This window comes from Candidatus Macondimonas diazotrophica (assembly GCF_004684205.1).
Lineage (GTDB): Bacteria > Pseudomonadota > Gammaproteobacteria > UBA5335 > UBA5335 > Macondimonas > Macondimonas diazotrophica.
In genome coordinates, this window is record NZ_SRIO01000012.1 from 1 (window position 1) to 57,671 (window position 57,671).

Sequence of the window (57,671 nt, forward strand, 5' to 3'; positions counted from 1 at the left end):
GAGCTCGCGAAGTTGCGCGTCGCTGGCCGGTCCCGGCGCGCGGGTGAGCGGGCAGCTCGCGGTCTGGGTCTTGGGGAAGGCGATGACGTCGCGGATGCTCTTGGCTCCGGCCATGAGCATGACGAGGCGGTCGAGGCCAAAGGCCAGCCCGCCGTGCGGCGGACAGCCGTACTTGAGCGCGTCGAGCAGAAAGCCGAATTTTTCCTCGGCTTCCTCGCGCCCGATGCCGAGCAGGTCGAACACGGCCTGCTGCATGTCCTGGCGATGGATGCGCACCGAGCCGCCGCCGAGTTCGGTGCCGTTGAGCACCATGTCGTAGGCGCGCGAGACCGCCCGGCCGGGGTCGGCCGTGAGCGCCGCGGCGTCATCCACCCGCGGCGCGGTGAAGGGATGGTGCAGGGCCACGAAGCGTTTGGCCTCCGCGTCCCATTCGAACATGGGGAAATCCACCACCCACAGGGGCCGCCAGCCTTCGGCGACCAAGCCAAGATCCTGCCCCAGCCGCAAACGCAGCGCGCCCAGGGCTTCGCTGACGATGGGCGCCTTGTCGGCGCCGAAGAACACCAGATCCCCGTCCTGGGCGCCGCAGCGATCGAGCACGGCGGTGATCGCCGCCTCGGGCAGGAACTTCACGATCGGCGACTGCAGGCCGGCAAGACCGGCAGCGCGCTCGTTGACCTTGATGTAAGCCAGGCCCTTGGCGCCGTATCGGCCGACCAGTTCGGTGTAGCCGTCGATATCCTTGCGCGACAGCCGCCCGCCGCCCGGCACACGCAGCGCCGCCACACGCCCGTCCGGATCGCTGGCCGGCCCGGCGAACACCTTGAAATCCACCTCGGCCAAGAGGTCGGCCACTTCGGTCAGCTCGAGCGCAATGCGCAGATCCGGCTTGTCCGAGCCGTAGCGGGCCATGGCCTCGGCGTGGGTCATGCGCGGGAAGGGATCGGGCAGCGCGACGTCCAGCACCTCGGCGAACAGCTCGCGGATCATGCCTTCCATGAGCGCCATGATGCCTTCCTCGTCCAGGAAGGAGGTCTCGATGTCGACCTGGGTGAACTCGGGCTGGCGGTCGGCGCGCAGATCCTCGTCGCGGAAGCAGCGCACGATCTGGTAGTAGCGATCGATGCCGCCCATCATCAGCAACTGCTTGAAGAGCTGCGGCGACTGCGGCAGCGCAAAGAACTGACCCGGATGGGTACGGCTGGGCACCAGGTAATCGCGCGCACCTTCCGGCGTGGCGCGGGTCAACATGGGTGTTTCCACGTCCATGAAACCGTTGCGATCCAGGTGGTTGCGCAAAAAGCTGGTGACTCGCGCGCGCAGCTTGAGATGCTCCAGCATGGCGGGGCGGCGCAGGTCGATGTAGCGATAACGCAGGCGCACGTCCTCGCCGACCTCGTCCTCGTCGAGCTGGAACGGCGGAGTCTGGGCGGTATTGAGGACGTCCAGCGACGCCGCCACTACCTCGACGGCGCCCGTCGGCAGACGCGGGTTTTCGGTGCCAGCCGGCCGGCGCCGTACCCGGCCGCGAATGCGCAGCACGTATTCACTGCGCACCGCTTCGGCGGCCGCAAACACCTCGGCATCGTCCGGATGGCAGACGATCTGGGCCAGGCCTTCCCGATCGCGCAAGTCGATGAAGATCACCCCGCCATGATCGCGCCGCCGGTGCACCCAGCCGGCCAGTTCCACGTCCTGGTCGATGAGATCGGCGTTCAGGGTTCCACAGTAATGACTACGCATGTCGACTATCCAAGCGGCAAGGCGGCAAAAGCCGGATCGGAAAAAGCGGCGCGGGCGAATCCAGATCCGGATCCGCGCGCACCGGCGGGTGGGGGCATGTTAGGCAAGCAGCCGGAACCCGGCAAGGGCTGTTTCAGTCGCTTGAGGCACTCGTGGTGCTGCTCGAGGTGCTGCTTCCGCTGTCGCTGGAGGATGAAGCGGATCCTGAGGCGGAAGCCGCATTGGCGGAACTCGATGACTCGGCGACGTTGCGCTTGTTGCCGCTCTTGAAGTCGGTTTCGTACCAGCCGCCGCCCTTGAGTCGGAATCCGGCCGCGGACACCAGCCGATTCAGCGCCGGCTTGCCGCAGGCGGGGCAGTCCTTGAGTGGGTCTTCGCTGATCTTCTGCAGGCTTTCCAGGCGATGTCCGCACGCCTGGCACTGGTATTCATAGATGGGCATGGCATCCTCACACTGTCATGGATTCGCGGGAACGGACATGCCGGAGCTGGCCGGGCCAGCCCCGACGGCGTCTCAGCCGGATCACCGGCCGGGACGCACACAGCATGGGGACGCCACGGGCCATTTCAAGGCGCGCCGACGAAACGCGCCATTATATCGCCCTCAGTGCGCGCTGGAGCGAAAGACCAGATGATCGGCCTCGCGGTCGACCGCGATGGTGTCCTCGGGTGCGAACCGCCCTTGCAGCAGATCGCGAGCCAGCGCATTTTCCAGGTGCTGCTGCAACGCCCGCTTGAGCGGCCGGGCGCCGTAGACGGGGTCATAACCCACCTCGCCCAGCCAATCGAGCGCGGCATCGGTCAGCACCAGACCGATCTCGCGCGCGGCCAGACGCTGCCGCAGGATCTCGACCTGCAGATCGACGATGCGCCGGATGTGCTCGCGGCCGAGCGGGTGGAACACCACCACCTCGTCGATGCGGTTCAGGAACTCGGGCCGGAAGTGCTGCCCCACGACCTCCATCACCGCGGCTTTCATGCGCGCATAGTTTTCCTCGCCGGCCATCTCCTGAATCATCTGGGAACCCAGATTCGAGGTCATCACGATCACGGTGTTGCGGAAGTCCACCGTGCGACCCTGCCCGTCGGTGAGCCGCCCGTCGTCGAGCACCTGCAGCAGCACGTTGAACACGTCGGGATGGGCTTTTTCGACCTCATCGAGCAGGATCACGGAATACGGCTTGCGGCGCACCGCCTCGGTGAGATAGCCGCCTTCCTCGTAGCCCACATAGCCCGGAGGCGCGCCGATCAGCCGCGCCACCGAATGCTTTTCCATGAACTCGGACATGTCGATGCGCACCATCGCATCGGCCGAATCGAACAGGAACTGCGCCAGCGACTTGGTCAGCTCGGTCTTGCCCACGCCGGTGGGCCCCAGAAACAGGAAGCTGCCGTTGGGCCGGTTGGGGTCGGCGAGTCCGGCCCGTGCGCGGCGGATGGCGTCGGAGACCGAGCGCACCGCCTCGTCCTGGCCGATCACGCGCTGGTGCAAGGCCTCTTCCATGCGCAGCAGCTTCTCGCGCTCGCCTTCGAGCATCTTGGACACCGGAATCCCGGTCCATTTGGAAACGACTTCGGCAATCTCCTCGTCGGTGACCTTGTTGCGCAACAGGGTCATCTCCTGCTGCTCGGCCTGACCGGCTTCGCCGAGCTGCTTTTCGAGCTCGGGAATACGCCCGTACTGGAGTTCGGACATGCGGTTGAGATCCCCGGCCCGGCGCGCCGTTTCCAGCTCGATGCGGGCCCGGTCGAGTTCCTCCTTCACGTGCTGGCTACCCTGCAAGGTCGCCTTCTCCGCCTTCCAGACCTCCTCGAGGTCCGCGTACTCGCGCTCCAGCCGCTCGATCTGCTCCTGCAGATCGGCCAGGCGCTTGCGCGAGGCCTCGTCGGATTCCTTCTTGAGCGCCTCGCGCTCGATCTTGAGCTGGATCAGCCGGCGCTCCAGCCGGTCCATTTCCTCGGGCTTGGAATCGATTTCCATGCGGATGCGGCTGGCGGCCTCGTCGATGAGGTCGATGGCCTTGTCGGGCAGCTGCCGGTCGGTAATGTAGCGGTGCGACAGGGTCGCCGCCGCGACGATGGCCGGGTCGGTGATTTCCACACCGTGATGGACTTCGTACTTTTCCTTCAGGCCGCGCAGGATGGCGATGGTGTCCGCCACGCTCGGCTGATCGACCAGCACTTTCTGGAAGCGCCGCTCGAGCGCCGCGTCCTTTTCGATGTACTGGCGGTACTCATCGAGCGTGGTCGCGCCGATGCAGTGCAGCTCGCCGCGCGCCAGCGCGGGTTTGAGCATGTTGCCCGCGTCCATCGCGCCCTCGGCCTTGCCGGCGCCGACGATGGTGTGGATTTCATCGATAAAGAGAATGATGCGCCCTTCCTGCTTGCCCAGCTCGTTGAGCACGGCTTTCAGGCGTTCCTCGAACTCGCCGCGGTACTTGGCGCCGGCGATCAGCGCCGCCATGTCCAGGGCCAGCAGACGCTTGTCTTTGAGCCCCTCGGGCACCTCGCCGTTGACGATGCGCTGGGCGAGGCCCTCGACGATGGCGGTCTTGCCCACGCCGGGCTCGCCGATCAGCACCGGGTTGTTCTTCGTGCGGCGCGAGAGGACCTGAATGGTGCGGCGGATTTCGTCGTCCCGGCCGATCACCGGATCGAGCTTGCCCTGTTCAGCGCGCTCGGTGAGATCGATGGTGTATTTGTCCAGCGCCTGACGCGCTTCCTCGGCATTGGGATCGCTCACGCTCTCGCCACCGCGCACCTGGGCGATGGCCTGTTCGAGGGTCGTCTTCGAGGCGCCATGGCGCTGCAACAAGTCCTTGGCCGGGCCTTTGTCCTCGAGCACGGCGAGCAGATACAGATCGCTGCTGATGTACTGGTCCTTGCGCTGCTGGGCGAGCTTGTCCGCCAGGTTGAGTTGGCGGCCCAGATCGTTGGAAACATGCACCTCGCCAGCCGAAGCGCCTTGCACCCGGGGCAGCTGTTCCAGCGCCTGGCCGAGCTCTGCCCGCAGCGCGTTCACATTCACTCCGGCGGCCGACAGCAGCGGCCGCACGCTGCCGCCCTGCTGGTCGAGCAGCGCCAGAAGCAGATGAACCGGTTCGATATAGTTGTGATCGCGCCCGACCGCGAGCGACTGGGCATCGGCCAGCGCCATCTGAAACTTGTTGGTCAGTTTGTCCATTCGCATATGGCAATTCCCCGTAAATTCGATTGGGCGGTACCGCCCTCATTCTGCCAACGGAGATGGGGACCGTGATGACCGATATCAAGCCCGTCCCACAGCGCAGCGGCCCCGCAGACGCACGGCGCGATCCGTGAGCGGGATGACCGGTTCAGTCGGGCGGGTGGTGCGAGCAACCCATAGGCTCGCAGATCCTCATCGCCCTCCAGCGCCAGGACGTCGCGACGCGGATCGGGTGAGATGCGCGGGTGCAGGCGGTAGCGCGAATGCTCATGGCAGATGTCGAAGGCAGCCATCCCGGGCGCCACGAAATTCACCCGATAATTCTCCAGCCGCTTGACCTCTGACCCGAAACCCTTGCCATCGGCCACGATGAAGCCCAGATCGCGGATCTGCGGGATGTCGATGCGCGGATCGTAAACCTCGTTGACGATGCCGAAGCCGGTGGTAAACCAGAGTCGCGACGGGCCAGGGAACAGCCGACCGCGTCCTTGGCGCTGCTGGTCCAGGTTGGCGCGATACCGGACCGCCCAGGGGCATCGGCGGTATGCGGCTCGCTCCATGGCGGTTCGGACGTTGGCATATCTGACCTCATTCACACCCATCGACGCCGCGCCGAGACACGCATCAGGTGCTTTCGGTCGGATGCCGATCATAGAACGCCCGAATCGGCCCGGCATAGCGTTGCAGGAGCACCTTGCGGCGAATCTTGAGCGTCGGCGTCATCAGCCCGTTCTCCAGCGTCCATGGCTCGCGCAGGGCATGGACGCGGCGAATCCGGGCGTATTTCGGAAATGCGCTCAATTGGGCGTTGAGATGCTTGAGCAAGACCCGCTGCAACCGGGGATGAGCCAGGCTCGCCGGATTTGCCGCATCCAGATCATGCGATTTGGCAAACTGGGTCCACGGGCCGTGCGCCACCACCACCAACGCAGCCAGAAAGGGCTCGCCCTCACCCACGACCATGCATTGTTCGACCCAGGGATCCATCCGGATTGCCATTTCCAGGTCTTCGGGCGAGACCTTCTCGCCATTGGACATCACGATGATCTCGTTGAGCCGTCCGGTGATACAGATCCGGCCCGCCGCATCGAAGCCGCCCCGATCGTTGGTGTGCAGCCAGCCATCGGGATCGATGGCCGCTGCGGTGGCACTGGGATTCTGCCAATAGCCTTTCATCACATTGGGACCGCGGACCAGCAGTTCGTCCTGCGCGCCGAAGCGCACCTCGACGCCGGGCAGGGGTGGACCGACGCTCGCCGGCTCGTTGTCGTCCAGCGCGTTCACGCTGACCACCGGGCTCGCCTCCGTGAGGCCGTACCCTTGCAGCACCGGCAGCCCGAGCCCGATGAAGGTGCGCGCAATGGCCGGCGGCAATGCGGCGCCGCCACTGACCGCCACGCGCAGACGCCCGCCCAGCCGCGCATGCAACCGGCTGGCAACGCGGCGCGACAACACGGGCCAAAGCACCGCGCTGGCCGGACGAGATCGCTTGTGCTGGCGATAGCGATCGTATTGCCAACCGGTTCGGACCGCCAGCGAAAAAATCCGCCGGGCCAGCCAGCCGCTGCGCTGCAATTCCCGTTGCAGTCGGGCATGGAGGGTTTCGAAAACGCGCGGCACCGCGATCAGCGCGGTAGGCCGGATCGTCTGCAGGTCTTCGGCCAGCTGCAGAACGCCCCGGGCATGCGCTACGGTGGCGCCGGCCATCATCGGCAGGTAATAGCCGGCCGTGCGCTCGAACAGGTGCGCCAGCGGCAGAAACGACAAAAACACATCGTCCGGATAGGCCTGCACCCGCTGCAGCGCCGCATGGGCGACCGACAGGATATTGCGGTGGCTCAACAGGACCCCCTTGGGCCGGCCGGTGGTCCCGGAGGTATAGACCAGCGTCGCCAGATCATCGGGCGCAGCGGCCGATGTGCGCAGCTCATGGTGGCCGGGCGGCAACCACCGGTCGGCTGCCACCAGAAGCGGATCGCTTCCCGCGTCCAGCGGCCCCAGGACGACCACCCGTTCCAGCGTGGCCACCGCCGCTACTGCCGACGCCAGCGACTGCCACCGCGCCAGGGTATCGATCACCAGCAACCGCGCACCGGAATTCGCGAGCAAAAACGCGACGTTCTCGGGGCGATCATCGACGTAGAGCGGGACATCCACCAGTCCGAGCCCGAGCGCGGCCTGATCCACGCACACCCAGTCGGGCCCATTGGGCAATGCAATGGCAATGCGCTCACCGGGCAGCAGACCTTCCGCCACCAGCGCCGACTGCCACTGCCCGACCCTGCCGGCCATCTCGGCCCAGCGGTATTCGCGCCACTCGCCCTGGGCAGCATCGAAGGCACGATAGGCGATGGCCTCGGGCATGCGCCGGACGCGCTCCCGGAACAGCGCATCAAGCGTTCCGGCCACATTCGGACCGATGACATCGGCTCGACCGTCCGCCGGCGCGGGAGACATTGATGGGTCGGCTGCTGACCCGGGGTCGTGGTCGTTCACAAAGCGTCCTCCCTGCATGAAATGCGGCGTATCGATGAAACCCATCGGTCCGGGCCGCGACGATGCATCGTGCTGACCCGTTCGCCCAGCGTCATCCTAGTCTGGCCGAGGTTACGGCGACCCATTCGGGAACCCACCGGATGGCGCGCCGCGCCGGAGGCGCCGCATACCCGCGAGAATGAGCTTGCGTGCCTCTTCAAGTACCAGCACGCTCGAAGCGATGCTCAGCGCGCGCAGCCAGTCATCCGGCGCCAGATCGACCGTATCGAAGATGTCCTGTGCCGGACCCCAGTGCACCGCCACGATCTGCAGCCCGATGACGCCCGCCAGCGCCAACCACAACCGGCCGTTGGCAACGAACTGGCGATTGAACGCACTGCGGTGTTCGGCACGGGCGTTGAAGACATTGAAGAACTGGAACAGGACGAAGGTGGTGAACGCCAGGGTCACCGCATAGTCGCGCCCGACTTGGGCGAGGCCCCAAGCGTAGGCGCCCAGCGTTCCGGCTGCCATCGTCACGCCATAGAGCATGATCCGCCACAACCGCTGCCCGGTCAGTATGGCTGCACCGGCGGGGCGCGGGCGATCCTGCATGATGCCCGGCCGCGCCGGCTCCACACCCAGGGTCATCGCAGGCGGGCCGTCCATGATCAGGTTGACCCAGAGAATCTGGATGGCCGTAAACGGCGTGGCGAAGCCCAGGAACGGCGCACCCAGCACGGTGAGAATGGCGCCGATGTTGGTGGAAAGCTGGAAACGGACGAATTTGACGATGTTCTCGTAGATGGTGCGCCCCTCCTCCACGGCGCGCACGATGGACGCGAAGTTGTCATCGGTCAGCACCAGAGTCGCCGCTTCCTGGGTCACCTCAGTCCCGGTGATGCCCATGGCCACTCCGATATCCGCTGCCTTCAGGGCCGGTGCGTCGTTGACGCCATCACCGGTCATTGCCACGACGTGCCCGTGCGCCTTGAGCGCCTCGACGATGCGCAACTTGTGCTTGGGTGCGACCCGCGCAAACACGGCACTTTTTTCCACCAGATCCGTGATCTGTTCGGAACTCAAGCCGTCCAGCTCCCGCCCTTCGTGGGCCTCGCCGGAAAGCCCCAGTTCCTGGGCAATCGCCGCCGCCGTCACGCGGTGATCGCCGGTGATCATCTTCACCTCGATGCCCGCGGCCTGGCAGGTGGCGATGGCCGCCTGCGCTTCCGGGCGCGGGGGGTCGATGATGCCGACCAGTCCATGCAGATTCAGCGCCTGGGCCCACGGCATCAGATCGCCGGATGGATCAAACGTGTTTGCAGGAATACGGCGGCTGGCGAGGGCGAGGACACGCATGGCTGCCGAGGCCAGCGCATCGTTTTCCTGCTCGAACGCCGCGCGGGCCGCAGCGTCCAGCGGCGCCTCGCCTTGCTCGGTGACATACCGGTCCGCACGGGCGAACAGCACGTCCGGCGCGCCCTTGACGCACATCCGTACCGTCTCGCCCTCATCGTGGAAGGTCGCCATGAACTTGTGCGTCGAGTCGAACGGAATCTCGGCGATCCGCGGCAGCCGCAGCGCGACCTCCGAATCGAGTCCCGCCTTGGCCGCAAGAGTCAGCAGAGCGCCTTCGGTGGGATCGCCGATCAACGCCCCGTCGCGCACACTGGCATCCACGCATAACAGGGCCGGCAACAGAATCGGACCCAGATCGGTTCCGGCCTCGATTTCGCCCACCGCCTCGTACCCGTCACCCGTCACCGCATGACGCCGGCCCCGGCAATAGAGCACCCGTGCACTCATCTGATTGAGCGTGAGTGTTCCGGTCTTGTCCGAGCAGATCACGGTCGTGCAGCCCAGCGTTTCCACGGCAGACAGCTTCTTGGCAATGGCATGGCGTTTGGCCATGCGGTGCATGCCGAGTGCCAGCGTCACCGTCACCACCGCGGGCAATCCCTCGGGAATCGCCGCCACGGCGAGCGAGATGGCGGTCATGGCGGTCTGGCCCAGATCGTCTCCGCGCATCAGCCCGAACACGAACATCAACCCCACCACGATCCCGGCAATCGTGGCCAGTCGCTTGCCCAGCGTATCGAGCTGTTGTTGCAAAGGCGTCGGCGTCTCGACGGTCCGCGCCAGCATGCCGGCGAGCTGCCCCATCTCCGTGGCCATGCCGGTAGCCGTGACCACGGCCTCCAGGCGGCCGCGTGTCACCACCGTGTTCATGAACAGCATGCTGCGGCGTTCGGCCAGCGCCGAGGGCTCCGTCACCGGCTCGACCTGTTTGGAAACAGGCTGGGATTCACCGGTCAGCGCGGCCTCAGCCACTTCGGCGCCATGAGCCAACAGCACCCGGGCATCGGCGGGGATGCGGTCGCCGGCATCCAGCAGAAGGATGTCCCCCGGTACGAGCGTGTCGGCGTCGACCACCCTGACCTCGCCCCCGCGCCGCACCTGGGCGCTCGGTGCAAGCATGTTCTTCAGCGCCCCCAGCGCTGCCTCGGCACGATATTCCTGAAAGAAGCCGAGCGTCGCATTGAGCAGCACGACCACACCGACCACGATCGCATCCTTGAGATCCCCGATGGCACCGGCCAGCACGGCCGCGCCAAGCAGGATCAGCACCAGGATGCTCTTGAACTGGTCGAGAAACTTCAGCCACAGGGGACGCGGCGGCGTTTCAGCCAGGCGATTGTCGCCATAGCGCTCGCGGCGCTGCAGCACTTCCGAATCCGACAGCCCGTCATCGCATGCCACGTCGAAATCCCGCAGCACCTCCTCGGCATTCAACGCGTGCCAGGGTCGTTCCGCGAGTCGATCATCCTGCATGCTTCACTCCAAAGACGTGTTATCCCCCGCTCTCCGGCGCCTTCGGCTACCGGCGGGGCGGGCTTCCCGGCGATCCCTTGCCTATCGACAAGCGCATCCCGTCGTTGTTCACCCACCGTCGTCCGCTCCCCATCGGAGCGACCGCGAACGGGCCGCCGGTTGTATTCCGACACGGGAGAAAATGAGGATCGTGCCACGCCCGGCGCCGAGACGATCACCGCGGCAGTCAACTCCCGGGTTCCGGGCGCAGGACAGCGATATCGCTCACGGACGGAATCATGGCGCAATTGGGATCATCATGCGCCGCCACATGGGCCGCGATCGCCTCGGCGATCGCACCCAGCGCTGTCGTGGATCGTCGCGAATCAAACCCGATGGCCGCGTCGATTTCCAGACCGGCGAGCAGCCGGTGATCAAGATCCGCGCCCGGATGGATCGCCAGGATCAGCGATCGCCGGGCGCGCCGGATCATCGCTGAATCGCGTCGCTTCACTGCCCGCATCGTCGATCAGCGGATCAGGCTGGCAGGCGGCGGCCAGCCGCGCGGCATCGACGATCGTGATGGTCTGCCCGGCGACCTCGATGCCGGCCTTCTCCAAGCTCGCGAGCGCGCGCGAAAACGATTCGCGGGTGATGCCGAGTTCCGAAGCGATGAGATTTTTTTCATACGGCAGAACAGCCTGCGCCGGCGTACCCTGGCGCTTGGATAGGGTCAGCAGGTAGCAGCCCACCCGTTGCACCGACGACCTGAGCTTCAGATTCTTCACCTGCCGCACCATGCGCCGGAATTGCCGCGCCAGCGCGTCGATCATCTCATGGGCCAGCAGGGGTTCCTGCAGCAGGGTCTCGCGGAACAGTGCCGCCGGAATCAGCAGAAAGCGCGAAGGCTCCGGCACGCGCGCCTGCATCAGATAGGGCGCCGCAGTGACCACCGCAGCCGGAATGATCAGATCCGGTGCGCGCACCACTTCCACCAGCACCTCACGGCCTCGAATCGAACGGCCGAATAGCTGGACTGAACCGGACATCACCACGATCTGGAAGTTGGGCAATTCGCCCTGTTCGAACAGCACCGTTCCGGCCGCCACGCGGTGCTGAATCGCGCTGGCCAGCAGCCGCTCGCGGCTGGCCTCCGGCAACTGACGCAGCAGCGGCAGCGCCTGCGCTTCAACCTCTTCCGTCACGATCCCCTCCTTCACCCAAAGGGTTGCCCTGGGCGATTTACGCCATCGGCATGCTGAATTTTCCTTGGGTCATTCTGGCACGCGACAAATATTACGTGTGACTAATGTCACATCGATATTTGACATGAATCAATGCGAACGGCTGTGCCCCCTGTCACCTTAACGCCAATCGTGAATCACGCCTCAGTCGGTCGAACCATCCAGAAGTCAAGGAAACCCGACGATGAACACTCAGGCCCATCCCCAATCGACTCGCATCCTGAGCGCGAGCACGCTGGCGTTTACCGTCTGCTTTGCCGTATGGACCATCTTCTCCATCATTGGAATCGGCATTCGCGAACAGCTCGGCTTGAGCGAGACTCAATTCGGCCTGCTGATCGGCATGCCAATTCTGACCGGCTCGCTCAGTCGTGTGGCGCTGGGGGTCTGGAGCGACCGCTACGGCGGCCGGCTGGTTTTCACCCTGACGATGCTCGCCGCTGCCGTGGCCACACTGCTGCTGTCACAGGCCGAAACCTACCCGCAGATCCTGTTGGCGGGATTGGGTGTCGGGATTGCCGGCGGCTCCTTCGCGGTTGGCGTTGCCTATGTCTCTCGCTGGTATCCACCGCAAAAACAGGGCACGGCGCTCGGCATTTTCGGCATGGGCAACATCGGCGCCGCTGTCACCAAGCTGGTCGCCCCCTTCGTGCTGGTTGCCTTTGGATGGCAAAGCGTCGCGCAGATCTGGGCAGCGGCGCTGGCGATCACCGCCGTGCTGTTCTGGATAACAACCCAGGATGATCCGGTGCTGGTCGAACGTCGTCGAACCGGGGTCAAGCCCAAAAGCGTCTGGCTCGAACTGGAGCCGCTGAAGAACGTGCAGGTCTGGCGCTTCTCGCTCTACTACTTCTTTGTCTTCGGGGCCTTCGTCGCCCTGGCGCTCTGGCTGCCGCGCTATCTGACGCAGGTGTACCAGCTCGACATCAAGACGGCCGGGCTGATCGCGGCCCTGTTCTCGATCCCGGCCAGCTTCTTCCGCGCCTACGGCGGCCATCTGTCCGATGTCTATGGTGCGCGGCGGGTACTGTACTGGACCTTCCTCGTCTCCGTCGCTGCGACCTTCTTGCTCGCCTATCCGCCGACGGATTACCGGGTGCATGGCGCGCAAGAGACGTTCGCGTTCCATCTGGAAATGAGCCTGCCCAGTTTCGTCGTCATCATCTTTGTTCTTGGCTTTTTCATGGCGCTGGGCAAGGCAGCGGTCTACAAGCACATCCCGGTCTACTACCCGGATCATGTGGGCGCGGTAGGCGGTCTGGTCGGCATGATCGGCGGTTTGGGCGGCTTCGTTCTGCCGATCCTGTTCGGCGTCCTCCTCGACCTCACCGGACTGTGGACGAGCTGCTTCATGGCGCTGTTTGTCCTGGTGGGGACCGCGTTGGTGTGGATGCATCTGGCGATCCTGCGCATGGAGCGCGAGGCGGCGGCTCCCGTGCTCCGAAAGCTGCCGGAACTGCCCGAGATGGAAGAGATTCACGGCGCCAAACAGGTTGGCGTTCTGGGCTCTCATCGGGTACTGGCCCACTGGCGGCCGGAAGACCATGCCTTCTGGGTCCAGGAAGGAAAACGTATTGCCCACCGCAACCTCTGGCTGTCGATTCCCTGTCTGCTGCTCTCCTTCGCGGTCTGGATGGTCTGGTCGGTCGTGGTTGCCAAGCTGCCGGTCATCGGCTTTCGCTACAGCACCAACGAGCTGTTCTGGCTCGCCGCGCTGCCGGGGCTGTCGGGCGCGACGCTGCGCATCTTCTACTCCTTCATGGTGCCGATCTTCGGCGGGCGGCTATGGACGACGCTGACCACCTGGTCGCTGATGATCCCGGCCGTGGGCATCGGCTTTGCCGTGCAGAATCCCGAGACGCCCTACTGGGTCTTCCTGCTGCTGGCCCTGCTGTGCGGTTTTGGCGGCGGCAACTTCGCCTCCTCGATGTCGAACATCTCGTTCTTCTTCCCGCGGGCGGAGAAGGGCAATGCGCTGGCGCTCAACGCCGGGCTCGGCAACCTGGGCGTCAGCGTGGTGCAGTTCCTGGTGCCACTGGTGATCACCGCCGGTGTGTTCGGCGCGCTGGGGGGTGAGTCGCAGGTCGCGATCCAGGGTGACGAGACGACAAGCCTGTGGCTGCAGAACGCCGGCTTCATCTGGGTGCCCTTCATCGCCGTTGCCGCCACCGCGGCCTGGCTCGGCATGAACGACATCGCCTCGGCCAAGGCATCGTTCTCCGAGCAGTCGGTGATCTTCCAGCGCCTGCACAACTGGCTGATGTGCTGGCTCTATACGGGGACTTTCGGCTCCTTCATCGGCTACTCCGCGGCCTTCCCGCTGCTCACCAAAACCCAGTTTCCCGAGGTCAACGCCCTGCAGCTGGCCTTCCTCGGTCCGCTGGTCGGCGCCTTGTCGCGGTCACTGACCGGCTGGGTGGCGGACAAGTACGGCGGCGGTCGGGTGACGTTCTGGGTATTCGTGGCCATGATGGCCGGCGTGGGCGGCGTGCTTTACGGACTGAACATGCAGAGCTTCCCGGTGTTCTTCACCAGCTTCCTTGCACTGTTCTGCGCCACCGGGATCGGCAACGCCTCCACGTTTCAGATGATTCCGGCAATCATGACCAAGGAGATGCAGCGGCTGATGCCGGACGCCGACGCCAAGACCCGTCAGCGACAGGTCGAGAAGGAGGCTGCGGCCATCACCGGCTTCACCTCGGCGATCGCGGCCTTCGGCGCCTTCTTCATCCCCAAGAGCTATGGCACCTCGATCGCCCTGACCGGCAGCGCGCAGGCCGCGCTGTGGGCCTTCCTCATCTTCTATATCAGCTGCCTTGTCCTTACCTGGGGGGTCTACACCCGCAAGGGCGGTCTGCTGCATGACCTCGAACGCCAGCGGCGCGCCATACCGGCTCAACCGGCCGCGGCCAAGTAACCGGGAGCCACCACCATGTCGCACTTTCTCGATCGGCTCACTTTCTTTCGCAGAACCGTCGGTGATTTTTCCGCGGGCCACGGCATCGTGACCGAGGAGGATCGCAGCTGGGAGGAGGGCTACCGCAAGCGCTGGCAGCACGACAAGATCGTGCGCTCCACCCATGGTGTGAACTGCACCGGCTCCTGCTCGTGGAAGATCTACGTCAAGGGGGGCATCGTCACCTGGGAAACGCAGCAGACCGACTATCCGCGCACCCGCAAGGGGCTGCCCAACCACGAGCCGCGTGGCTGCCCGCGCGGCGCCAGCTACAGCTGGTATCTCTACTCCGGCGCGCGAGTGAAGTATCCGCTGATCCGTGGCCGGCTGCTGCGCGCATGGCGCACCGCGCGGGCGACGCTGCCGCCGGTCGCGGCCTGGGCCGCCATCGTCGAGGACCCCGAGCAGCGGCGCGCCTATACGTCGATCCGCGGCCATGGCGGCTTCGTGCGCGCCGGCTGGGACGAGATCACCGAAATCATCGGTGCCGCCAACGCCTACACCGTCAAGCGCTGGGGCCCCGACCGGGTATTCGGCTTCTCGCCGATTCCGGCCATGTCGATGATTTCCTATGCCGCCGGAGCGCGCTACCTGCAGCTGCTGGGCGGCGGCTGCGGCTCATTCTATGACTGGTATTGCGACCTGCCACCGGCTTCGCCGCAGACCTGGGGCGAGCAGACTGATGTTGCCGAGAGCGCGGACTGGTACAACTCCGGCTTCCTGATGCTGTGGGGCTCGAATGTACCCCAGACCCGCACCCCTGATGCCCACTTCTACACCGAGGCGCGCTACCGGGGCGCCAAGAGTGTGGTCATCTGCCCGGACTACTCCGAGGCATCGAAATTCGCTGACCTGTGGGTTGCCGTGAAGCAGGGTACCGATGCGGCGCTGGCGATGGCCTTCGGCCATGTGATCCTGAAAGAGTTTCATGTCGACCGGCAGGTGCCCTACTTCCGCGACTATGTGCGTCGGTATTCCGACCTGCCGCTGCTGGTGCGGCTGGCGCCGCAGGAGGGGAGCCATGTCGCCGATCGCCTGCTGCGCGCCTCCGATTTCGACAATGCGCTGGGCCAGCGCAACAACCCTGAATGGAAGACGGTGGCGCTGGATGAGTCGAGCGGCGAGGTGGTGGTACCGAACGGCTCGATCGGCTTTCGCTGGGGCCCGGACGGGCGCGACGACGCCGGCAAGTGGAACCTCGAAGAAAAAGACGCCAACGGCCGCGACACCACGCTGCGCCTCGGCCTCAAGGGGGTGCACGACACGGTAGTGGGGGTGCGCTTCCCCTACTTTGCCAACGCGGCCAGCAATGGCTTCGCCGCAACCGACCACCCCGACGTGCTGGTGCGCAACATACCGGTCAAGCGGCTGAAGCTGAAAGAGGGCGAGGTGCTGGTCGCTTCGGTCTATGACCTGTTTCTGGCCAACTACGGCGTCGATCAGGGCTTTGGCGGCGAGCACATGCCGCGCGATTTCGACGACCCCGAACCCTACTCGCCGGCCTGGGCCGAGCAGATCACCAGTGTGCCGCGCGAGCAGATTCTGGCCGTGGCACGCGGCTTTGCCGACAACGCCGAGAAGACCAATGGCCGGTCGATGGTCATCATCGGCGCGGCGATGAACCACTGGTACCACATGGACATGAACTACCGTGGCGTCATCAACATGCTGGTGATGTGCGGCTGCGTGGGCCAGTCCGGCGGTGGCTGGAGCCACTACGTCGGCCAGGAGAAACTGCGCCCGCAGTCCGGCTGGGCGCCGATCGCCTTCGCCCTCGACTGGATTCGCCCACCGCGCCAGCAGAACTCGACCTCGTTCTTCTACGCCCACACCGACCAGTGGCGCTACGAAACCGTCAGTGCCGCCGAGATCCTGTCACCGACGGCGCCGACGGGACCTTGGGATGCATCGCTGATCGATTTCAACGCCCGCGCCGAACGGATGGGCTGGCTGCCCTCGACCCCGGCGCTCAAGACCAATCCGCTGGCGGTGGCGCGGGCGGCCGCAGCAGCCGGGGTCGACCCGGTGGCCTACACCGTCGGCGAACTGAAGTCGCGCCGGCTCGAGCTCTCCTGCATGGACCCGGATGATCCGGCCAACTGGCCGCGCAACCTGTTCATCTGGCGCTCCAATCTGCTCGGCTCCTCCGGCAAGGGGCATGAGTACTTCCTCAAGCACCTGCTGGGCGCCCCCCACGGCGTACAGGGCAAGGATCTGGGGCAGGAAGGGCGCCAGAAGCCGCGCGAGGTCGCCTGGCACGACGAGGCCCCCGAGGGCAAGCTCGATCTGCTGGTGACGCTCGATTTTCGCATGTCGACCACCGCGGTCTACTCCGACATCGTGCTGCCGACCGCGACCTGGTATGAGAAGAACGACCTCAACACCTCCGACATGCACCCCTTCATCCATCCGCTCGGCGCGGCAGTGGACCCGGCCTGGGAGAGCAAGTCGGACTGGGAGATCTTCAAGGCCATCGCCAAGGCTTTCTCGGCCGTCGCGCCCGAGGTGCTGGGGGTCGAGAAGGATGTGGTGCTGAGCCCGATCCAGCACGACAGTGCCGGCGAGCTGGCCCAGGCGCTCGACGTGAAGGACTGGTATCTGGGCGAGTGCGAGCCGATTCCCGGCAAGACCATGCCGCAGATCAGCGTGGTCGAGCGCGACTACCCGAACCTCTACCGGCGCTTCACTGCCCTCGGGCCGCTGCTCGACCGGGCCGGGAATGCCGGCAAGGGCCTCTCCTGGGACACCAGCGAGGACATCGATCGACTTCGGCAAATCAACGGCGCGGTGCAAGAGGCAGGGGCGACCCAAGGTCTGGCCCGGCTCGAGCGCGACATCGATGTCTGCGAGGCGATTCTGGCGCTGGCACCCGAAACCAACGGCACCGTCGCGGTGAAGGCGTGGGAGGCGCTGGAGCAGAAGACCGGCCGTCCACACATCCATCTGGCGCTGCCGAAGGAGGACGAGAAGATCCGCTTTCGCGACCTGCTGGCCCAGCCGCGCAAGATCATCTCCTCGCCGATCTGGTCCGGCCTCGAGAGCGAGAAGGTCTGCTACAACGCCGGCTACACCAACATCCACGAGCTGATCCCGTTCCGCACCCTCAGCGGCCGGCAGCAGCTCTATCAGGACCATCTGTGGATGCGCGCCTTCGGCGAGGCGCTGTGTCTCTACAAGCCGCCACTCGACCTGAAGACCACCTGGGTGAAGGGTCTCAAGCCCAACGGCGAGGCCGAGATCGTGCTCAACTTCATCACCCCGCACCAAAAGTGGGGCATCCATTCCACCTATTCCGACAACCTGTTGATGCTGACCCTGAACCGCGGGGGACCGGTGGTGTGGCTTTCGGAAACCGACGCGCATAAGGCCGGCATCCGCGACAACGACTGGGTCGAGGCCTTCAACGCCAACGGCGCCCTCACCGCCCGTGCGGTGGTGTCGCAGCGCATCCGCGAGGGGACGCTGTTCATGTACCACGCGCAGGAGAAGATCGTGAACACCCCCGGCTCGGAGATCACCGGCCAGCGTGGCGGCATCCACAACTCCTGCACCCGCGCCGTACTCAAACCGACGCACATGATTGGCGGCTACGCCCAGCAGGCCTACGGCTTCAACTACTACGGCACGGTCGGTTCCAACCGGGATGAGTTTGTCGTGATCCGCAAGATGGCGAAGGTCGACTGGCTCGAAGCGCCGCTCGACACCCGGAACCCCTGAGGAGGTTGCACGATGAAAATCCGCGCACAGATCGGCATGGTGCTCAACCTCGACAAATGCATCGGCTGTCACACCTGTTCGGTCACCTGCAAGAACGTCTGGACCAGCCGCGAAGGGGTCGAGTACGCCTGGTTCAACAACGTCGAATCCAAGCCGGGCATCGGCTACCCCCGCGACTGGGAGAACCAGCAGCGCTGGAACGGCGGCTGGCGGCGCAAGCCGAACGGCCGAATCGAGCCGCGCATCGGCGCCAAGTGGCGGGTGCTGGCGAACATCTTCGCCAACCCCGACCTGCCCGAGATCGACGACTACTACGAGCCGTTCAACTTCGACTACGAACACCTGCAGAGCGCCCGCGAGTCCCAGGCCTTTCCGACGGCGCGCCCGCGCTCGGCGATCACCGGCGAGCGCATGGAGAAGATCGAATGGGGGCCGAACTGGGAGGAGATTCTCGGCGGCGAGTTCGCCAAGCGCAGCGCCGATGTCAACTTCGAGGGGGTGCAGAAGGACATCTACGGCCAGTTCGAGAACACCTTCATGATGTACCTGCCGCGACTGTGCGAGCACTGCCTCAACCCGGCCTGCGTCGCCGCCTGCCCCTCCGGCGCCATCTACAAGCGCGAGGAAGATGGCATCGTGCTGATCGACCAGGACAAATGCCGTGGCTGGCGGATGTGCGTCTCCGGCTGTCCCTACAAGAAGATCTACTACAACTGGTCGAGCGGCAAATCGGAGAAGTGCATCTTCTGCTTCCCGCGCATCGAGTCGGGGCAGCCGACGGTCTGCTCCGAGACCTGCGTCGGGCGCATCCGCTACCTCGGCGTGCTGCTCTACGACGCCGACCGCATCGAAGCGGCGGCCAGTGTGGCTGAAGAACGCGATCTCTACCAGGCGCAGCTCGATCTCTTTCTCGACCCCAACGACCCGGCGGTGATCGCCCAGGCGCGCGCCGATGGCATCCCCGAGAGCTGGCTGGAGGCGGCCCGCCACTCACCGGTGTGGAAGATGGCGATGGCGTGGAAGATCGCCTTCCCGCTGCATCCGGAGTACCGCACGCTGCCAATGGTGTGGTATGTGCCGCCGCTGTCGCCGATCCAGTCGGCCGCGGCCGCCGGGCAGATCGGCATCGACGCCGGTCTGCCGGATGTGCGCTCGCTGCGTATTCCGCTGCGCTACCTCGCCAACATGCTGACTGCCGGCGACGAGGCGCCCGTCGCCTTGGCGCTGGAGCGGATGCTGGCGATGCGCGGCTACATGCGCGCCAAGAGTGTCGAGGGACGCATCGATGAGTCGATCGCCACCCGGGTCGGCCTGTCGGGCGCGGTGATCGAGGAGATGTACCGGATCATGGCGATCGCCAACTACGAAGACCGCTTCGTCATCCCCACCACACGCCGTGAAACGCACGAGGATGTCTACGCACTGCGCGGCAACTGCGGCTTCTCCTTCGGCAACGGCTGCTCCGGCGGCAGCTCGAAGGCCGAGCTGTTCACGCCGGTGAAACTGTTCAGCCCGGCGCAGGGCAGTCAGCCCCACAACCCCGGGGAGGTACCGAAATGAGCGCCACGTTCAAAGCCCTGTCGGCGCTGCTCTGCTACCCGGACGAAGGGTTGCAGGCAGCCATGGCCGAAATTCGCGGTCTCATCGCGGCTGAAGGGCGGGTCGCGCCGCCGGTTCTGGCCGAACTGGAGGACTTCTGCAGCTTCGTCGAGCAGACCGATCTGATCGATCTGCAGGAACACTATGTGGCGCTGTTCGACAAGAGCCGCCTGCTGTCGCTCCACCTGTTCGAGCATGTCCATGGCGAGAGTCGTGACCGCGGCCAGGCGCTGGTCGATCTGGCTGCGCTCTACGAACAGGGCGGACTGGAGCGGATCAACAACGAGCTGCCTGACTACCTGCCGCTGTTCCTCGAATACCTCTCGACCCGACCACTCGACGAGGCCCGATTGCTGCTGGCCGAGACGCTACACATCCTCGCCGCCCTTGAAGAGCGGCTGCGGGCGCGCGGCAGCGGCTACGCCAGCCTGCTGCGGGCCATTCGCAGCGCGGCCGGTGATCAGTCGATCCACACCGCAACGACCGTCCACCTGAACACCGAGCTGCCAGCTGAACTCGACGCGCAGTGGGCGGAGCCACCGGTGATTTTCGATCCCGATGCGACCGTCTGTGAATCCGGGGGCGCAACGGTGACCAGCGTTCCCCTGTCAGCCGTACCCCGGCGGGCGCGGCAGAGCTGAATCCGAGGGAGAAGCACCCATGTCTGCGACCTTCAACATGATCCTGTTCGGCTGGTATCCCTATCTCTGCCTGACCGTCTTCCTGCTCGGCAGCCTGTTGCGCTTCGACCGCGAACAGTACAGCTGGAAGACCGGCTCCTCGCAGCTGCTGCGTAAGCGCCAGTTACGCTGGGGATCGAACCTGTTCCATATCGGCATCCTGACCATTCTGGCGGGCCACTTCGTCGGCCTGCTTACACCGATTGCCCTGTTCGACCAGCTCGGCATCAGCCACGGCCTCAAGCAGATGCTCGCCATCGTCGTCGGTGGCCTGGCGGGCGTGGTCTGCTTCATCGGCATCACGCTGCTTGCTCACCGGCGGCTGTTCGATGCGCGCATCCGCGCGACCTCGAGCGTTGGAGACATCGGCATCCTGCTGCTGCTCTGGCTGCAACTCACACTGGGGCTCTGCACCATCTTCGTCTCCCTCGGCCATCTGGATGGCCACGAGATGGTCAAGTTCATGAACTGGGCCCAGGGCATCGCCACCCTGCAACCGGCTGCCGCGACCTATGTCGCCGATGTCCATCCGATCTTCAAGGCCCATCTGCTGCTGGGGCTGACGCTGCTGCTGCTGTTCCCCTTCACTCGGCTGGTGCACATCTGGAGTGCGCCGATCTGGTACCTCGGCCGACCCGGCTACCAGATCGTGCGCCGCCGCACCCAGCCGCCACGCAATGCCTGAGGAACGGGCCATGAGTCACCGCACATCCGAATCACCGCGGCATTCGATCATCCCGCTGCACAGTGTGGATGCGGCACCGGTCCGGGCCTGCCGCCGCGAGGCTGAGGCTGAGGCTGAGGCTGAGGCTGAGGCTGAGGCTGAGGCTGAGGCTGAGGCGACACTCGACACACCGGCGGCGCTGATGGTCAACGACCACCCGATCGCCCAGCGCCACATCGCCGCCGAAATGCAGCACTTTCCGGGCGATCAGTTCGAGAGCAGTTGGCACCAGGCCGCGCGGGCCCTGATCATCCGCGAACTGCTGCTGCAGCAGGCGCGCCGGCTGGCGCTCGATACCACCCCGCAGGCCGACGTCCAGGGCGGCATCGAAACCGAAGAGGATGCGCTGATCCGCGCCCTGATCGAACGGGAGGTTCCGCCATGCGAAGCCCCACCCGAGCAGGTGCGCCGCCACTACGACGACCACCCCGAGCGCTTCATGACCCCGCTGCTGCAGGAAGCCGAGCACATCCTGATCGCCGCGCGCCGCGATCAGGCCGACGCCTTCGCCGCCGCGCGCGCCAAGGCCGATCAGCTCCATGCACAGCTGCTGCAGGCTCCGGAGCGGTTCGCTGAACTGGCACGCAGTTTCTCCGACTGCGCCTCGGGTGCCGAGGGTGGCCGCCTCGGCCAGCTCGGGCCGGGCGAGACCACGCCGCCGTTCGAAGCCGCGCTGCAGCGTCTAGCGCCGGGCGACATCTCCACGCCGGTGGAGACCGCCTATGGTTTTCACCTGATCCGGCTGCTCCGGCGCGGCGAACCCCGACGCCTGCCGTTCGAGGCGGTCAGCAGCGTCATCGCCGACCGCCTTACCGAACAGGCGCACCGCCGGGCTATCGCCCGCTACATCGCCCAACTGATCGCGCAGGCCGACATCCAGGGCTTCACACCCGAGCCGTCGCCTCCACCGATATCGTGATGGTTCTACCCTGTCCGAAGCCGGCCAACGGCCGTGCAGAAACCATCCGACGTCGCGGCCACGGCGTTGCTGATAGACCCGGGAGGTACATACGCTGATGGACATCGCTCTGGCCCGCGCGCTGCATGTACTGGCCGTCATCCACTGGATTGGTGGCCTCTCCTTCGTCACGCTGGTCGTGCTGCCGTTTGCCCGAGCGCAGCCTACGGCTCGGCAGGCACTCGAGGCATTCGAAAGCGTGGAACGGCGCTTCTCGGCGCAGGCACGCGTCTCGGTCTCACTGGCAGGAGTCAGTGGCCTATGGCTGACCTACCGAATGGACCTCTGGCATCGCTTCCATGCGTTTCAATTCTGGTGGATGAGCGGGATGCTCGGCCTGTGGATTTTCTTCATGCTCATGCTGTTCGTTCTGGAACCGCTGCTGCATGAGCGCTTCGCGCGCCAGGCTGAACAGGCGCCCGGCCCGGTGTTCCGGCGCATGAGCCGGCTGCATCACATCCTCTTGTTCCTGGCTGCGCTGACGGTGCTGGGCGCGGTCGCCGGAAGCCATGGCCTGATGCTGTTCTGAGGCCGCCCAATCGCCTCTCTGCGCGGTTGCGCCGGTCCGGGAGAGCACGTCACCAGCCTGCAAGGAGGCAACCGAAGCAGGTCGAGGGATGCGGGCGCTGACGCAGATAGCGGGATTCTGTTCGAACCGGATTTTGACCGCCTTTGGCAGACGGGTGCGTAATCCTGTGGAATCGTCCACCTGGAAATTGCCAAGGGTTGCTCATGCAACCTCACCCCCCGGCGAGCATGGGGGGTCGCAAGCACAAGGCGGCTTCGAAGGAGGACCCCTTCCGCGCTTACCGGAGCGGCGTTTGGATGCCTTGCGCGCGCAGGGCAACGTCGCTTGGCCAACTTGCATCCAGGATGGAAGATCGAAGCGAAGACCCAGGCCTGCTCGCACGCGCAGGCTCGGCCACAAGCACCGACGGTCGCACAGCGAGCGGGACACCAAAACCCGATCGCATGCGCGCACTCACCGGGGAAACCGTGACAGCGCCTGGTGCCGAGCAAAATCTCCAGCCCGCTGAACTGCCAGCGGCGCTTCGGTCGCCGCGCTCAAAACTTCTCCGGACGCAACACCGCAACATCGCTCATGAACAGGATCATGGCGTAATCGGCGTAATAGTGCGCCTCCAGATAGGCCGCAATCGCCTCGGCGACCGTCTCCTCGCACACCACTTCAATACGAATGTTTCGGCTTTCTTCCCAGTCGGCACTGCGCACGCCGCGCCGTCCTTTGCCGCGGGCATCACTCACGGTATAGCCGTGAGCGCCGAGGCGTTCGATGTCCTCGACCAATAGCCGCTCCAGAGCGGCTTCGGTAATGATGGTGAGCAGTTTTCGCATCGGCGCACTCATGAATCTATCCTCCCAACCAGCGATGCGCATGAATGGCCATCGAATGATAAAGCGGGATACCCAGCAGGACGTTGAACGGAAAGGTGACGCCCAGAGACGCGGCCAGTGACAGCGTCGGATTGGCTTCCGGAACCGAGATGCGCATGGCAGCAGGGACCGCGATGTAGGAGGCGGAAGCCGCCAGCGTGGCCAGCATGGCCATTCCACCGGTTGAAAAGCCCAAACCCCATCCCATGCCGATCCCGACAAGGGACGAGAAGAGCGGCATCGCCACGCCAAACAGCACCAGAAAGACACCATACTGCCGCAAGGTGGCCACTTGCCTCGCGGTGATCAAGCCCATTTCCAGCAGGAACAGCGCAAGAATTCCCTTGAACAGGTCGAAAAACAGCGGCTTCACGGAGACAAGCCCATCGGGTCCCGCCATCCATCCAATCAACAGCCCCCCCATGAGCAGCACGATGCCCTTGCCCAAAAACACCTCATGGGCCATGGCGCCGAACCGGATGTCCCGGGATACCCCGCGTGCGAGCACGATCCCGACCAGGATTGCGGGGACCTCGAGCACGGCGAGCAGCAAGGGCATGTGCGCTTCAAACGCGACCTGTCGGCTGGCGAAGTAGGCAGCGGCCACGGCATAGGTGCCGACACTCACCGATCCGTAATGTGCGGCAATCGAGGCGGCATCTGCGCGCTTGAATCGTCCCACATGGTGCAGGATGGGGAATGCGACAAGCGGTAGCACGAACCCCATCGCCATGACCGCTGCAATCTGCGGGGCCAGCTGGCCAAACGGCTGCTTGGCGAGTTCCACCCCGCCTTTCAACCCGATGGCCAACAAGAGCACGACGCTCAGTAACTCATACATGGCGGCGGGCAGGCGCAGTTCGGAACGCAGCAAGCCGGCGGCGAGACCCAGCAGAAAAAACAGAATCACGGGATCAAGGGCAATCACTGACATTTTCCTCTTCGGTGCACCAACACGACCGGACACGATCCCGGCAGAGCCCATCGTTTTCGACGCGATGGCCAATGCAAACCGCGGCACGTTGCATCATCCGCACGACACGGCCCAAACCGGACGCCGATCCTCGCCCCTGGCCGGCGCGCAGCCGTGACCGGCGCGTGCGCTGGGCTCGCGCGTTGTCGCGCATCGTAGCGCCTGGGAAGCATCCGATAAAGACGAAATCTTCTTATAAATACTTCGGCGATTGCCTTACACTCCGAGCGATGAACCTGAATCACCTCCGCTATTTCTGGACAGTCTCCCGCATGGGGGGCGTGGCCCGCGCCGCCGACCATCTGAATCTGACGCCACAAACCGTCAGCGGGCAGATCAAGCGGCTGGAAGCGGAATTGGGCACGGCCCTGTTCCAGCCCGCAGGGCGTGGCCTGGAATTGACCGAAGCCGGCAGACTCGCCTTGTCATTTGCCGAGGAAATGCTGACGCTGGGCGACGAGCTGAAATCGGCGCTCGCAACCGGACACAGCCAGGTGCTCCCCAGTTTGCGGGTCGGTATAGCCCATGTCGTACCGAAGTCGCTGGCCTATCACCTGTTATCGCCGCTCAACGAGGCGCGGGACCCCATCCGCCTGCTCTGCCGCGAAGGCCCCATTGACCTGCTGCTCGCCGAACTCGCACTGCACCGTCTGGATCTGGTGGTGGCCGATCGGCCGATTCCGGCGGGACTGGCGGTACACGGGCACAGCCACCGTCTCGGCGAGAGTCCAGTCGGCTTCTTTGCCGCACCCGGCCTGATACCGGACGGGGTGACCTTTCCGGCCTGTCTCGATGATGCACCCCTGCTCCTGCCGGGACCGGGTGCGGCCGTGCGCGGCCAAATCGAACGATGGCTGAGCCAGGAGCGGCTCAAGCCCTGCATCCGGGGCGAATTCGACAACGGCGCGTTGATGAAGGACTTCGGTCAGGCAGGTGCGGGGTATTTCCCGGCGCCGATTTCGTTGGCCGAAGAGATCTGCGCCCGTTACGGGGTGCGTCTGGTCGGCGCCATCGAGCGGATTCGTGAATCGTTCTGGCTCATCACGGTCGAACGCCGCATCAGCCATCCGGCGATCCGGCTGCTGATCGAATCGGCGCGCGATGTGTTGACGACAGTACGCCCGGCCTCGCCGTGACCGGCGAGCAGGCATGCTATGAGACACGGCCGATCGCCAGGGGGATGCATCAGCGCGAAGGCACGGTGCGGGGGGGTGAGAAATCTGGCGCGCCCGAGAGGATTCGAACCTCTGACCTTTGCCTCCGGAGGGCAACGCTCTATCCAGCTGAGCTACGGGCGCCAAGACGCCTAGAATAGCGATTCCCCTGCCAAACGTCCATTGGTTGATCTCGGCGTGTTTTATGCCGGCCGTACGCCGCGTATACTTAGCCACCCTGCGGCCCCGGGAATCGGGATGCCTGGCGTCGCGCCCAACCACCTCTGCCCTACCCTCTTGATAAGGAGGCCCCTGTGTCGGAGCAGGAAAACGAATCGATGCTGACGCTGGTCGGCGTTCTTGGCGCCATGGTCGCCTTTGCAGTGTTCATCGGGATTCTCGCCTATTTGATCGGCGGCTTTGCCCACAAGGACCGGCCGCTCGAGGCGCGAGAAATCGCCGCATTGGAACAACGCATTGCCCCCATCGGCGAAGTCCGCACCAGCGATCAGCCACCCATGGAGACGGTTGACGCAGGCGCCTCGGCAGCCCCGGCCGAACCCCGCTCGGGCAGCGAAGTGGTTCAGCAGGTTTGTGCTGCATGCCATAGCGCGGGCGTTCTCGGCGCACCCAAGATCGGTTCCAAGGAAGACTGGCAGCCGCGGCTGGCGCAGGGCTTCGACACCTTGATGGATCATACGGTCAACGGTATCCGCACGATGCCGCCCAAGGGCGGCAACCCCTCCCTGACTGAAGACGAACTGAAGGCGGCGCTCACCGAGATGCTGCAGCAGAGCAGCCTCTCGCCGTGATCGGTCCCGAGATGCCGGTCGGCGCCATGACGCTGACCGGCATCTCGTCCTCTCCCTGCACCCTGCAAGGCTCGATGCAGTCTAATTCGCTTGCGCAAGCGCCCCTGTCGCATCGACGCGGCCCCAGATCAGCCGGTGAAAATCGAACTCTGCGGTAAGCGTCGGCTTGACGATGTCAAAGTACGGAGAGACATCGAAGTCACGCGGCACACACAGGCTGTGATGGCGTGCATGGTGCACATGCCCGAGACAATCCGGGCAATCCGGCCGCCCCATCGGAACGGTTTCGACCAGCGGCAGGATCGGATACTTCACGGCGGCAAAGCATTGCGCGATCAGTGTGGAGCAGATGGCGCGCGTGGGATCGCCGCTCCCCAGCGTCAGCATGCGACGGCGCCAGTTGACCGGCACCGGGGGCATCGGCATGAGATATCGCGCCAGATCAAACACGTTTTTCAGATCATACTGATGCCCGAGTCGGCTGCACGCATAGGCAATGAGCTGTCGTTTTTCATCGACTGAAAGCCCGACCGGACGACAGATACGACAATGCAGTCCGCTATAGGCGTCGGCACTCAATGCCCGAACACCTGCCGCAACATCCGCCTCGATGAAGACCAGTGGGGTACCGGTGGCATCCCGCAATCCCGCTTCGGGTCCGATGTAGAGCGCCGCATGGGACCATGTGGATTGCGTCAGATACTTGATCGCGACGCTCAGCCGGGTATCGCCCTCCACCAGCAAGACATCGGCCGGCTTCAGACACGCAATGTATCGGGCGGTATCAAGTGCAACCATGGGCTCATGAGAAGCCATGCGCTGGCTGAGATAGATGCTCAGGCGACCGCCGAGCCAGCTCATCATGCGGTTCATACGGGCTTCACTCCATACACGGGCGCCGCCTGCAGTGGAAACGCCTCGGTAGGGTTATCGGCGCATGCCGGACGGGCTTAGCTGCGCAGGGAGGGCGCAGGAGCCGCAGCGGGCTCAGCGGATTGGTTGGCGATCGAGCAGGCGAAAATGGATCGCTTCGCTCATGTGTCGGGCGGTAATGGCCTCCGATTCATCGAGATCGGCGATAGTGCGAGATAAGCGCAGCAAACGGTGATACGCACGGGCCGACAGCCCGAGCCGCTCCATGGCCTGCAGGATCAAATCGCGCACCGTCCCCTTGATCGCACAGAACCGTTGTGTTTCCCGCTGCGTCAAGGCTGCATTGGATTTGCCTTGCCGCAGCAGCTGCCGTGCACGGGCCGCCGCGACGCGGTCACGCACGGTTTCGGTGCGCTCTCCGGGAGGCGCATCGCCACCCAGTGTTTCGGCACCGACTGCCGGCACCTCAACGTGCAGATCGATGCGGTCAAGCAGAGGACCCGAAATGCGCGCTCGATAGCGCGCGACCTGCTCTTCGGTGCAACGGCAGCGACCTCGGATATCGCCCAGATAACCGCATGGACACGGATTCATCGCCGCCACGAGCTGGAATCGCGCCGGAAACACGGCCTGGCGCGCCGCGCGGGAGATATGAATTTCGCCGTTCTCGAGCGGCTCGCGCAATACCTCCAATACGCGGCGATCGAATTCCGGAAGTTCATCAAGAAACAGAACGCCCCGGTGGGCCAGTGAAATTTCCCCCGGGCGCGGAATACTGCCACCCCCGACCAGAGCGACTGCCGAAGCCGTATGATGCGGCGCTCGGAAGGGCCGTCTTTTCCAGTTCTCGGGGTGAAAGCCCGCATCGCTCACCGACGCGACTGCTGCCACTTCCAGCGCCTCGGTTTCCGCCAGGGGCGGCAGAATCCCGGGCAGCCGCCGCGCCAGCATCGTCTTGCCTGTCCCCGGCGGCCCGATCATCAACAGGCTATGTTCACCTGCCGCTGCTACTTCCAGGGCGCGCCGAGCGGCGAATTGTCCGCGAACATCGCCCAAATCCTCATCGAACGCCGCTGCAATGCCCTCGTCGAGCATTTCGGGCTGCCGCAGTTCGGTTTCGCCCTTGAGATAGGCACACACCTCGAGCAGGTGACGCGCCGGCCGCAGTGAAAGCCCGGCCACCCGGCAGGCCTCTTCGGCATTGCCCGATGGAAGGATGAGCGTATGCCCCGCGTCCCGGCATGCGATCGCGACCGGCAATGCGGCCCGCGCGGCGCGCAATTCGCCACTCAATGACAACTCGCCGATCACTTCCAGGTTTTCAAGGGCGGCAGCTGGAATCTGGCCGGAAGCCGCCAGAATGCCCAAGGCGATGGCCAGATCGTAGCGACCGCCCTCCTTGGGCAAATCGGCAGGCGCCAGATTGATGGTGATGCGCCGAGCCGGGAACTCGAACCCGTTGTTTTGCAGCGCGGCGCGAACCCGATCACGACTTTCCTTCACCGCGGTCTCGGCCAGACCGACCACCGTAACGGCGGGAAGTCCGTTTGCCAGGTCCACCTCGACCGTAACCGCGGGTGCAAGCAAGCCCGCCTGTGCGCGGGTATGAATGACAGACAGTCCCATTTTCTTTCCCCAAGTCCTTTGGGTGGGTATCGGCGGCATCCTGCCAAGCTGTGAAACCGCGGGCGTCTATCTCACGGCTGAGCACGCTCGAGTGCGGCAACAGTCCGTTCCAGCTCGGTGACCTGCACTCGCAATCGCGCAAGGACCTGTTGCTGAATCTCAAACTCTTCGCGCGTCACCAGATCCAGCCGGGCGAAAGCCGACTGCAGCAGCGCCCTGAAGTTGCGCGCGAGATCGTCCCGCAGCAGACCCGGTCCGGTCGACGCATGTCCGGCCAATTGCTCCGATATCTCGTGAATCCACGCCTGTTGGTTGTTCACGCATCCTCCTTGGGTTCCGCGATGCACCATTTTAGTGCCCCAAAATAGGGCACGCATTCCGTGACGCTCAACTTCACATAGTAGCAATTCACCCCAAATTGCCGCATTTCAATGCTCGCAACGAGTCGTTCCTCCGCCCGAAGCATGGCATGGAACCTGCTTTATGCCTGTGACGATTGGGGCGGATTGTCGGATATCCGTCCGGATTCGCCATTCAACAACCCCCGGAGTCATGACGCATGAAGCTGATTACCGCCATTATCAAACCGTTCAAACTGGACGATGTCCGCGAAGCCCTGTCGGACATCGGTGTACAGGGCATCACGGTAACCGAAGTAAAGGGCTTCGGACGTCAGAAGGGTCACACGGAACTGTATCGCGGCGCTGAATATGTCGTCGATTTCCTCCCGAAGGTCAAAATTGAAATCGCGGTGACCTCCGATCTCGCCGACGCGGTGATCGAAGCCATCAGCAAATCCGCCAATACCGGCAAGATCGGAGACGGCAAGATCTTCGTCTTCGATCTGGAACAGGTGATCCGTATCCGGACGGGTGAAACAGGAGGTGACGCCATCTAACCGATCGACTCGTACGGCTTGCGAACCCGGACTCCCTGCATGACTGCATGGATCCTCCCGGTCCAACCTCGAGTGTGCTGCATATTCCCGACCCGCGTTGCGGTGCTAGACTTCTTGGCCATTTAGGCCCTATCACCCTGCGCAGGAGAGCGATCCATGAAACTGGTGACCGCCATCATCAAACCGTTCCGACTGGATGACGTCCGCCAAGCTTTGGCAGATCTGGGCATTCAGGGAATGACGGTAACCGAAGTGAAAGGCTTCGGACGCCAGAAAGGCCATACGGAACTGTACCGTGGCGCCGAGTACGTGGTCGACTTCCTGCCCAAGGCAAAGATCGAAATCGCTGTTCGTGACGATCTGGTGGATCAGGTGATCGACGCGATCGCCAAGGCCGCCAATACCGGCAAGATCGGCGATGGAAAGATCTTTGTGATAGCAATGGAACAAGCCATCCGCATTCGGACCGGGGAATCGGGTAACGACGCACTCTAGGACAGCCGGGAATGATTTCCTTTCCACCCGTCCAGGAGCAATCATGAATCAAAATCGTCTCCCCTTACTCAGGGCCCTGTCCCTCGCTGGACTGTCCTTGGTGCCGTTTGCTGTCGGCGCTCAGGAGGCAGCCGAAACCCCCACGCTTGACCCGGGCGATACGGCCTGGATGCTCACCGCCACGGCGCTTGTGCTGTTCATGACCATCCCCGGCCTTGCACTGTTCTACGGCGGGATGGTCCGCGCCAAGAATGTCCTGTCCGTCCTGATGCAGTGCTTTGCAATCACCGGGCTGGTCTCGATAATGTGGGTCGTGTTCGGCTATTCCCTGGCCTTCGATACCACGGGAATGGAACAGGGCGTCGTGAATCTCCACTCCTTCGTGGGCGGCTTGTCACGCGCCTTCATGGCCGGACTCACCCGGGAAAGCCTCGTCGGTACCATTCCCGAGTCGGTCTTTGCGACCTTCCAGATGACGTTTGCGATCATCACTCCTGCCCTGATCGTCGGCGCCTTCGCCGAACGCATGAAGTTCTCCGCCATGCTGCTGTTCAGCGCCGTCTGGCTGACCATCGTCTACCTGCCGATTGCCCATATGGTCTGGGGGGGTGACGGTGCGCTGATGTGGGATTGGGGCGTACTGGACTTCGCCGGTGGAACCGTCGTGCACATCAATGCCGGGATCGCGGGTTTCGTCGCCTGTCTGGTACTGGGCAAGCGCAAAGGTTATCCGACGACAGCCATGCCGCCGCACAACCTCACCTACACCCTGATTGGCGCATCGATGCTGTGGGTCGGCTGGTTCGGGTTCAACGCCGGCTCGGCCGTGGCCGCAGATGATTCAGCGGGCATGGCTATGCTGACCACCCAAGTCGCGACCGCCAGCGCAGCGCTTGCCTGGATGTTTGCCGAATGGCTGAGTCATGGTAAGCCGTCCGTGCTGGGTATCGCTTCGGGCGCCGTGGCTGGCCTGGTCGCCGTTACCCCCGCCTCCGGCACCTGCGGCCCGATGGGCGCGTTGCTGCTCGGCCTGATCTCGGGCGCGCTGTGTTTCCTGGCCTCGACACGGCTCAAGCGGGCGTTGGGTTACGACGACTCCCTCGACGTCTTCGGCGTACATGCCGTTGGTGGCCTGGTCGGCGCCATTCTGACCGGGCTGTTCGCCGATGTGTCCTTCGGCGGAGCCGGTCTGGCTGAAGGCATGACGATCGGCGGCCAGCTGTGGATCCAGATCAAGGGTGCGTTGTTCACCGTCATCTACACCGGCGTGCTGAGCTTCATCATTCTGAAGGTGATCGACATCCTGATCGGCCTGCGGGTGAGCGAAGAAGAAGAGACGCAGGGATTGGACATCTCGCTCCACGACGAGCGCGGTTACAACCTCTAACGCATCACACGCGCATCTCGGCCCTGGAATCGTAAGGATTCCAGGGCCTTTTTTATGCGCCGTGATGCTCTCGACGATGCGGCGCCGTGCCGAGGTCTTCCACCATCGGCCGGCTCAAGCCGCCCCATGGGTCCGCCGATACTCTTCGATAGGTCACCCGCTGCACCGACCCGGAACAACCGGACCGACCCTCCCCTTCACCCCGGCCGTATCCGCGGATAGAGGCCTCAGACGGAAGGTGTGCACGATGAAACTTGCCACCCTGACGAGCTTACCCTGCATCGTGGCACTGCTTTGGCCATTATGGGCCTCGGCTGAAATCTACCAGTCGCGTGACGCGGCCGGAAATCTGGTCTACAGCGATCGGCCGCTCAATGCCGGATCGATCAGAAGCGATATCAGCGTGCCGCCTGCGGGTCAGCCGTCCCCCATCGGCTTCGCTACACCCTTATCCGATGAAAGCGGAAACATGACGGACACCGATCCGGAAATCCGTCAGGCCCGTTGCCAGAAAATCCGGGAGCTGCTCGCCCGTTATGAAAAAAGCGAGTACATGATACGAGAAGGTCAGGACGGAAAGAATGTAGTGCTGAGCGATGTCGAAAAGGACCAGGAAATTGCATCGCTGCGTGAACAGGAAGCAGCGCAATGCGATCCGTGAGTAGCGCGATGCTCACACCGCAACAGGATTGCGCAGATCACCAGCAGCCGGCCTTTCGGGCGGGCTTGCCACGTCGCCGCACACATGAATGCGGGAATGCCACATCCCATGGCAGCCGCCCCGGCGCTCTGTGAACGCCCCATTGCGCGGGGCGGGCGATATCCGAGATGGAGGTCCATCGACGCTGATTCTGAGGACCGTCTTCCAGTCGTTCCCGGCGCTCGGCGACCATCTGCGCGCCGCATTGTGCTCGATGCGTGATCGCCCATGGTTCTCCAGGGCGTCAAAGGGATGCGCTATTCCCAATCGAAGCGGGGCAGGTTGTCCAGTGCCCGCCGCAGCGCACTCTGCCATTCCTCTTTCACCGCAGCGTAGAACGGTGTGTCCAGATCGAAGGTCTGATGGCGAAACACCTGTAAATCGCCCGTACGATAGAGGAGGAGTTCGACGGGCGGCCCAACGGAAATATTGCTGCGCATGGTCGAGTCGATGGAAACCAGCGCTGCACGCGCCGCGTCTTCCAGGGAGATGGCACGATGAATGTTCCGATCCAGGATCGGCTTACCGTATTTGATCTCACCGATCTGCAAGAAGGGCATTTGTTCCGAACAGCTGATGTAATTGCCCTCGGGATACACCAGAAAGATATCCGCCCGGCCCAGCCCGATCTGCCCTCCGACGATGAAGGTCGAGGTCGTATCGACCAAGCCACCGGCGGCTGCTCCGTCAGTGCTTTGGACATGCCGGCTGACGCGACCGACGTACCCGGCCACCTCGTCGATGCTCTTGAAGGTTCGTAGGCTTTCGACCGCCTGCGGATCCTCGGCCTGGCGCTTCAAGGTGGCCACGACCTGCTGCGTCGTCGCGAGGTTCCCGGCACTGAGAAGGGTCACGACACGATCATCGAGATATTCGAAGACGAACATCTTGCTGTAGGTCCCGACGTGATCAACACCGGCGTTGGTGCGGGAATCTGACGCAAAAACAAGTCCTTGATCGCAGCGGATGGCGAGGCAATAGGTCATGATCGTTCCATTGGCGAACTCGAGCGCAAGGTTTGAATCATAGCATGCACCTGAGTACACACACTGCTGTCGAGTCTGCTCTCGCCCTCTAAGGAATCCCCCATGCACGATAAGGTGGCCCCAGCCTATCTCCCACGTCGCGCGGTATGTCCTGAGACGCTTCAGATTCGCGGGCTCGCACTTCACCTGCATCGCTGGCCAAGCGGAAATGGTCCGGTCTGTCTGCTGCTGCATGGCTGGATGGATACGGGCGCAACGTTCCAGTTTCTAGTGGACGCCCTCCCCGCGAACTGGGAACTGATTGCGCCAGACTGGCGCGGTTTCGGGCGCAGCGCGTGGGCGTCTGGCAACTATTATTTTCAGGAGTACCTTGCCGATCTGGATGCCCTGGTGACGATGCTCAGCCCGGACCAACCGGTTCGGCTGGTGGGCCACAGCATGGGTGGCAACGTCGCCTGCCTGTATGCAGGCATCCGCCCGGATCGGGTGGATCGCCTGATCAGTCTCGAGGGATTCGGTTTGCCCCCCACGACACCCGATTCAGCCCCGATCCATTATCGAAGCTGGTTGCGAGAACAGACCGCACCGATGCAGCAACGCGTCTACGCCACCTGGCCCGCCTTCGTCACCCGCCTGCAGCGGAGTAATCCACGCCTGCCGGCCGATCACGCTGCGTTCATTGCACAGGCCTGGGCCGAAGACAGTCCCCAGGGACCGCGACTCCGGGCCGATCCTCGCCATCGGACCCGCAGCCCGATCCCTTATCGACTCGATGAGGCACGCGCCTGCTGGCGTCATATTCAAGCGCCGACGCTTTGGATTATGGGAACGGAGTCTCCCTTCGCGCGACTCGATCCGGCACTGATGGCGGAGAACCGGCGTTGTTTTGCATCACTACGGGAAACGCGTCTGACGGGATGCGGGCATATGATGCATCACGAACGCCCGCAGGCGGTGGCAAACGCCATCACCGACTTCATGGATGCACTGGATCATGACGGTGCGCCGCGATTCGGAAACCGTCGCGATGAATTTGGAGGCTAGGGCCGGAATCGAACCGACGTCCACGGCTTTGCAGGCCGCTGCATAACCACTCTGCCACCCAGCCATGGGGAGACGGCGCCTCGCGCCTGCGTCTGGAGCGCTGACGGGCCAGCAACAATTATCGCCGGCCCGTAGCCAATTCTGGAGCGGGAAACGAGATTCGAACTCGCGACCCCAACCTTGGCAAGGTTGTGCTCTACCACTGAGCTATTCCCGCTTAGGTGAGTCGGGAATTTTAGCAGCGCCGCGCCAGAGGTCAAGCGCTATTCGCGATGCGCAGCCAGCGAGGGAGTTGATAAGCGATCATATAATTAGCATACTTATTATATGAACACTAATGACTCACCCCCGGTACAGCTTATCGGCACCCGTATTGCCGAAACCGCCCGACGCTGGCGACAACTGCTCGACGAGCGGTCGCGGGATACGGGGCTGAGCCAGGCGCGCTGGCTGGTGCTGTTGCATTTGAGCCGCTTGGGTGACGGGATATCCCAGACCAGCCTGGCGCAGTCCATCGGCATCGAAGGCGCGAGTCTGGTTCGTCTTCTGGACGATCTGGAATCCCGCAATCTCGTCGAGCGCCGCATCGATCCCCAGGACCGGCGAGCCAAGCATCTGCTTCTGACCAGCGCCGGGCGCCTGGCCCTGAACGATGTCGATGCGATCGCCGCGACAGTGCGACAGGACCTCCTTCTAGGGCTGGATGAACAGGCAATCGCGCATTTACTGGCGATGCTCGATCAAATCCTGGCGAATGCGGCCCGCCTGACCCGGAAGCCTTGCAACCCCGATGACCTCGAAGAGAAGACGCCATGATCAGGATCGTTGCGCCCGGTTCGTTTCGTTACGCTCTCGGTCGATTGATCGCGATCGGGGCCCTGCTGCTGCTCGCCCTGGCCATTGGACATTGGCTGCACCGTCAGCTCACCTTGGTGCAGTCGAACGATGCCCGCATTGCGGCGGACATGATTACGGTCAGCAGCGAGCTCCCGGGGCGGATTGCCGAGTTCGATCTGGTGCCAGGCCAGTCGGTCGCCGCTGGAACCCTGCTCACCCAGCTCGACGACAGCGAGGCTCAAACCGCCCTCGCAGAAAGCGAAGCAACCTTGACCCGACTCAAGGCCAGCCGGGACACGCTGATCGCGCGGATCGATCAACAACGCAGCGCCATCCAGGCTCAGCAACAAAGTGCGATGTCCCAGCTGAGCAGGGCGCGCGCCAACCTTGCAGCCCAGCAAACCCATCAGGATCTGGCACGCCACAACGCCCAGCGTGCCGATGCACTGATCGCCGACCACGTCATCAGCGTCCAAAGCTGGGATCAGATCAAACATGAGCAACGCGCAGCCGAACAATCAACCCTGGAAGCCAAAGCGGAGCTGGCTGTTGCGCAAGCCGGGGTGGCTCAGGCACAGGCCGACGCGAAATCGATCCGGGTACTCGAAAATCAATTGACGGAAATCGATGCGGCCATCACCGAAGCCCGAGCCAACCTGGAACAGCAGCATGTCCGACTGACCAAGCTTACGCTGCGCAGCCCCGTCGATGGCGTGATCGACGAGACTTTCGTTCATGCGGGGGAATATGCGGTGCCGGGACGACGCCTGCTGCTGATGCATGATCCGGCGACGATCCGGGTGGAAGCGAATATCAAGGAAACGGCAATTGACGACGTTAAACTGGGCGCGCTGACCCACGTTTACGTCGATGCATATCCGGATCGAACCTTCAGTGGACACGTCATCGAATTGGGGCAGGCGGCAACCAGCCAGTTCGCGCTCATTCCCAACCCCAACCCCAGTGGGAATTTCACCAAGATCACCCAACGCCTTCCGATCCGGATCGCCCTCGATCAGCCGGCGGCCGACCTGCGGCCCGGCATGATGGTGGAAGTGGCCATTGAACACTGAACGCTCGGACCTGACGCGCCTCACCGCCCGATACGGCGCCGCCTACCGCTGGTTGGCGACCCTGACCGTCATGACCGGCACCATTTCCACGGTGCTGTCTTCCACCATCGTCAATGTCGCCATTCCCGACATCATGGGCGCCTTCGGCATCAGTGCCACCCAGGCACAATGGATGTCCACCGGATTTCTCGCAGCCATGACGGCCACCATGCTCGCCAACGCCTGGATGGTTGGACGATTCGGCCAGCGTGGCGCCTTTTTGATCGCCATCGGCATTTTCACAGCCGGATCGATCCTTGGCGGCCTGAGCCCCAATGAACAGATCCTCATCTTCGCGCGCATCCTCCAGGGCGGTGCAGCCGGCCTGACCCAGCCGCTCGCCATGCTGGTGATCTTCAGTGTCTTTCCGCCGGACAAGCGTGGTCAGGCGATGGGAATCTATGGGATCGGCGTGGTACTTGCCCCCGCGCTTGGACCGACTCTCGGCGGCCTTCTGGTCGACCATCTCAGCTGGCGCTATGTATTCTTCATGACGCTGCCGTTTTGCCTGATTGGCATGGGCCTCGCCAGTGCACTGCTGCCGGGCCCCGACGACGCCGTCGGTCGATCGCGGCTCGATGGCGTCGGTCTACTGCTGATCGCCGCCACCCTGTTTCCACTGCTCACCGCCCTGGCCAATGGCCAGCGCTGGGGCTGGCGTGAAATTCCCACCGGATTGACGCTGCTCTTCGCCGCAACATGCCTCGTGGCCCTGATCCTGTGGGAACGCCGACACGCCCATCCGCTGCTGGATTTCACGCTGTTCACCAACACACATTTTTCGGCAGCGGCAGCGGTCACCATTATCTACGGCGCCGGCCTGTTCGGGTCGACCTACCTCATTCCGCTCTTCGTTCAGACCATTCAGGGCTACACACCGACCCGGTCAGGCCTGCTGCTCATGCCAGCGGGATTGGTTCTGGCGGTGGTATTCCCGGTAGCCGGACAGGTGTCGGACCGCCTGCCGCCGCACTATCCCGTCATGGCGGGACTGGCGATCTTCGCACTCTCGTTCTGGTTGATGCGCGATGTGGATGCCAATACGCCCTTTCTGTTCCTTGCATGCGCCATCGCCTTCGGACGCATCGGTCTGGGGCTGGTGATGCCGGCCTTGACGGCCGGTGCGCTCCGCGCGGTCCCGCCGTCCAAGATCGCCCAGGGCTCGGGAACCGTGAATTTCGTGCGCCAACTGGGCGGGGCGCTAGGAGTCAATCTGCTCAGCGTGTTCATGGAGCGTCGCACGGCTTTCATGGGGGCGGCCATGACCGCGACCCAGACTCCCGGCCATGCCCCGACCCAGGCCTTGACCGATCGCCTCATCGAACTCTCCGAGGCTGGCGGCGCCATGGGCGATCTGGCTCAAGGCTACGCCGCCGACTTTCTCGGACGCGTCGTCTATGCCCAGGCCAATACATGGGCCTATCGAGAAGGCTTTATACTGTTGGCGATCGTATTCTTGGCCGCCATGGCTCCAGCCTGGCTGATGCGTTTCACCCGGGAGATGTCTCATGTATCACCGGATTCTGCTCGCCTATAACGGCTCTCCCGAGGGCCGCGCCGTCCTTCATCAAGGTACGGAACTGGCAAAACTGTGCAAGGCCGAGGTCTGCCTGCTCGCTGTGGTGGGGATTCCGACGGGACTCACGATGGCCGAAACCATCGTCACGCCAGAGATGACCGATGCGCTCGAAGCACCCGCCCGCCAAACGCTGGGCGATGGCGCGAAAGACATTGCCGCCATGGGGCTGACCGTCCAGACGCGGATCGAGTTCGGCGAGCCCGTCGAGCGCATCGGCGCAGTAGCACGCGAATACGGCGCCGATCTGATCGTCGTGGGCCACCGTCACCGAGGGGCCCTCGCACGTTGGTGGGGCGGCTCGGTGGGCAAGAGTCTGCTTGGCCACATTCCCTGTGATCTTTTGGTCGCCGTGGATCAGGAGCCGCACGCAGAAAGCGCCACCGCCTCATGATGCGAAACTCAAACGCCGGCGCCGCACATTGCCTGTTCTGCCGAATTGTCGAGGGCCAGCTCCCGTCCAGCCGCGTGGTTGAGGACGAGCACTGCATTGCCTTGATGGATGCATTTCCCTTGCGCCCGGGCCATGTCCTTGTGATTCCGCGCCGTCATGCCGAAACGCTGACGGATCTGACCCCCGAGCTGCGCGCCCATCTCCTGGAGACGGCGCAGGGCATTGCTCAGGCCTTGCGCCGCAGCCCATTGGCGCCCGATGGCATTCACTTCGCGATCAACGAAGGCCGCGCTGCCCATCAGACAGTACCGCATTGCCATATCCATGTTCTGCCAAGACGCCGGGGCGATCTGGCGGGGCTGCTCGGTCAGATCCTGTCCAAGCCGATTCAGCTACTGCGCGGTCCACGCAGACAGGACGAACGCGAAACTCAGGCGCGTCTGATCGCCCAGTACCTCGAATTCTGAAGCCCCAGCGCAGCACACCCGCTTCGGCAATCGCTGATTCCATCAAAAAGGCCGGCATGCACCGGCCTTCGTGACATCGACGCGACGATTCACCTCAAGCGATGGTGATGCTCGAATCCAGGTAGACGTCCTGGATGGCATTCAGCAGCTTGACGCCTTCGGCAAACGGACGCTGGAAGGCCTTGCGGCCGGAGATCAGGCCCATGCCACCGGCGCGCTTGTTGATGACGGCCGTGCGTACGGCCTGCGCGAAATCGTTCGCGCCCGATTCACCGCCTGAATTGATCAGACCGCAGCGGCCCATGTAGCAATTGGCCACCTGGTACCGGACCAGGTCGATGGGGTGATCGGTGGTCAGCTCACTGTAGACTTTCTCGTGGGTCTTGCCGAAATTGATCGCCTTGTAGCCGCCATTGTTCTCCGCCATCTTCTGCTTGACGATGTCCGCGCCGATGGTCGAGGCGATATGGTTGGCCTGACCGGTCAGATCGGCGGAGAGGTGGTAGTCGACACCCTCTTTCTTGAAGGCGTTGTTGCGGGTATAGGCCCACAGAATCGTGACCATGCCGAGCTCGTGGGCGCGCGCAAAAGCTTCGCTCACCTCCTGGATCTGCCGGCGAGATTCGGGAGCGCCGAAATACACCGTCGCTCCGACGCCGATCGCACCCATGTCGAAGGCCTGATCGACACTGGCAAAAAGCGTCTGGTCGTATTGGACTGGCAGGCTCAGGATCTCGTTATGGTTGAACTTCATGATAAAGGGGATCTTGTGCGCATAACGGCGCGACATCATCGCCAGCACGCCATAGGTCGAAGCCACTGCGTTGCATCCCCCCTCAAGCGCCAGCTCGCAGATCGTCTTGGGATCGAAGAAATCCGGATTGGGCGCAAAAGATGCCGCAGCGGAATGTTCGATGCCCTGATCGACAGGCAGGATCGAGACGTAGCCGGTGTTGCCGAGGCGGCCATGACCGAAAAGCGTCTGCAGATTCCGGAGCACGGTGGGGCTGCGGTCCGTCTGGACGAATACGCGATCCACGAAGTCGTCGCCCGGAAGTTCCAGCCGCTCTTTGGCGATGCCCCGACAGGTGTGGGTCAGGAGGGATTGGGCTTCATCGCCCAACAGCGCAGTGATATCAGTCATGGGGGTCAGCTCCCTTCAACGATAAATGGCCCGATCGGCAGCCAGGATGGGTCAAGATCGAAACGAAACCAGACCCGAATCTTAACCTGCAAGATGGCTGCCGGACAGACACGCAAAAGGGCGACGAACCGAGTTCCTCCCAAATCGCCTCATCACGACGCTGGGGCGTGGAACGCTCGCGGAATACCCGCGGCAAGCTTGCCAATCCGGCACCATGTCGGTGCGCACCAATTCCTCGCGCCCGGATTGGAGAGCGACGTGGACGTATCGGACCCGTCATCCACAAGGCGTCTTCAAGACGCAATCGATTCAATGCTAGACTGCGCGCCAACGCATACGGGCAGAATGAATCAACCAAGGACTGTCGGCGTCCGGCAACACTGGATTACCCGACATGCCTGTATTACGCTTAGCCGAGGCTGGGTTTATCTAACGGTTCCCAGCTCTGTTCCGTTAGTAGGGGTTGACCTACCGCGAAGGCGGTCGTGAATTTCATTCCCTGATATAAGCCTTAATTGACAAAAATGGAGGAATCATCATGAAGCGTCTGTCTTGTGCGGCCTTGATGTTGCTTGCACCGCTTGCCGGTCATGCCGAATTGTCTTCAATGAATGACCAGGCACTGTCCGAAGTGCGCGGTCAAGCCATCGTCGATCTGGGCGGCGGTTTCGTTGCATCCGAAAATGGCGTTTTTCAAACCTACACCGTTTTCGACCAAACTCTTTACGTTCCGTTCGATCCGACTGACGGCGTAACGCCGCCTCCCGGTCCCGGTACGGGTCCGCGCCCCATCGTGATCGGCAATCTGTTCTGCGACACTTGCGCGATCATCCTGGGTCTGAAACTCGGAAAATTGGCCTATATTGAAACCATCGAAGCCAATATCCTTTCGCTGGATCCGTTCCCCATCGGCCAAGCGTTGGCTGAGTTGCACTACCAGAAAGCCGCCCATCTGTCCGCTGTGGCCAACCGGCTGTACTACGGACCGTCGGCAAGCGCCTCGGGAAGTGCTTCTGCTAGCGTTTCGGTGAATTGATCAGACCTCGCCCTGTCAGGTTAGTGAATTAAGGAGCCTAAACGAATGAAATCACAATTGAAAAAACTTACAGGCGCCTCCGCGCTTCTGCTTTTGGCTGCACCAGCTGCTCATGCAGTGGTCGAAAGCGGTTTCGTAGTTTCTCCCGGTGCCGTTTATCAATGGTTTGATGACGATGCCGCGGGTGTCGAGGACGATGTCGGTTACCGGCTGGGCTTGGGCTATCAGTTCACGCCCCACTGGGTACTGGAACTGGTTGGCTCCCGCGTCGATACCGAGGTCGAAGGTGCCGATGGGGTTGACTTCGAGATGACTCAGGCCACCTTGGACCTGATGTACAACTTCATGCCTGAATGGACTGTAACCCCCTACGCCCTGCTGTCGGCCGGTTACGCCTGGTATGAAGCGGACGGCTTCAAGAAGATCGATCCGAATCTGGAAGACTTCGACGAAGATGAGCCTGTCATCGGTGCCGGCCTGGGCCTGAAAGCCAACCTGACCGACAACCTGTTTGCGCGTCTGGATGGCCGTTACGTCAGCTACACGGACAGCAACATCGACGACTACATCGCTCACCTGGTGATCGGCTACACCTTCGGCGAAGCGGCTGCCCCGGCTCCCGCTCCGGCCCCTGTGATGATGGAAGAGCCGGTTGATGGCGATGCCGATGGCGACGGTATTCCGGATTCCCGCGACAAGTGCCCCGGAACTTCCGCAGGCGCCAAGGTTGATGCCGATGGCTGCTACATCATCATCGAAAAGCCGGTGACGATCCGCCTGGAAGTGCTGTTCGACTTCGACAAGTCCGTGGTCAAGCCTGAGTACTATCCGGAAATCAAGAAAGTCGCTGACTTCATGAAGCAGTATCCGATGACGGATACCGTGATCGAAGGCCATACCGACTCGATCGGCACCAACGCCTACAACCTCAGCCTGTCCCAGCGCCGCGCTGAAGCGGTTCGCCAAGTGCTGATCGACCAGTTCAATGTCGATGCCAGCCGCCTGACCAGCGTGGGCTACGGTGAAGAACGTCCGATCGCGGACAATCGCACCGCAGAAGGCCGTCAGTTGAACCGTCGTGTGGTTGCGGTGGTTTCTGCGACCAAGAAAGAAAAGGTCAGAGCTGAATAATAAGGTTCCCTGAACCTTCCCCTGGAAAAGCCCGGCGTCAAAACCGGGCTTTTCTTTTGTCCGTACTGCCCTTGGCCACAGGCAGCACAATACCAGGCAATCAGGGCCCTGAATGCGATTGCACAATCCGATTGCGCACATAGACCGGCAAGGCGGCCTCGGCCGGCACCATCGCGCCGGTCTCATAACGCGATATCGCCAGTCTCATCAAGCAGCGCCCTGCGGGGAGCACATCCCCGAGAGGCGGCACGATGCGCTGCGGACACAAACACGGCCCATAAGCCATCCACGCATTCCCCGCACCCCGCCACTGTCCATCGGCGTCTGGCAAAATGAGGCTTTCCGGCGCACCCACCGTATCGTCCACAAGCCGGACAAGCTGCCCTGCCCGCGCCGAAAACGCGGCCCAATAGATCTCCCCCATGCGTGCATCCAGTGCGGCAAGAATCGACCCATCGCCGCGTTCCGCCTCATCCTGGGCCAGTATTTCCAGATCGGATACGGGAATCACGCCAAGATCGGCGCCGAACGCCAATCCCTGGACCACGGCAGCAACGACGCGCAATCCGGTAAAGCTACCCGGCCCACACCCAAAGGCGATAGCATCAAAGCTGGAAAGGGGATAACCAGAATCGTCCAGGAGCTCACGCACCGTCGCGAGCAGCCAATCACCGTGACCGCCTTGCGCTTCGCGTTCGCGGTACTTCGCGACACCGTCATTCCAGATCCCCACCGAAGCCCGTTCGGTAGCGCCATCAATCGCCAATAACCGCATCTGCTCGCTGCTCCTCGCTCCGCAGTCGGGAAAAGAACGCCGCCACCTCGTGGGATTTCCGGGTCACCGGCATGTCCGGCAGACTGGACATGAAGGCGCGACCGTAGGATCGATGGATCAAACGCCGATCCCCGACCAGCAACACACCGCGATCGTTCGCATCCCGAATCAATCGGCCCGCCCCCTGACGCATCGCAATCACGGCAGTCGGCAGCTGACATTCCTGAAACGGGTTGCCGCCACGCGCGCGCGCTGCGTTGATCCGCGCCTGCAACACCGGATCATCCGGCGAGGCGAAGGGCAAGCGATCGATGGCGACCAGTTGCAACGCATCGCCCCGAACATCCACGCCTGCCCAGAAACTGGCCGCACCCAATAACACCGCATGGCCGATTTCCTGAAATCGTTCGAGTAACCGTGCAGGCGGGGCCTCACCCTGGACGAGAAGTGGAAACTGCAAGTCCGACAACGCCTCGGCAGCATGACGCAAGGCGCGGTGACTGGTGAACAGTAAAAAGGCGCGACCACCACTCCACTCTAATGCCTGACGAACTTCGGCGAGATAGCGGACCTCGTAGTCTGGAGCGTCGGGAGCAGGCAGCGCTTCGGGCACGTACATCAGCGCTTGGCGATGATAATCAAATGGACTGGGCAACTGAAGACACGGGATCTCCTCATCCAGTCCGACGTCTTTCAAAAAACGCGAAAAATCCCGGCCAACCGCCAGTGTGGCGGAGGTGAAAATCCAGGCGCACTGGCGCTGCATGCGGAACTCGCGCAGCTGCTCGCCAACCTCCAGCGGTGTTGTGTGCATCACGACGCCCGTTCGGGTGGTCTGCAGCCAGTGTACCTCCCCGGTATGGCTGGCCTCTTCGCCCCAGCGCGCCAGATGGTCGTGCAGATGCTGCGTCCGCCGCAGCAACTGAGCCAATCCCGGGGTGCGATCGGCGACGCCTCGCAGACCCGCTGCCAAGCTATCCAATGCGTCTGACAGCGCGGCGCGCTGTGCCAGAAACACACCCGCCTCATCCGTCTTTGCATTCCAGGCGATCCGACGCTCACCATCCGGCAAGTGCCCACGCAGCGTTCGGGAGGCCCGGTCGACCAACTCGGCAGCCTGAATCAAATCCCGATGATCGGCGCCACCGGCCGCTTCACGCTCCGCGCGTACATCACGTATCAACAGCGCGATCTGCCGGCTGCTCACGGTGCGTCCGAAAAACTGCGCGGCGACTTCCGCGACGTGATGGGCTTCATCCATCACCACGCCATCAGCCCCCGGAAGCAACTCGCCGAATCCTTCCTCCCGCAACGCCAGATCGGCAAACAGCAGATGATGGTTGATCACCACGACTTCGGCGTCCATCGCCGCACGGCGTGCCTTGACGACATAACAGGTGCGAAATTCGGGGCATTCCTGGCCAAGACAGGTATCCCCTGTGGCGGTGATCCGGCCGATCAGTTCCGGATTCGCCGGAAGCGCCGCACATTCGGACAGATCACCCGACCGCGTCTGATCCACCCAATGGCGGACCCTTCCCAAAGCGCCGCGGCCGTCATACCACAGATCCTGTTCCGCCTGAAAAAAGCGGTAGCGACACAGATACCGTCCGCGCCCCTTGAGCAGCACCACGTCGCGCTTCACACCCAAAGCGCGCTGCAAAAAAGGCAGGTCCTTGACCATGAGCTGATCCTGAAGTGCCAAGGTGGCGGTCGAAATGAGCACGCGCTCGCCCATCGTCAGGATCGGAACCAGATAGGCAAAGGTCTTGCCGATTCCGGTTCCTGCTTCGATCACCCGCGTCTGTCGGCCGGCCAGGGCTTCGCGAATCCACTCGGACATCTGGATTTGACCGGGCCGGACCTGATAGCCCTTCAGTTGCTGGGTCAGGGGCGATTCATCCCCCCAGATTCCGCCGTTTTCCGGATCGTCGCTCATGTCTCGCGATCGGCACGCTCTTGCGCATCCCGGGCGCCCTGCGAATCGCCCCGCATCTGGCGGGCTCGGGCAATCAACGTCCATGCCTGCCGACGGACGGTTCGCGTCGCACCACCCAGGGAGAGCGCCCGTCGCGCCATCGCTTCGGCTTCCGCAGGACGCTGCTGAGTCAGCTGGATGTCCGCCAGTGCGAGCCAGGGTTGAGGATGTGCGGGCGCCAGGCGCAGAGCCCGCTCGACAGTCGCCGTAGCCGCATTGAGGTCGCCGCGTTCACGCTGCGCTTCAGCCTGCGTAAGCAGGGTGCGGGCTGAGGGACTGAGCGGCGCCATCGGGACATCTTCCCGCTCCGGGGGGCGCGGCGTGGATGGTTCAACGGGCGGAGACGGCGCCGGTGCCGGCACGGGCTCCGGGGGCGGCACCGGGGGCAACGGCGTGGGCAAGCGCCCCCCGGTACTGCTGCAGGCAGTCAAAACCAGAAGCAGTATTCCCAGCATCAGCCGGTACATCACGGCGCGCGCTCCTTTTGACGATATTCCCGGCCTAGCGGCCCAACAAATCCTGCCACCACTGGCGAAGGTGCTGCACCGGCGAGTTTTCATCCGGGTGCACCGCCCATCGCTCCGTCAACGCGCAGGGTACCGGATTGCCCGGGCCAGTGCCTTGCTGGAACGGCAACTCGATCGCACCGGCACACTCCGGGCCGGCGGCCCGACCAGTGGCCGGCTCCACCCAACGCAATGCCATCGAATCGGGCAGGACACGCGGGATAGGATGAACATCGCTGTTGCGCATGAGATCGAGCCAGATCGGCAAGGCACCGGATGAGCCCGACAGCCCCATCGGCGTGTTGTCGTCCCGACCGACCCACACGACCGCCATGCGATTGCCCGCATATCCGGCAAACCATGCGTCGCGCTGTTCGTCCGTAGTGCCGGTCTTTCCGGCGGCTTCCCAACTCGACGGCAACCCTGCCGCACTCCGAGCGGTTCCTCTCAACACCACTTGCCGCATTGCGGCATGAAGCAGTGCCGCCGCTTCGGGGGATGCCGCCTGATGCAGGTCCAGAGGATAGCGGCGTAGCGGCTGGCCCGACGGGGAGACGACTTCCCGGATGATCTGCAGCGGCGCATGGATCCCGCCGCCGGCGAGGGTCTGATACATCTGGGCAACGTCGATCGGACTGAGTTCGAGGGTGCCGAGCAGTACTGCAGGAACCTGTGGAATATCCGCATTGACACCGAGATTGCGCAAGGTCTGAACGATGCGCGGAATCCCGACCTCAAGCCCCAGGTGCACCGTCGCCGCGTTGTGCGATTGGGCCAGCGCCTGGAACAGGGGTTCCTCGCCATGGAATCGTCCAGATGCATTGCCCGGCCGCCAGATGGTGCCACCCGCCACCTTGACTGCCACCGGCTCGTCTCGCACCGTGCTGACCAGTGTATAGCGTCCAGACTCCAACGCGGCGAGATAGACCGCCGGCTTGACCAGTGAACCGATCGGCCGCCGCGCAGTAAGCGCACGATTGAATCCCCCGGCGGCATCGTCACGACCACCGACGACGGCCTGAACCGCGCCAGTGAGGACATCGGTCACCACAATCGCGCCTTGGAGATCTTTCTTCCCTTGTTGGGCGAGTCGGTCCAGGTTCCGTCGAAGAACACGCTCCGCCTGACCCTGAACCTCCGGGTTGATGGTGGTGTAGATCCGCAAACCCTCGGCGATCACATCGTCCTGAGAGTAATCACGGAGAAGATGGGCGCGGACCAGCCCCAATGCCGCGCCGTACGCCCCTCCGCGCTGCGCGGCGGTGCGCACGCCCAGTGGCCTGGATCGAGCCACCTCGAATGTTGCCTGATCAAGGAGCCCGACCTCGGCGAACACCCCGAGCACGGTATCGCGACGGCTGCGCGCTCGCTCGGGTTGGCGCAACGGATGATAATACGACGGGCCCTTGACCAGCCCGACAAGCAGCGCAGTTTCCTGAATCTCCAGTTCGCTCAATGGCTTGCCGAAATAATAGGCACTGGCGAGACCAAAGCCATGAATCGCACGCCCGGCCTGTTGGCCGAGATAGACTTCGTTCAGATAGGTTTCGAGGATTTCAGCCTTGGTGTAATGCCATTCCAGCAGCACCGCCATCAACGCTTCGTCAAACTTGCGCCGAAAGGTTCGGTCACTGTCCAGAAACAGATTCTTGACCAGTTGCTGGGTCAACGTGCTACCACCCTGCACGATGCGTCCGGCCCGAATATTGGATAGCGCCGCCCGCAGCACCGCCCCCGGATCGATCCCCACATGCCGGGAAAACTGCCGATCTTCCACCGCGAGCAGTCCCAGAAGCAACGCTTGTGGAACTTCATTCAAGCGCACCAGAACGCGGTCTTCCCCATCCGATCCGTAAAGCGATCCGATCAATTCAGGGTCCAAGCGAAGCAATGCAGGCGCCGCTTCCCCATCCAAGGCAGTCAGCTCGGCAATCCCGGTTTCATCGAAGCGAATTCGGATGCGGCGAGCCGGCTGAGGGCCGTCCCAGAATGACAGGGCCCGCACGTGGATCACCAAGCGGTGCTGGCCATCTACCTGATAGGTCCCCGGTGTGTCCGGGCGCGCCGTCGCACGATATCCCGCCCGTTGCAACGCGCGCACCACCTGGTCGCGATCGACCACCTCGCCCACCCCGAGCTCCAGTGGGCGGCTGTATACCTGCGCCGGCAGAGACCAGCGCCGACTTTCGAAACGCGCGATGATCGTGTGATCGAGGTATGCCGCATAAACGGCCACTGCGCTCAGGACGAGCACGCCGACCCAGATTACCCATGGGCCGACACCGAGGAAACGAGGTCGTAATGAAGGCAAGAGGAAAATCCTGTCGCTGCACCAATCGGAGGATACCGTGATGCCGGAGTGCACCACACCGGATCGCGCAAGCCGCCTGCGGCTGAGCGCTAATCCGGCGTGGCTATTTCAACATATTGATTCATCGATATGAAATCAAGCTGGCGTAATCTGTGCTTATAGTCTTTCGCACACAGCTTGTGTGCACTAGATCCTCCACGATCTCCCTCTCTCGCACTTCGCGCCCCATCGGGGCGCTTTTTTTTGCTCAGAGCTCACGGGGCCGACGGCTCGGGCGGATGCAAACGATCCACCGCGGCCCGCATCTCCTGCAGTGAAATGTGTCGGACATCGCGCCCACCGACCAGAAAAATCACATACTCGGCGATGTTACGGGAATGGTCCCCGACCCGCTCCAAGGCGCGCGCGCACCAGATGATATCCAGCATACGACGAATGGTACGCGGATCTTCCATCATGAAAGTGATGTTCTGGCGCCAGATCGCTTCATATTCGCGATCGACTTCCTCATCCGCATGCACAACCTGCAACGCAGCACGCGGATCCATGCGGGCAAAGGCATCGAGCGCGTCGGTCAGCATGGCGCGCGCGCGCGCGGCCAGATGCTCCAAGGCCTGATAGCAATGCGGAGACCGCTCCATCTGGCTCAGTTGTGCAGCCATCCGCGCAATCTTGCAGGACTCGTCGCCCACGCGCTCCAGATCGGTGATGATCTTGAGGATCGTGATAATCAGTCGCAGGTCGCCCGCGGCAGGCTGACGGCGGGCGAGAATGCGGTTGCATTCCTCATCCAGCGTGACCTCCTGCATGTTGATGCGATGATCGGCAGCGACCACCTCTTCAGCCAGCTGACTGTCGGCCCCGACCAGTGCCCGCATAGCCTGATCGATCTGGTCTTCGACTGCGCCGCCCATCGCCAGTACCCGGCTGCGGATCCCTTCAAGCTCTTCGTTGTAACGGCGGGACGTGTGCTGGGCAATGTCACCGGCTTCCATGATTCCTCCATACCTTCGATTGGGTCAATTGCGCCGAGCCATACCGCCCAGTCAAGTACCATTCGGTTTCCCGCCGTTCCGGGCAGGTAAACATGCGATCGGTAGGACTGCACTCCATGACTCGCCCCGCGTGAAGAAACAAGCACATCTCGGACAAGCGAGCGGCTTGAGACAGATTGTGCGTGGCCATCAGAATCACACGATCCTGTTGCAGGTCTTGCAGCAATGTCTCCATTCGACCTGTTGCAGCGGGACTCAGAGACATCGCGGGAACATCCACCAACACCACCCGGGGATCGACGATCAAACTGCGCGCCAACGCCAGTAGATAGCGCTGTTCACCGTTCAGCTCACTCGCGCATCGATGCAAGCGCGGGGACCACGACTCAGAAAGACCCAATCGATCCAATATCGATTGGACCGGATCGCTCAGCTTGCGTTCGCCCTGCAGTCGCAGACCATAGACGAGGTTGTCGCGCAGTGTACCCGGCAGTACCGCCGGAGCGCTGGGAATCCATACCATGGACCGGCGCACCGATTCAGCGTATTCCGCGTCATCGAGGGCCAGTGCGGTTCGGTCCGGCAAAATGACCGCTCCGGCAACGTCCAGGCGACCGACAGCAAGCGTCAGTCCGAACAGGGTCCGCAACAGGAGCGTTTTTCCAGCCCCTTCAGGTCCGATCAACGCGGTGATCACACCCGCCGGCAAAGCGAAACTCATGGGATGCAGCAGACCCATGCCCGCGTGCGTGCTGACCTGCAAGGCATGCACTTCCAGCCTCGCCCCGACACTTTCGCCGGCGCGTGTATCCGGCGCGTTTCGGTTCACCTCGTCCATGCCTGCCTCGCAGCCCCGATCAATGCACGGTCACCATTCCAGCCATTTTAGACCGGCGTATGTGACATTCGGCGCTGTTGTACGCGTTGAATCCGGCTGCGCTGATCCATGACCGCCCACCGGTGGCTGGCGGCTTTCAGGGACGACCAAAAAAGGGGGTGGATCGCAGATATGCGATCCACCCCCGATGATCTCCACACCGTTCGGATGCCCGAACGATGCGTTCACCTCATTCAGAACTTGAAGACCAGGCCCAAACCATAGCTGTCGGTCTGAGGATCGTCGATGCCGCCAACCGTACGGCCTTCGTCTTCATAGGTCACGTAGTAGGCCTGCGCAGTCAGCGCCTTGCTGAGCTTGTAGTCGATCCCAACTGCGAGCTCGGTGCGGTCGATGTCGGTCTGATCACCGGAAGTCTGACCATACTGAACCTTGAATTTGAAGGCTTCGTAGCTGTAGGCAATCGAACCCAACCAGGAAGTCTCTTCGGCATCGCCGCCCTGAACGCCATTATCCTGATCGATGCCTTTGGCCTGCTGATAGAGTGCACCGATTTCCAGGGCTTCCATCAATTCGACCGCAACCGTGGCGCGGAGAATGTCGACCCCAACGGTACTTCCATCGAATTTCAGACTGCCTGCCTGATCACCGGCATAGGCCACCGCAGCATAAAACGGTCCTTGTTCGAGTTCTGCCGACGCGTAATAGGTATCGGCAACGCCGTTGTCCTCGTCATTGGCATTGTCGAGCGCTTCGCGCCCTTCGCCCGGCGCCACTGCGGCGGTGAGGGTCACCAGGTTGCCCAGCTTGGGCGTGTTGTACTGGATCATGTTGTTGGCGCGGGTCTCACCCACCATCAGATTGGTGATGTCGCCAATGGACTCGTCGTTGAACTGGTCGGCCTTGCTGCCGATTTCTTTGACCGGCGTATCGAATTTACCGACCTTGGCGGTCCCGAAGGCGCCTTGGAGCCCCATGAAAATGTTCCGCTCCGAGAACTCGTCGCTCTCGCTGCCATCGGGATTGGTGCCATATTCCAACTGATAGATCACCGACATGTCGCCCATGCCGATGTCATGGCTGCCCTTGAAGCCCAGGCGCGAGGAGTTGTTCTGGTCCTGCAGGCGCCAGGTCGTGCTCCCTTCCTTCGAATCCAGCCCGATCTCATCTTTCTGTCCATCCAGGCCAACATTGAATCGGCCATAGACCTTGACGTCAGCCAGGGCTGCACCCGGCAATACCATAAGGCTTCCCATAGCTACTGCGACTAGATTCTTCTTCACTGAAATCTCCCTTCACAACGCCCTGAATCGGATGATTTGCGCCTGTCGAGTGCCTCGCGGCCTCGAATGGTTGCCTGATCCACTTCGGTTACCGAAACGTACGCAATACCGCATCGCCGGCCCCAAGAATCGGGCAAAGTATGGGGCGAAGCGGTGAAATTTTCCTTTCAAAAATATGACAAATTGATGAAATACCAAGCCGCTCGCGGAACAATCCTGGAATGTTCGGGTCTATCAATGATTTACCCGGCGAGCCATCAGTTCGGCTGCTCACCAACCCAACGTAGAAATGCGCGCCGCTCTGCGGGACTGGCTTGCTTCCACCAGGCCTGCATCAAACCGACCCAGTCCGCATCCCGCGGTGTCGCGGGAGAAGCGGCGCGTTCGGCAGCCCGCTGATCGGTGACAGGCTCAGGCGACACAGACCGCGCGGCCGCCGCTCCCATTGGCTCGATGACTTGTTGCTGCCCAGGGCGGGCCTGACCATCGGCCGATTCCAGTTCGCTGGCACCGCTGAACTGGGCCATCAGCCCTGTCGGAAATCGCACGCCGCTTGGCTGCGAGGCGGTTCGCTTGCCCGTGGCTTCGTTGACGAGTACGGCGCTGAAATCCGCCGCCAATTGCCTGGCTTGCGCATAGTTGTCCGGATGTACGTACTCGACCCGATACTGTTCACCGGGCTTTGCCTCGATCACGAACAAAACCGGATCCGAACGAAGCACATCATGAGAATCACCGTGTTCCCACACCTCGCGGTAGAACGCCAGCAGTTCATAGCGGCCGGGGGTCAGTTCCAGCACCTTGTCGCCTCGGGTCCACAACCCGCTGGCGCCCTTCACCTCGACCCCATTCAGACGCGCCGCCTCAATCGCTTCGGGCAGCGTAACCAACGCGATTTTGGAATCCGGCTTTTGACCGCCGTCATACAGACGCAGTTGGGGGTTGGCGCAGGCGCCAAGGGTCAACAGACAGGCCATGACCAGGAACTTACTGAGGTGCTGCAACACCGAAAATCCTCCATTGGAAATGCGCCATACCGAGGCGCAGAGCGCTTATGCGCGATCGAAATCCGCAGATTGAGGGCGGGCGCGCTGCGGAAAGACCCACGACCCATGAACCTCGGCGGGCGCGCATCGGCGCACCGATCCCCGGTCATCCGCGCGGGCCCAGCATGCACCGGGATCATGACAATCTGGTGACAGACGACCGACCCGCTCGGGCATGCGGGATACACCCCCGCGGCCAGGGCCGGCGCGCATCGATCGCGCTAAGAAACGGGTTGGGTTCAACCGCAGTTTTCGAGGGCGCTCACGGCCAATACCCGATGCGCGGGAAACAGGCATTGAAAGCGGCTGCCAACGCCCTGCTGGCTTTGAATAAGGAGTTGAGCGTCATGCCGCTGAAGGGCGTGTTTGACGATCGCCAAACCCAGGCCGGTTCCGCCCTGGTCACGCCCGCGCCCGCCATCGACGCGATAGAACCGCTCGGTCAGACGCGGCAAATGCTCCGGCGCGATTCCGATCCCGGTGTCGACGACTTCCACCTGCAAGCCCTCGCCGACGCGCGCCGCCTTGAGACGAACCTTACCGCCCGGAGCGGTGTACTTCACTGCATTCGAGATCAGGTTATCGAAGATACTGCGCAACTCCCCTTCCACGCCACGCAGCACCAATGACTCGTCGATCTCGGCCTCGATCGTCACCTTGTCCGCGGCAACCCGGGCCCCTTCGGCGCAGCAGCGCCGCAGCAAATGGGTCAAATCAACCGGCTGCATCGCCGCAGCGCGCGGTGACTCGTCCAGACGCGACAGAAGCAACAGGTCGGCCAGCAACTGCTCCATCCGAACGGTCTGTTCACGCATATCCGTGAGCGGACCAGCCCAAGCCGAGTGATCCCGGCCGACGTCATCAAGCAGCATTTCCACATAGCCGCTCAAGACCGTGAGCGGCGTGCGCAACTCATGGGAAGCATTGGCCACGAAGTCCTTGCGCACCTGATCGAGACGGCGTTCCCGGCTTACATCGCGTACCACCAGCAAACGCTGATCGTCGCCATAAGGCACGATCTGCAGGGAAAGCGTGGTATCGGGCTCATGCGCAGACGGAATCTCGACCGTCTGGTCATAGCTTGCGTCGTCCAGATAGCGGACGAAGGCCGGGGCACGGATCAGATTCGCGACCCACTGACCCGTGTCGTGCGGTGAACGCAATCCCAACAGGCGCTGCGCGGCGTGATTGAACCAGACGATGCGCGAATCGGCCGACAGGACCACCGTTCCATCGGGAAGCGCCGCGGTGGATCTCAGGAATTGCTTCAGAATCAGGGAAAGTCTGCGCTTTCGCTTCTGGCTCCGGCGTTTGATGCGCAATACCTGACCGGCCACCTCGGCCCAGATATCATGCCGTCCCTCGTCCAGTCGCGGGCCGCGCCCCATCAGCCACAACTCGAAGCGGCGAAGCTGCCAGAGCTGCCAGACCAGGCTGATCGCCAATCCGGCGCACAAACCCCACGAGAGCGCGTCGAACCAAGCGCCCATACCGCCCGTGACGACCAATATCAAGAACAGCCGCCACCACTCTCGACCCCAAGGCTGCACGGCTCAACCCTGTACAGAAAAACGGTATCCCGCCCCTCGCACGGTCTGTACCAGATGCGCGACGCCATGACTTTCGAGCACCTTGCGCAGTCGCCGGATGTGGACATCCACGGTGCGTTCCTCCACGTACACGCTGGGTCCCCAGACGCGATCCAGCAGTTGGCTGCGGCTGTATACCCGATCCGGATGTCCCATGAAGAAATGCAGCAGGCGGAACTCGGTTGGCCCCAGGCTCACCTTCTCGTCCCCGATCGCTACCCGATGGCTCGTGACATCGAGCCGCATCCCTGCCGCTTCGAGAATTTCCTCGTTGCTGCTGTTGATGCTCCGGCGAATCACCGCGTGGATTCGGGCAATCAGCTCGCGCGGCGAAAACGGCTTGGTCACATAATCGTCAGCACCGACATTGAGGCCCCGGATCTTATCGTCTTCCTCGGTGCGGGCAGTCAGCATGATGATCGGGATTTCCCGGGCCAGGCTGTCCTTGCGCAGCGTGCGGGCGAATTCAAGCCCAGACATCCCCGGCAGCATCCAGTCGAGCAAGATCACTTGCGGTCGTCCATCGGCGACCTGAGCACGGGCTTCGGTTGCATCCCCCGCTTCAAGAACGGTGAACCCTTCCCGTGACAGCGAAAAAGCCACCATCTGACGAACGGCCTTCTCATCGTCCACGATCAGAACGGTCTTGTTTTCCATGGAAATCCATCCACTGCGTCCAAAAAGCGTTCGTATTACATCAACGCGGGATGACACTTCCGTGACATCCCCTGCTCACGCCGGCGGGAGACGCGCCCAGCCCGCCCCATGGCTCTGTTACAATAGCAGCTCTGCATCGAGCAACGGGACTGCCCGGCTGCTGGTGGGCCAGGGATCGGCCATCGATCAAGCTCCCCGCGACGAGACCTTCAATGCGCACGCCCGATCCGGCCCCCCAACAGTTGCTCCCGCGTCGGCCGATCTCTCGATGGCTTGGCCTGTTGAGTCTGCCGCTGCTGTTCGTCGGCCTCAGTCTCGGCTGGCTGAACTTCAGTGAAAGCCTGTTGCGCATCGCCGCGCCCGATCCAGTCATGCTGCCCGTGCTGCGGACCCTGAACAACAGCCTGTTCATTCTATTCGCAACACTGTTCTGGACCTTCTGGCTGGTCCGCCAGAACATGGCAAGCCGTCGGCGCGAAACCGTGCTACGCCTCCTGCTCGAACAGGCACCCGCCCCGCTTGCCTTGGCGCGCAAGGGAAAAGTCCTTGCCTGCAATCCCGCTTTTTCTACGCTGTTCGATCAACCGGATCCACGCGCGCTCCAGGGATACGATCTGCTCGCTCACATTCCAGTTCAGGATCTGCCCGACCTGCTCGGACAGATCAAGGAGATGGACCCCCGGCATCCGCGAACGGCTCGAATCGAAACCCGAATCGAAACCCGGACCGAGGGCTCGGACAAGACGATCGTCCCGCTCGTTTTTCTGGTCCGTCGCTTCCTGCTCGGCCGCTCGGTACACGATTTGCTGAGCTGCCGTCCGCGCGAAGCAGCCGCCGAGGATACCGGCATGCGGGGCGAGCTGGAGCTGCAACTCCTCGAATCGTTGCCTCGGCCGCTCTGGCTCTGGACAAACCAAGGCCTGTGTCTATGGAGCAACCAAGCTGCGCGGACAGGCACCGGGCCGGAGATGCGTCAGCTCATCGATCGCTATGGCCGCTTTCAGGACGGACATCCGCTGAGCCCGACCGCGCAGCGGGAGTTTCTGCAACCCGCGCTCAAGGCCGACGGGTGCATCGCCATTGCGCTTACCGGCCGAAGCGGGAGCGAATCGCCGCTCGGGAGCCTGTGCGTGCTTCCGGTTCGGGGCCATGACCATCATATTCAAGCGATTGCTGCCGTGCTGGAACCGCCGGTGCAAACCGACGATTCCCGGCTTGCAAATGACCTCTTCCGAGGCCTGAATCGGGTCCTCCAGCAGCTGCAGAGCCAGCCGCAGCCGGATGTTGCGGCGAGAATCGTCCTTGAAACCCTCCAGCTCCGACTCGCTCCGAATGCATGGGTGGGCATCCTGCAGGCCGACCTCGGTGCGCGCAGCGCCCTCTTCTGGAGCCTCTCTGCAACCGGCGAGCTGGATCACTACCAGACCCATCTTCCGCCCGATCTGCCGACTGAATGTGGTGCGCCAGGCTGGTCGGACATTACCTCGCTCACCGGACCGGAAACGCTGCCCGGTGTGATGGCGCGACTCGAACAGGCGGGCGTCGATCGATTCGAACGCATCCTGGCGGACCCGGTTCAAGGCCATCGCCAAGTGCTGCTGCTGTCCCGCCCCTTGCCGGCCCAGATCGAGTTGCGGCGGCTTTGGGCGAGCCTGATCCTGGCCGCGGCACAACCACTGCTTCAGCCCGCCGATTTCCGGATAACCGGCACCAGCGAGCGCTGATCCCCTCTTGTCACCCGGCGTCGGTCAGTTGTCGGCCAGCGCCTTGCCCAGCACCTCGATCAGATCCGGCGGCAACCCGGGGAGGTCGGCCAGCCGCACGAGTTGCGCCCGCATGAGGTCCCGGGAAGGCGGCGTCAGATCACGCCAACCGGCGAATACGCCGGCCAGCCGCGCCGCCAGCTGCGGATTGAGCGAAACCAGCGCCGCAATCCGGTCGGCAACCCACGCGTACCCACTCCCGTCCGGCGCATGGAAATGCAGCGGATTGCCATGAGCGAACGCCCCCACCACGGCACGCACCTTGTTGGGCTGCGTCAACCGGAAAGCGGGATGCGCCATGAGGGCATCCAGCCGAGCCAGGGCCGCGCCGTGACGCGCCTGGGCCTGAATGCGGAACCACTTGTCCAGCACCAGATCGTCGTGGGCGTGGCGCTCGTGAAACGCCGCCAGTGCTGACTCGGCATCTTCGCCGCCATGATCGACCAGCAGAGCCAGTGCGGTCAGGCGCTCGGTCATGGTTCCGGCTTCGTCGAACTGGCGTCGGCAGAGGCCGCGGTAGGACACTTCCAGACCATCGGCCATCAGAAATTGCAGGCAGCGATTGCGCAGGGCCCGTGCTGCGGGATCGTCGCGTCCCGCCAGAGCGGCATAGCGCGCGGCCCAGCGTGACTCCAGTTCCCGGGCCAGCTGGCTGCGCAACTGCTGGCGCAGCGATTCGAGACGGTAGGGGTCGGCCGGGGCGAAGGCATCCAGCAGGGTCTCATACGCCGGCAGCGCCAGCAGCTCGGCAGCCAGCGTCGGGTCGAGCGCGGCATCGTCCAGCACACTGGCGAATCCGGCAATCGCCGCCGGCGCAAGGCCCGCCGATGCGGTGGAGGTCATCGCTTGCTGCAGGGCGGCGATCCAGACCTGCTGGGCCGCCTGCCAGCGCACCATGGGATCGCGATCATGTCGCAGCAGATGCAACCGGTCGGCCAGGGTCAGATCGTCGGCCAAGTGCACTGGCGCGGAAAATCCCCGCAGCAACGACGGCACCGGTGGCACGGCGACATCCTCGAAGCAGAAGCGGGTCGTAGCCTCGCGAACCACCAGCACCCGCTCATGGCCGTTGGCGCGATCCTCACCACTCAAGCGTAGCGGTAACGGTTCGCCCGAGGCGTCGAGCAGCGCCAGTCTCACCGGAATCGGCACGGGCTGCTTGTCCGGCTGTCCGGGGGTGGGTGGGGTATGCTGGCAAAATTCCAGGGTGTAGGTGCGATTGGCCGGATCGTGAACGCCCCGGACGGCCAGACGCGGCGTGCCGGCCTGGCGGTACCAGATGAGAAAATCGGACAGATCCTGCCCGCTGTCCGTGCCGAGCGCGTCGACGAAATCCTCGACCGTCACCGCCTGTCCGTCATGGCGATCGAAATATCGGTCCATCCCGCGGCGAAAGGCCGCCGGCCCCAGGGTGTTGGCCATCATCCGCACCACCTCGGCGCCTTTCTCGTAGACGGTGGCGGTGTAGAAATTGTTGATCTCGAGATAGCTTTCGGGCCGCACCGGGTGAGCCAACGGCCCGGCATCCTCCCGAAACTGCATCGCCTTCAGCCGCGCCACATCGCGAATTCGCTGCACGGCGCCGCCGGGCTGATCGGCAGAAAAACACTGATCGCGAAACACCGTCAGTCCTTCTTTCAGGCTGAGCTGAAACCAGTCGCGGCAGGTGATGCGGTTGCCCGTCCAGTTGTGGAAATACTCGTGCGCGACCACCGAGGCGATGTGGTGATAATCGTCGTCCGTGGCCGTATCGGGCCGCGCCAACACGAACTGGCTGTTGAAGATGTTGAGCCCCT

At 63.2% G+C, this 57,671-nt stretch carries 48 protein-coding genes and 3 tRNA genes (1 of these 51 running past the window's edge); 22 read left to right on the plus strand and 29 right to left on the minus strand.

Annotated elements, in window-relative coordinates; all coding sequences use genetic code 11:
* From aspS to E4680_RS09530, 8 genes are all read right to left on the minus strand, one after another.
* A partial coding sequence (gene aspS, locus E4680_RS09495; protein WP_135282176.1) for an aspartate--tRNA ligase occupies positions 1-1,743 on the minus strand: 1,743 nt, incomplete at its 3' end.
* A 133-nt stretch (positions 1,744-1,876) separates the two neighbouring features.
* Entirely contained in the window at positions 1,877-2,185 is a 309-nt protein-coding gene (locus E4680_RS09500; protein ID WP_135282177.1) for an FmdB family zinc ribbon protein, read from the minus strand.
* Positions 2,186-2,347: 162 nt separating this feature from the next.
* Positions 2,348-4,927: an ATP-dependent chaperone ClpB gene (gene clpB, locus E4680_RS09505; protein ID WP_205688884.1), complete on the minus strand. Its 2,580-nt coding sequence runs from the start codon at positions 4,925-4,927 to the stop codon at positions 2,348-2,350.
* The gene (locus tag E4680_RS09510) at positions 4,915-5,490 is read right to left on the minus strand and encodes a hypothetical protein (RefSeq protein WP_205688878.1); all 576 of its coding nucleotides are present in this window, start codon (positions 5,488-5,490) and stop codon (positions 4,915-4,917) included. Before E4680_RS09510 ends, clpB begins: the two co-directional genes overlap by 13 nt.
* 64 nt (positions 5,491-5,554) lie before the next feature.
* Positions 5,555-7,387, minus strand: coding sequence for an AMP-dependent synthetase/ligase (locus E4680_RS09515; protein ID WP_135282179.1), 1,833 nt, complete (start codon positions 7,385-7,387; stop codon positions 5,555-5,557).
* Between the two features lie 150 nt (positions 7,388-7,537).
* Positions 7,538-10,237 carry a cation-translocating P-type ATPase gene (locus E4680_RS09520; protein WP_135282180.1) on the minus strand — a complete coding sequence of 900 codons (2,700 nt, stop codon included), beginning with the start codon at positions 10,235-10,237 and terminating at the stop codon, positions 7,538-7,540.
* 226 nt (positions 10,238-10,463) lie between these two features.
* A complete protein-coding gene (locus E4680_RS09525) occupies positions 10,464-10,709 on the minus strand; it encodes a hypothetical protein (protein ID WP_135282181.1) in 246 nt (81 codons plus the stop codon).
* The gene (locus E4680_RS09530; protein WP_135282182.1) at positions 10,651-11,421 is read right to left on the minus strand and encodes a helix-turn-helix domain-containing protein; all 771 of its coding nucleotides are present in this window, start codon (positions 11,419-11,421) and stop codon (positions 10,651-10,653) included. The genes E4680_RS09525 and E4680_RS09530 overlap by 59 nt, the downstream gene beginning before the upstream one ends.
* A 223-nt stretch (positions 11,422-11,644) precedes the next feature.
* Here E4680_RS09530 and E4680_RS09535 point away from each other — a divergent pair, with 223 nt between their 5' ends.
* From E4680_RS09535 to E4680_RS09565, 7 genes are all read left to right on the plus strand, one after another.
* Entirely contained in the window at positions 11,645-14,377 is a 2,733-nt protein-coding gene (locus E4680_RS09535; RefSeq protein WP_135282183.1) for a nitrate/nitrite transporter, read from the plus strand.
* A gap of 15 nt (positions 14,378-14,392) precedes the next feature.
* On the plus strand, positions 14,393-18,133 hold the full coding sequence (locus E4680_RS09540) for a nitrate reductase subunit alpha (RefSeq protein ID WP_135282184.1): 3,741 nt from the start codon (positions 14,393-14,395) through the stop codon (positions 18,131-18,133).
* A 12-nt stretch (positions 18,134-18,145) separates the two neighbouring features.
* Entirely contained in the window at positions 18,146-19,693 is a 1,548-nt protein-coding gene (gene narH / locus E4680_RS09545; protein WP_135282185.1) for a nitrate reductase subunit beta, read from the plus strand.
* Positions 19,690-20,373: a nitrate reductase molybdenum cofactor assembly chaperone gene (gene narJ / locus E4680_RS09550; protein ID WP_135282186.1), complete on the plus strand. Its 684-nt coding sequence runs from the start codon at positions 19,690-19,692 to the stop codon at positions 20,371-20,373. The genes narH and narJ overlap by 4 nt, the downstream gene beginning before the upstream one ends.
* A gap of 19 nt (positions 20,374-20,392) precedes the next feature.
* A complete protein-coding gene (gene narI / locus E4680_RS09555; RefSeq protein WP_135282187.1) occupies positions 20,393-21,097 on the plus strand; it encodes a respiratory nitrate reductase subunit gamma in 705 nt (234 codons plus the stop codon).
* 10 nt (positions 21,098-21,107) lie between these two features.
* Complete coding sequence (locus tag E4680_RS09560; protein ID WP_167792465.1) at positions 21,108-22,055, plus strand: peptidylprolyl isomerase; 948 nt, start codon at positions 21,108-21,110, stop codon at positions 22,053-22,055.
* Positions 22,056-22,152: 97 nt separating this feature from the next.
* A complete protein-coding gene (locus E4680_RS09565) occupies positions 22,153-22,623 on the plus strand; it encodes a hypothetical protein (protein ID WP_205688880.1) in 471 nt (156 codons plus the stop codon).
* A 536-nt stretch (positions 22,624-23,159) separates the two neighbouring features.
* Here the strand turns inward: E4680_RS09565 and E4680_RS09570 are convergent.
* Entirely contained in the window at positions 23,160-23,462 is a 303-nt protein-coding gene (locus tag E4680_RS09570; protein WP_135282190.1) for a P-II family nitrogen regulator, read from the minus strand.
* A 4-nt stretch (positions 23,463-23,466) separates the two neighbouring features.
* Complete coding sequence (locus E4680_RS09575; protein WP_205688885.1) at positions 23,467-24,414, minus strand: sodium-dependent bicarbonate transport family permease; 948 nt, start codon at positions 24,412-24,414, stop codon at positions 23,467-23,469.
* 278 nt (positions 24,415-24,692) lie between these two features.
* On the opposite strand from E4680_RS09575, the gene E4680_RS09580 reads away from it, so the two are divergent.
* Positions 24,693-25,598, plus strand: a complete 906-nt coding sequence (locus tag E4680_RS09580) for a LysR family transcriptional regulator (RefSeq protein ID WP_135282192.1) — start codon at positions 24,693-24,695, stop codon at positions 25,596-25,598.
* A gap of 85 nt (positions 25,599-25,683) precedes the next feature.
* Here E4680_RS09580 and E4680_RS09585 read toward each other — a convergent pair.
* Positions 25,684-25,760: transfer RNA gene (locus E4680_RS09585), tRNA-Arg, on the minus strand.
* A gap of 194 nt (positions 25,761-25,954) precedes the next feature.
* On the opposite strand from E4680_RS09585, the gene E4680_RS09590 reads away from it, so the two are divergent.
* Positions 25,955-26,428, plus strand: a complete 474-nt coding sequence (locus tag E4680_RS09590) for a c-type cytochrome (RefSeq protein ID WP_135282193.1) — start codon at positions 25,955-25,957, stop codon at positions 26,426-26,428.
* Between the two features lie 81 nt (positions 26,429-26,509).
* Here the strand turns inward: E4680_RS09590 and E4680_RS09595 are convergent, their stop codons facing one another.
* The 3 genes from E4680_RS09595 to E4680_RS09605 form a co-directional block, all read right to left on the minus strand.
* Positions 26,510-27,301, minus strand: a complete 792-nt coding sequence (locus E4680_RS09595; RefSeq protein ID WP_135282194.1) for a C40 family peptidase — start codon at positions 27,299-27,301, stop codon at positions 26,510-26,512.
* A 114-nt stretch (positions 27,302-27,415) separates the two neighbouring features.
* The gene (locus E4680_RS09600; protein ID WP_135282195.1) at positions 27,416-28,927 is read right to left on the minus strand and encodes a YifB family Mg chelatase-like AAA ATPase; all 1,512 of its coding nucleotides are present in this window, start codon (positions 28,925-28,927) and stop codon (positions 27,416-27,418) included.
* Between the two features lie 71 nt (positions 28,928-28,998).
* Complete coding sequence (locus E4680_RS09605; RefSeq protein ID WP_240696175.1) at positions 28,999-29,247, minus strand: accessory factor UbiK family protein; 249 nt, start codon at positions 29,245-29,247, stop codon at positions 28,999-29,001.
* Positions 29,248-29,486: 239 nt separating this feature from the next.
* Between E4680_RS09605 and glnK (E4680_RS09610) the strand changes: the two genes are divergently transcribed.
* The 4 genes from glnK (E4680_RS09610) to E4680_RS09625 all read left to right on the plus strand — a co-directional run bounded on the left by glnK (E4680_RS09610) (position 29,487) and on the right by E4680_RS09625 (position 32,368).
* Positions 29,487-29,825, plus strand: a complete 339-nt coding sequence (gene glnK, locus E4680_RS09610) for a P-II family nitrogen regulator (RefSeq protein WP_135282197.1) — start codon at positions 29,487-29,489, stop codon at positions 29,823-29,825.
* Between the two features lie 156 nt (positions 29,826-29,981).
* Positions 29,982-30,320, plus strand: coding sequence for a P-II family nitrogen regulator (gene glnK, locus E4680_RS09615; RefSeq protein WP_135282198.1), 339 nt, complete (start codon positions 29,982-29,984; stop codon positions 30,318-30,320).
* Positions 30,321-30,363: 43 nt separating this feature from the next.
* A complete protein-coding gene (locus E4680_RS09620) occupies positions 30,364-31,707 on the plus strand; it encodes an ammonium transporter (protein ID WP_135282199.1) in 1,344 nt (447 codons plus the stop codon).
* 247 nt (positions 31,708-31,954) lie between these two features.
* Positions 31,955-32,368: a DUF4124 domain-containing protein gene (locus E4680_RS09625; protein ID WP_167792466.1), complete on the plus strand. Its 414-nt coding sequence runs from the start codon at positions 31,955-31,957 to the stop codon at positions 32,366-32,368.
* A gap of 296 nt (positions 32,369-32,664) precedes the next feature.
* Here the strand turns inward: E4680_RS09625 and E4680_RS09630 are convergent, their stop codons facing one another.
* Entirely contained in the window at positions 32,665-33,393 is a 729-nt protein-coding gene (locus E4680_RS09630; protein ID WP_135282201.1) for a proteasome-type protease, read from the minus strand.
* A gap of 102 nt (positions 33,394-33,495) precedes the next feature.
* On the opposite strand from E4680_RS09630, the gene E4680_RS09635 reads away from it, so the two are divergent.
* Complete coding sequence (locus E4680_RS09635; RefSeq protein ID WP_135282202.1) at positions 33,496-34,437, plus strand: alpha/beta hydrolase; 942 nt, start codon at positions 33,496-33,498, stop codon at positions 34,435-34,437.
* Here E4680_RS09635 and E4680_RS09640 read toward each other — a convergent pair.
* Together E4680_RS09640 and E4680_RS09645 are read right to left on the minus strand one after the other, a co-directional pair.
* A tRNA-Cys gene (locus E4680_RS09640) sits at positions 34,428-34,501 on the minus strand. The two genes, E4680_RS09635 and E4680_RS09640, sit on opposite strands and share 10 nt — an antisense overlap.
* 78 nt (positions 34,502-34,579) lie before the next feature.
* A tRNA-Gly gene (locus E4680_RS09645) sits at positions 34,580-34,654 on the minus strand.
* A gap of 110 nt (positions 34,655-34,764) precedes the next feature.
* Here E4680_RS09645 and E4680_RS09650 point away from each other — a divergent pair.
* The 5 genes from E4680_RS09650 to E4680_RS09670 are packed head-to-tail and all read left to right on the plus strand — an operon-like array spanning position 34,765 to position 38,823.
* The gene (locus E4680_RS09650) at positions 34,765-35,253 is read left to right on the plus strand and encodes a MarR family winged helix-turn-helix transcriptional regulator (protein WP_135282203.1); all 489 of its coding nucleotides are present in this window, start codon (positions 34,765-34,767) and stop codon (positions 35,251-35,253) included.
* Positions 35,250-36,347 carry an HlyD family secretion protein gene (locus tag E4680_RS09655; RefSeq protein ID WP_135282204.1) on the plus strand — a complete coding sequence of 366 codons (1,098 nt, stop codon included), beginning with the start codon at positions 35,250-35,252 and terminating at the stop codon, positions 36,345-36,347. The genes E4680_RS09650 and E4680_RS09655 overlap by 4 nt, the downstream gene beginning before the upstream one ends.
* Entirely contained in the window at positions 36,337-37,923 is a 1,587-nt protein-coding gene (locus E4680_RS09660; protein WP_205688881.1) for a DHA2 family efflux MFS transporter permease subunit, read from the plus strand. The genes E4680_RS09655 and E4680_RS09660 overlap by 11 nt, the downstream gene beginning before the upstream one ends.
* A complete protein-coding gene (locus tag E4680_RS09665; protein ID WP_135282205.1) occupies positions 37,895-38,356 on the plus strand; it encodes a universal stress protein in 462 nt (153 codons plus the stop codon). The genes E4680_RS09660 and E4680_RS09665 overlap by 29 nt, the downstream gene beginning before the upstream one ends.
* Entirely contained in the window at positions 38,353-38,823 is a 471-nt protein-coding gene (locus E4680_RS09670) for an HIT family protein (RefSeq protein ID WP_205688882.1), read from the plus strand. The genes E4680_RS09665 and E4680_RS09670 overlap by 4 nt, the downstream gene beginning before the upstream one ends.
* A 94-nt stretch (positions 38,824-38,917) precedes the next feature.
* On the opposite strand, the gene E4680_RS09675 is transcribed toward E4680_RS09670, so the two are convergent.
* Positions 38,918-39,967, minus strand: coding sequence for a class I fructose-bisphosphate aldolase (locus tag E4680_RS09675; RefSeq protein WP_135282206.1), 1,050 nt, complete (start codon positions 39,965-39,967; stop codon positions 38,918-38,920).
* 538 nt (positions 39,968-40,505) lie between these two features.
* Here E4680_RS09675 and E4680_RS09680 point away from each other — a divergent pair.
* Together E4680_RS09680 and E4680_RS09685 are read left to right on the plus strand one after the other, a co-directional pair.
* Positions 40,506-41,003 (plus strand): DUF6160 family protein, encoded by a 498-nt coding sequence (locus E4680_RS09680; RefSeq protein ID WP_135282207.1) that lies wholly within the window; start codon positions 40,506-40,508, stop codon positions 41,001-41,003.
* 45 nt (positions 41,004-41,048) lie between these two features.
* Positions 41,049-42,134 carry an OmpA family protein gene (locus E4680_RS09685; RefSeq protein ID WP_135282208.1) on the plus strand — a complete coding sequence of 362 codons (1,086 nt, stop codon included), beginning with the start codon at positions 41,049-41,051 and terminating at the stop codon, positions 42,132-42,134.
* Positions 42,135-42,234: 100 nt separating this feature from the next.
* Here the strand turns inward: E4680_RS09685 and tsaB are convergent, their stop codons facing one another.
* The 10 genes from tsaB to phoB all read right to left on the minus strand — a co-directional run bounded on the left by tsaB (position 42,235) and on the right by phoB (position 54,112).
* A complete protein-coding gene (tsaB, locus tag E4680_RS09690) occupies positions 42,235-42,909 on the minus strand; it encodes a tRNA (adenosine(37)-N6)-threonylcarbamoyltransferase complex dimerization subunit type 1 TsaB (protein WP_135282209.1) in 675 nt (224 codons plus the stop codon).
* On the minus strand, positions 42,890-44,848 hold the full coding sequence (locus E4680_RS09695; protein ID WP_135282210.1) for a DNA repair helicase YoaA: 1,959 nt from the start codon (positions 44,846-44,848) through the stop codon (positions 42,890-42,892). The genes tsaB and E4680_RS09695 overlap by 20 nt, the downstream gene beginning before the upstream one ends.
* On the minus strand, positions 44,845-45,354 hold the full coding sequence (locus tag E4680_RS09700) for a tetratricopeptide repeat protein (RefSeq protein ID WP_240696178.1): 510 nt from the start codon (positions 45,352-45,354) through the stop codon (positions 44,845-44,847). Before E4680_RS09700 ends, E4680_RS09695 begins: the two co-directional genes overlap by 4 nt.
* 34 nt (positions 45,355-45,388) lie before the next feature.
* Positions 45,389-47,704 carry a penicillin-binding protein 1B gene (gene mrcB / locus E4680_RS09705; protein ID WP_167792467.1) on the minus strand — a complete coding sequence of 772 codons (2,316 nt, stop codon included), beginning with the start codon at positions 47,702-47,704 and terminating at the stop codon, positions 45,389-45,391.
* Between the two features lie 254 nt (positions 47,705-47,958).
* On the minus strand, positions 47,959-48,699 hold the full coding sequence (gene phoU / locus E4680_RS09710; protein WP_135282213.1) for a phosphate signaling complex protein PhoU: 741 nt from the start codon (positions 48,697-48,699) through the stop codon (positions 47,959-47,961).
* Positions 48,686-49,537 carry an ATP-binding cassette domain-containing protein gene (locus tag E4680_RS09715; protein WP_135282214.1) on the minus strand — a complete coding sequence of 284 codons (852 nt, stop codon included), beginning with the start codon at positions 49,535-49,537 and terminating at the stop codon, positions 48,686-48,688. The genes phoU and E4680_RS09715 overlap by 14 nt, the downstream gene beginning before the upstream one ends.
* A 233-nt stretch (positions 49,538-49,770) precedes the next feature.
* Entirely contained in the window at positions 49,771-50,820 is a 1,050-nt protein-coding gene (locus E4680_RS09720; protein WP_135282215.1) for a porin, read from the minus strand.
* Between the two features lie 257 nt (positions 50,821-51,077).
* Positions 51,078-51,827 (minus strand): DUF2057 domain-containing protein, encoded by a 750-nt coding sequence (locus tag E4680_RS09725; RefSeq protein WP_135282216.1) that lies wholly within the window; start codon positions 51,825-51,827, stop codon positions 51,078-51,080.
* Between the two features lie 278 nt (positions 51,828-52,105).
* Entirely contained in the window at positions 52,106-53,416 is a 1,311-nt protein-coding gene (gene phoR, locus E4680_RS09730) for a phosphate regulon sensor histidine kinase PhoR (RefSeq protein ID WP_135282217.1), read from the minus strand.
* A 3-nt stretch (positions 53,417-53,419) separates the two neighbouring features.
* Entirely contained in the window at positions 53,420-54,112 is a 693-nt protein-coding gene (gene phoB, locus E4680_RS09735; RefSeq protein ID WP_135282218.1) for a phosphate regulon transcriptional regulator PhoB, read from the minus strand.
* Positions 54,113-54,324: 212 nt separating this feature from the next.
* Here phoB and E4680_RS09740 point away from each other — a divergent pair, with 212 nt between their 5' ends.
* Positions 54,325-55,836, plus strand: a complete 1,512-nt coding sequence (locus E4680_RS09740; protein ID WP_135282219.1) for a PAS domain-containing protein — start codon at positions 54,325-54,327, stop codon at positions 55,834-55,836.
* 24 nt (positions 55,837-55,860) lie between these two features.
* Here E4680_RS09740 and pepN read toward each other — a convergent pair whose 3' ends face one another.
* Positions 55,861-57,671 carry the 3' portion of an aminopeptidase N gene (pepN, locus tag E4680_RS09745; RefSeq protein ID WP_135282220.1) on the minus strand. The gene runs 787 nt beyond the window's last position, so 1,811 of the gene's 2,598 nt are visible here — the last part of the coding sequence; its start codon lies beyond the right edge, outside the window; the stop codon is at positions 55,861-55,863.

What these genes read in the sequence shown, in the direction of transcription:
- E4680_RS09600 (WP_135282195.1), bottom strand. Translation starts at nt 28,927, where the DNA reads ATGGGACTGTCTGTCATTCATACCCGCGCACAGGCGGGCTTGCTTGCA.
- E4680_RS09535 (WP_135282183.1), top strand. Translation starts at nt 11,645, where the DNA reads ATGAACACTCAGGCCCATCCCCAATCGACTCGCATCCTGAGCGCGAGC.
- tsaB (WP_135282209.1), bottom strand. Translation starts at nt 42,909, where the DNA reads ATGCGGTTATTGGCGATTGATGGCGCTACCGAACGGGCTTCGGTGGGG.
- E4680_RS09525 (WP_135282181.1), bottom strand. Translation starts at nt 10,709, where the DNA reads ATGATCCGGCGCGCCCGGCGATCGCTGATCCTGGCGATCCATCCGGGC.
- E4680_RS09685 (WP_135282208.1), top strand. Translation starts at nt 41,049, where the DNA reads ATGAAATCACAATTGAAAAAACTTACAGGCGCCTCCGCGCTTCTGCTT.
- narI (WP_135282187.1), top strand. Translation starts at nt 20,393, where the DNA reads ATGTCTGCGACCTTCAACATGATCCTGTTCGGCTGGTATCCCTATCTC.
- phoB (WP_135282218.1), bottom strand. Translation starts at nt 54,112, where the DNA reads ATGGAAAACAAGACCGTTCTGATCGTGGACGATGAGAAGGCCGTTCGT.
- E4680_RS09520 (WP_135282180.1), bottom strand. Translation starts at nt 10,237, where the DNA reads ATGCAGGATGATCGACTCGCGGAACGACCCTGGCACGCGTTGAATGCC.
- E4680_RS09695 (WP_135282210.1), bottom strand. Translation starts at nt 44,848, where the DNA reads ATGAGCGACGATCCGGAAAACGGCGGAATCTGGGGGGATGAATCGCCC.
- phoU (WP_135282213.1), bottom strand. Translation starts at nt 48,699, where the DNA reads ATGGAAGCCGGTGACATTGCCCAGCACACGTCCCGCCGTTACAACGAA.
- E4680_RS09515 (WP_135282179.1), bottom strand. Translation starts at nt 7,387, where the DNA reads ATGTCTCCCGCGCCGGCGGACGGTCGAGCCGATGTCATCGGTCCGAAT.
- E4680_RS09675 (WP_135282206.1), bottom strand. Translation starts at nt 39,967, where the DNA reads ATGACTGATATCACTGCGCTGTTGGGCGATGAAGCCCAATCCCTCCTG.
- E4680_RS09655 (WP_135282204.1), top strand. Translation starts at nt 35,250, where the DNA reads ATGATCAGGATCGTTGCGCCCGGTTCGTTTCGTTACGCTCTCGGTCGA.
- E4680_RS09590 (WP_135282193.1), top strand. Translation starts at nt 25,955, where the DNA reads ATGCTGACGCTGGTCGGCGTTCTTGGCGCCATGGTCGCCTTTGCAGTG.
- E4680_RS09560 (WP_167792465.1), top strand. Translation starts at nt 21,108, where the DNA reads ATGAGTCACCGCACATCCGAATCACCGCGGCATTCGATCATCCCGCTG.
- E4680_RS09625 (WP_167792466.1), top strand. Translation starts at nt 31,955, where the DNA reads ATGAAACTTGCCACCCTGACGAGCTTACCCTGCATCGTGGCACTGCTT.
- glnK (WP_135282198.1), top strand. Translation starts at nt 29,982, where the DNA reads ATGAAACTGGTGACCGCCATCATCAAACCGTTCCGACTGGATGACGTC.
- E4680_RS09680 (WP_135282207.1), top strand. Translation starts at nt 40,506, where the DNA reads ATGAAGCGTCTGTCTTGTGCGGCCTTGATGTTGCTTGCACCGCTTGCC.
- E4680_RS09740 (WP_135282219.1), top strand. Translation starts at nt 54,325, where the DNA reads ATGCGCACGCCCGATCCGGCCCCCCAACAGTTGCTCCCGCGTCGGCCG.
- clpB (WP_205688884.1), bottom strand. Translation starts at nt 4,927, where the DNA reads ATGGACAAACTGACCAACAAGTTTCAGATGGCGCTGGCCGATGCCCAG.
- E4680_RS09580 (WP_135282192.1), top strand. Translation starts at nt 24,693, where the DNA reads ATGAACCTGAATCACCTCCGCTATTTCTGGACAGTCTCCCGCATGGGG.
- E4680_RS09565 (WP_205688880.1), top strand. Translation starts at nt 22,153, where the DNA reads ATGGACATCGCTCTGGCCCGCGCGCTGCATGTACTGGCCGTCATCCAC.
- E4680_RS09595 (WP_135282194.1), bottom strand. Translation starts at nt 27,301, where the DNA reads ATGAACCGCATGATGAGCTGGCTCGGCGGTCGCCTGAGCATCTATCTC.
- E4680_RS09540 (WP_135282184.1), top strand. Translation starts at nt 14,393, where the DNA reads ATGTCGCACTTTCTCGATCGGCTCACTTTCTTTCGCAGAACCGTCGGT.
- narH (WP_135282185.1), top strand. Translation starts at nt 18,146, where the DNA reads ATGAAAATCCGCGCACAGATCGGCATGGTGCTCAACCTCGACAAATGC.
- E4680_RS09510 (WP_205688878.1), bottom strand. Translation starts at nt 5,490, where the DNA reads ATGGAGCGAGCCGCATACCGCCGATGCCCCTGGGCGGTCCGGTATCGC.
- E4680_RS09650 (WP_135282203.1), top strand. Translation starts at nt 34,765, where the DNA reads ATGAACACTAATGACTCACCCCCGGTACAGCTTATCGGCACCCGTATT.
- E4680_RS09665 (WP_135282205.1), top strand. Translation starts at nt 37,895, where the DNA reads ATGTATCACCGGATTCTGCTCGCCTATAACGGCTCTCCCGAGGGCCGC.
- E4680_RS09620 (WP_135282199.1), top strand. Translation starts at nt 30,364, where the DNA reads ATGAATCAAAATCGTCTCCCCTTACTCAGGGCCCTGTCCCTCGCTGGA.
- glnK (WP_135282197.1), top strand. Translation starts at nt 29,487, where the DNA reads ATGAAGCTGATTACCGCCATTATCAAACCGTTCAAACTGGACGATGTC.
- E4680_RS09715 (WP_135282214.1), bottom strand. Translation starts at nt 49,537, where the DNA reads ATGGACGAGGTGAACCGAAACGCGCCGGATACACGCGCCGGCGAAAGT.
- E4680_RS09500 (WP_135282177.1), bottom strand. Translation starts at nt 2,185, where the DNA reads ATGCCCATCTATGAATACCAGTGCCAGGCGTGCGGACATCGCCTGGAA.
- E4680_RS09670 (WP_205688882.1), top strand. Translation starts at nt 38,353, where the DNA reads ATGATGCGAAACTCAAACGCCGGCGCCGCACATTGCCTGTTCTGCCGA.
- E4680_RS09700 (WP_240696178.1), bottom strand. Translation starts at nt 45,354, where the DNA reads ATGTACCGGCTGATGCTGGGAATACTGCTTCTGGTTTTGACTGCCTGC.
- narJ (WP_135282186.1), top strand. Translation starts at nt 19,690, where the DNA reads ATGAGCGCCACGTTCAAAGCCCTGTCGGCGCTGCTCTGCTACCCGGAC.
- E4680_RS09570 (WP_135282190.1), bottom strand. Translation starts at nt 23,462, where the DNA reads ATGAGTGCGCCGATGCGAAAACTGCTCACCATCATTACCGAAGCCGCT.
- E4680_RS09630 (WP_135282201.1), bottom strand. Translation starts at nt 33,393, where the DNA reads ATGACCTATTGCCTCGCCATCCGCTGCGATCAAGGACTTGTTTTTGCG.
- E4680_RS09635 (WP_135282202.1), top strand. Translation starts at nt 33,496, where the DNA reads ATGCACGATAAGGTGGCCCCAGCCTATCTCCCACGTCGCGCGGTATGT.